We start from the raw sequence: 56,898 nt of genomic DNA, 5'->3' as shown, positions 1-56,898 counted from the left end.
GCTGCGTTTGCTTTTGGAGCGGAAAGAAATTGAAGTGTCCGACAGCGATCCTGAATTGATTATTTCAATCGGGGGAGACGGGACACTTCTTTCTGCGTTCCATCGTTTTAGCCACATGTTGAATGATGTGAAATTCTTGGGTGTTCATACGGGACATCTGGGGTTTTATACAGATTGGCGCGACTATGAGCTGGAAGAGCTTGTTGAAAGTCTGCTGAGAGAACAGGAAAAAAGTGTTAGCTATCCGTTGTTGGATGTGCGGATTACCTTTTGTGATGATAAACCTGACAAGCATTTTTTGGCATTGAATGAATCAACAATCAAGCGTTCCAATCGGACGATGGTTGCCGATGTTTATATCAAAGATGAATTATTTGAACGGTTTAGAGGGGATGGACTATCTGTTTCAACCCCGACAGGTTCGACAGCATACAATAAAAGCGTAGGCGGAGCAGTCATTCATCCGAGTATAAATGCTTTTCAGCTGGCAGAAATAGCTTCTCTGAATAATCGTGTTTTCCGTACTCTGGGCTCGCCTATGGTGATTGCAAACAGCGAATGGGTTTCTATTGATTTGCAGGAAAGCAGTGATTATCTGATTACAGTAGATCAGCTGAACATTTATCAGGAAAATGTGGACACCATCCATTACAGGATTGCGGATGAGCGGATACACTTTGCATCGTATAAGCATATGCATTTTTGGTATAGAGTGAAGGATGCATTTATTAGTGAGGATTAAGTAAGCAATGAAATTTCAATGGGTATATAATAAAGAATCTTCCCAGCAGATAAAGTCATATTTGAAAGAGCAGGGCGTTTCAAAGGGCTTGTTGGCAAAGATAAAGTTTCAAGGCGGTTCAATTAAAGTGAACGGCAAGGTGGAGAACGTCCTTTATCAGCTTTCTATGGGAGAACAGCTAACGATTGTTGTTCCAGATGAAGGCGAGCATGAGACGATGCTTCCGTCGGATGAGCCAATCGTTATTTTGTATGAGGATGAACATTTTTTAGTGGTTGATAAGCCGGCAGGAATTGCGACTATTCCAGCTCAGTATCATCCCAACGGTACAATGGCAAACCGGGTAAAGGGATATTATCAGCGGATGGGCTATAAGGATCAGGTAATCCATGTAGTTACAAGACTGGATCGGGATACTTCTGGAGTTATGCTGTTTGCCAAACATGGATTTGCTCATGCGATGCTGGACCAGCAGCTGCGGCAGAAAAAGGTAACGAAAATCTATCATGCACTGGTTTCAGGCGATATTGCTAAGCTGTCTGCCCATGGTCAGATTATTGCGCCAATCAGCCGGGAGCGGACCTCTTTGCTGAAACGCACAGTTTCTGAAGATGGGCGCTATGCAGAAACTGAATACTGGCTGACTGCAGTGTCTGATAAAAATCAGGGGATTGCCTTTGTGAGAATCCAGCTTCATACAGGTAGAACGCATCAGATACGGGTTCATTTTGAAAGTATCGGATGTTCGCTTCTAGGAGATGAGCTTTACAATGGCGCCTTGGATAAAGGAATAGAGCGGCAGGCGCTGCACTGCAGTCACTTGAGTTTTAAGCATCCATTTACCAATGAAGAGCTGTTTTTTGACTCCCCATTGGCAGAAGATATGCAGCGGCTGATTGATAGAAAATAAGAAAGAAGGAGGTTGGGAAAAGTGAATGAAGGACAGGAAATTGAAGAGCAGTTTGAAAGCTTGCTGGATTACTTGAGAAATGACCAGATGAATGAATTCCGGGAAGCCTTCTTAACGCTCCATATTTATGAACAGGGTCAATTTTACCAATCTCTGGAAGCGCAGCAGCGGGAGCAGATATATAACTATCTATCGCCTAAAGAGCTGGCGGATATGTTTGACGTTATTGAAGAAGATAATGAAGATATGAAAGACTACATCTCGGAAATGCGCCCAAGTTACGCAGCGGAAATGCTGTCTGAGATGTACACAGATAACGCAGTAGACTTGCTGAATATGCTGGATAAAAGTGAAATGGCGAAATACCTTAGCTTGATGAGTACAGAAGACGCTAGCGAGATTAAAGAGCTGCTGCACTATGAAGACGATACTGCCGGCTCCATCATGACGACAGAATACGTATCGATTGTTGCTAATCAAACGGTCCGCTCTGCGATGTATGTGTTGAAAAATCAGGCGGATGTAGCAGAAACTATTTACTACGTGTATGTTGTGGATCAGGAAAACCATCTGGTGGGGGTTATCTCTCTTCGTGATTTGATCGTGAATGATGATGATACACTGATCAGTGAAATTCTAAGCGAACGTGTTATTTCTGTTCACGTGGGAGATGACCAGGAGGATGTTGCTCAAACGATTCGGGATTACGACTTTCTGGCACTGCCGGTTATTGATTATGATGAGCATTTGCTGGGGATTGTTACCGTAGATGATATTATTGATGTTATTGATGATGAAGCAGCCAGTGATTACTCCGGACTGGCTGGGGTTGACGTGGAAGAGGTTAGTGAAAATCCCCTCAAAGCGGCTTCCAAAAGACTGCCATGGCTAATTACCCTGCTGTTTCTGGGAATGTCTACAGCGACTTTAATCAGCCATTACGAAGCTTTAGTTAGTGAAGCAAGTATCCTAGCTGTTTTTATCTCGCTCATTACTGGTACTGCTGGTAATGCGGGAACACAATCGCTGGCAGTAGCAGTACGCCGGCTAGCAGTAGCAGATGACAAGGACAGCAATTTTAACCGCTTGATCATCAGTGAAGTATTGACTGGTCTTGTTACTGGCGCAATTACTGGTCTGACAATAATGATTGTCGTGGGTATTTGGAAGCAGAATTTTCCCTTAGGGTTTGTCATTGGAATGGCGATGCTTTGTGCAATTACAGTCGCAAATCTGGCTGGAAGCTTAATTCCAATGCTGATGGATAAGCTGGGCTTTGATCCGGCAGTCGCCAGCGGACCGTTCATTACAACATTGAGTGATTTAACAAGCGTCTTGATTTATTTTAATATTGCCAGTATTTTTATGGCATACTTTATTTAAAAACTTCTATGTCCAATTGTGTTGGCAGGAGAAAAACTGAATGAAATCTTAGAACTTGAAACAAGAAGCAGGAAATGACTGGTTTTTTTTCAGGTTCTTTTTTGTATAAGAGGTATTTCGCTCCATAGCTGGATAACTAAGTGTTGTTTTACCCAAGTAATGGACGGAATGTGCTGTCGAGATTCACGAAGTTCAGCTGTCAATTTCACCTTTGCCTGCGGAGAGATTGGCAACGTTCTTTCTATTTATATTTAAGTACTTAAAATTTCGCTGGCAAAAATAGTATGTCACTATTTAAAAAACACAGAATCAGTCCGCTCTCGAACTGATCCTGTGTTTTTTAGTTAAGTGAAACGATTTTTGTGCCATGTGCTTCGCTAATAGCCAAAGCGCTGACTATTTCATCAACATTAGCGGCAGTAATTCCGCCGCCCGGCAAAATGATAATACGGCCGTCTGCATAATCAATGAGTTCTTTAAGATGAGCAAGATTTTTGGTGATTGGGGTACCCGCTGGACCGCCATGAGTTAAAATGCGCTGAACATTTCGCTCAGCCAGCCAATCAATTGCTTTGAACTGATTTTCTTTTGAAAGCTGGTCAAAAGCCATATGGAAAGTAATCTGCAGTCCTTCTGAAGTTTCTATCAGAAGATCAAGAGCTTCCTCATCCAGCCAGTTATCATCAGTAAGGCAACCAAAAACCACGCCATCAGTTCCGATTTTTTTTGCTTCAATTAAATCTGTATGCATAATTTTTAGTTCGATATCATTGTAGACAAAATCACCACCACGGGGACGAATCATGGTCATGATGGAAACAGGATGTTCTTCTGCAAAATGAACAGCTTCTTCAATAACTCCTGTGCTAGGTGTAGTTCCGCCTACCGCCAGATTATCACATAATTCAATTCGTCCAGCACCATTTCTCACAGCTGCGGGAATATCCGTAAAATTTTCTGCACAAAATTCTTTAATCACAGGTACCACTCCTTTAATTTCTTCATAGGCATTGTAACATATTTTCAAGTGTTGCCAAAGGAACTCTTCCATTGTAAGATAGAGCAGATGAAACTAGTTGAAGAGAAGGAGCCGGTTATGCTTAAGAAAAGAGATAAGGCTAGAGAATTTCTGGAGGCGAATAGTTCGCTGTTCCGCTGTCCGTTGTGCCATGAAGCAACGGATGTAAATGACTACACATTGACTTGTAGAAAAAATCATCAGTTTGAGCTTTCAAAAAAAGGGACACTGTACTTTTTAAAAACGCATACTCAAACCGAATATAATCAGAAAATGTTTAGTCACCGTCAGGCGATGATTAAAAGCGGTATGTATAAAAATATGCTGGCAGCAGTCTTGCCTCAAACAGCTGAAGGCAAAGTGATTTTGGACGTGGGCTGCGGCGAAGGTAGTTTTCTTTCTGAGTTAGCATTTCTGGGGATGGAAGGAACTAAAATTGGTTTTGATATTTCTAAAGAAGGGGTCTATTTAGCCAGTAATCAGCCAATAGATGCGTTTTGGTGTGCCGCAGATTTAACCAACCTGCCCTTTGCAGATCAGTCTGTAGACTGTATTTTGAATATTTTTTCTCCTTCTCACTACGGAGAGTTCCAACGGGTGCTGACACCAAAAGGACGTGTGATTAAGATAATTCCGGAAGAGGGATATTTAAAGGAATTGAGAGCCGGGTTTTTCCCGGAAGATTTGGAAAAACAACATTATTCCAATCTGAAGGTAGTTGAAAAGTTCTCGCAATCTATGAAGCTCATTGAGAATCAGCGGATTACTACCATTTTTGATGTCCCACAAGAACGTCGCTTAGACTTACTGGAAATGTCGCCATTGGAATGGCAGGCTACAACTGAAAGAAAAGCGCAGCTTCAAGAAAATCCTCTTGAAGAAATAACGGTTGACCTGCGCATGTTAATAGGAGAGATAAGATAACGCTTACAAAAAAGAATTTCACAAAAAACTATTGCAAAGCTCTGATATTGGTGTTATATTACATACAAGTTGTTTTTTCATTGGTTTTTATCAGGTTCCTGTTCTGATAAAAGTTAGTGAAAAGAATCTTCACTAACGTAGTGGCTCGCAGTGATTAACACCGAGACGGTACGTTTTTTTGTTGTTCTAAATAAGTTTTTTAGTGAAGGAAAGGAATAATAAAATGACAAATCATATTGTTTTATTTGAACCTCAGATTCCTGCAAATACAGGCAACATTGCCCGGACATGTGCGGCGGTTAATGCGCCCTTACATCTCATCGAGCCGTTAGGTTTTTCAACGGACGACAAGCAGCTTAAAAGAGCAGGGCTGGATTACTGGCATGATGTAGCAATTACCTACCATAAAAGTCTGGAAGATTTTCTTGCATTTTTAGGAGATCAGCCGCTGCATTTGATTACTAAGTTTGCTAATAAGATATACAGTGACGAGAATTTCTCAGACGGACAAGACCATTATTTTATGTTTGGTAAAGAAACAACCGGATTGCCAGAGACGTTTATGAGGGAGCATTCAGACAAATGTTTAAGAATTCCGATGAATGATGAACACGTCCGTTCTCTGAACCTTTCTAATACGGCTGCTTTAGTCGTTTATGAAGCTCTGCGTCAGCAGTCTTTTCCAAACTTGGAGCTGCAGCATCACTATGATAATGATAAGCTGGATTAAAGGTGTGTTATCAGGACAAACAAGTAAATAAAATTGAAGAGCTTGGAACAAAAGCAGGAAAAATGGCTGATTTTGTTTCAAGTTCTTTTTTCAGAAAAAAAGAGTGAAAGATCTGTGGCTTTAGAAAAGATTTCTTTCATCGGTCAGGCGTTCTCTTATAGTGCTTGAACGCTCAGAAAAGAGCTCCTAGCGTTTTTCTTTTAAATTTTTACTAGAATCTGTCTGAAAAATAGAATGACATCCGAATTTTTCAGGGATTTTTGTGGAAATCAAGCAAAACCACAAGCTAGCTCATTTCAGAGTAGTCACTTTTACTACTATTGATTGAAAAATGACGTTTACTTTCGTACGCATACCATTCTGTTAGCAAGTCTTTAGGCAAACAGAACTGGCAATGTGGTGCATAAGTGAGTATTTCTGCCGACGAGTTCCATAACAATCTCGAAAATATTCGTCGCTAGAGTTTTCAGACACATGCTAATACAAAATAGTATCATTTAAAATTAAAAGCTACCCTAAAGCATTCCATCGCTGGATTCCTTTAGGGTAGCTTTATTTTTCAGTAAAGCAGTTTGACAGCTGCTATTTTTGCAGCTGAGAGTACAGATTACTTAATTCTACGCTTTTTGTCAGCATATCTGTATAGATTTTTAATGCTGCAGAAGCAGTCATGTTGTCGCCCGCATCGCTTATTACACCGCTTAGCTCAGTATACTCAGCCATCAATCCCATATAGTCAGCGGCAAAAGTCAGGCTAGTAGAATCAGTATAAGTACTAGGATTGTCTACATATCCCTGAGCTTTTTCAATCATTTCATCATACTTTTCATCAACTTTTTTGATTGCTGCTTCTACATCTTCGATACTCTTCGTTGAACCAGAACTTTTCTGTTTGGTACTGGAAGGCGTTGTGCTGGAAGAACTGGATTCTTTTGTTTTTGAACTTGAGCTGCTAGAACTGCTGGAACTAGAAGAGCTGGATGAACTAGAAGAACTAGCTTTAGAATTGTTTTTTCCACCAGTTCCGTCAAAATCATGGTCGGAATAGCCAACAATAACTGTTGCTCCTTTGTCGGCGTAAAAACCATGACGATCACCAACTTCTTTTGTACCATAATACGTTACTGCAGGCTGATCGCTTGAAATATCATCACATTCATCCTTACGAAGATAACGCTTGTTTGTTGTTGCTTTGTGGTCAAAATTTGAAACAACAAATTTGACCTTTAATCCAGCAGCATCAAATTTTGCTTCTACCTCTTCTTTTGTATCAAAGTACGTATTAGGCACTTCGGCTTTACCTGCTAGAAGTTCATCTGCCCTTTTTTCTTTTTGCTTCTCAGATTTACTAGCTTCACAGCTGGAATAACTAACAAGAAGGATAATCACCAAAGCAATCCCCAAAACCACTTTCCCCAACCTACCTAATGATTTTTTCATTTTTTTCTCCTCATTTCTATGATATAATTTTTTCATCATATGGCTTCATGTAAATGAGGCAAGCCGGCTGATTAGTATCTCCCATACTAATCAGCTTTTTTGCATTACCAATACTGTAGCATAATTCTATAAGGAATAGAAGCAGAGATTCGTAGCTATAGGATAAGGAGAAAATTATCTATACAATAGATACAGGATTGCCTCAGAGAGAGAATCGTTATATTCGTAACCCCTTTTTTCCTGCTATATAATAAAGATAACAGGCTTGTTAAGGAGGAAATAACTTATGGAAAATCAATTTGATGTAATCATCATCGGCAGTGGTCCGGGAGGAATGGCAGCAGCCTACGATTTGGCAGCGGCAGGGAAAAAAATTGCTGTAGTAGAAGCTGACAAATGGGGAGGAACCTGTCCAAATAGAGGCTGTGATCCTAAAAAGATTCTGTATCATGGCGTTGCTGCCGGAGAAGCTGTTGCACAGCTAAAGGGTGCAGGCTATGCTGGAAAACCTGCTGTAAATTGGGAGGAGCTGATGGCCTTTAAAAAAGATTTTACAGATGCTGTGCCCAAGGAACAGAAAGGCGGTTTGGAAGGTGCTGGAATTACCGTTATTGAAGGAACTGCTGTATTTGAAAACGAGCATACAATTATAGTTTCTGAAAAAAGCTACACAGCGGATACATTTATTTTAGCGACTGGTCAGCATTCAGCTTTGCTTGATATTCCTGGAAAAGAGCATTTAGAAACCAGTACTGAATTTTTGGAACTGCCTTCACTTCCTGAAAAAATGGCATTTATTGGCGGCGGATATATTGCTTTTGAATTAGCAAATATTGCTCACAGCAGCGGCAGTGAAGTACATATCATTCACCATAATCAAAAGCCGCTGAAAGGATTTGAACAAGAACAAGTAAATGCATTGATTCAGCTCATGAAGTCCAAAGGAATTATTTTTCATTTTGATGAAGAGGTTGAAAAAATCGAAAAGACCGATGATCTTCTTGAAGCCACGCTTGCTTCTGGTGATGTGCTGGAGGTCAATCGTATTTTCTGCAGTACGGGGAGAATCGCAAATGTAGAAGGAATGAATCTCGAGGGAATAGGAATTAATTATTCTGCAAGAGGGATTGAGGTTGACAGCCGGCTGCGCACTAGTGTGAAGAACATTTATAGTCTGGGAGATTGTTTGGCAAAGAAAAAACCGAAGCTGACTCCAGTATCCAGTTTTGAGGGCGGCTATTTGGCTAAACTGCTGAGTGGAAAGATAGATGAAGAAATCAGCTATCCTGAGATTCCAACTATTTTATTTGCTTCACCGAAGCTGGCCCAGGTTGGAAAGACAGAGGTTACACCAGATGAAACTGAGCACTATGAGGTGCAGGACTTAGATGTTTCCCAATGGTTCACTTATAAATACAGAAAAGAGCCTTTGGCTATGGCAAAAGTTGTTGTAGATAAGCAAACAGGTTTATTAGCGGGAGCGTCCGTATTGAGTAATGAAGCAGATGAGCTAATTAATTTACTTACTTTAGTTATTAATCAAAAGCTGCCTAAAGAAAACATCAACCAGCTAATCATGCTTTATCCGACCGTTGCCAGCGATATCAGCTATTTGTATTGAAAATTAAAATCCATAAAAAAACGACGAGTTTCCAGTATCTTGGGAAATTCGTCGTTTTTCAAATCATCGTACGTATTGAGCTGGTATTATTCAATAGGCAGTCTTTTTTCAAGATAGTATTTTGTTGTCCCGTGAAAGGGAGAATCAGTTAGTTGACCAAAAACTGAATAGCCGTGCATTTCATAAAATGTTTTTGCCTGATAATCTTGTGTATGGATAGTAATAATCTCTGCGTTCTGGCTCTGAGCAAAAGCTTCGCCCTCTTTTAACAGCAGCGTACCCAAACCGCTCTTACGGTAATTTTTATCCACAGCGAGGAGGGAGATATGGGTAGTGTTCATCCAATTGCTGGCGGTAATGCCTCCAATATAGCGGTCATCATCAAATAGGCCCTTAGAAAAATTGCTTGATTTTTTTTGAGCTATACCAGTATTTTCCAGCTGATGTTCTTCCAGAAAGCGAATCAGCTTATCTTCATTTTCTTTGAGCTCAAGATTTTTAAAGTGAATCATGGTTTACCTCCTTTTATTAAGTATTATATAAAAGGAAGTAATAAATAGGAAGCCGCTTATTTGGAGGTATTTTAGCTAAAAGTTAGTGGAAAGGGAGAATAGCTAGGATAGAAGCACGAAGAAAAAAGAAAGTGAAAAAATATGAAAGACTTTCTTTTCCTGTTGGTAGTAATGAACTAGACTGAAACTATCAACCCAATGTAGAAGGGCGCTTTTCATGAAGGTCCTCTTTGTTTTTTTATCTCAAGTCACCGATTCTTGTCAAGCAAACAAGGTGGTTCATTCATTATCAGCTAGTGTGATGTTTGTTTTTTTCGACCACTGGGCAAATTGTAACGAATGGGAAGAAAGTCATTTTTTCGCTTTGCGTAATAAAACGATTTTGAAACACTTCATTGCTCTGGAAAATGATGCTCCTTCAAAAGACACCATTTGTCGAGTTATGGGAATGATTTATCTTTATCGAGTCCAGTGTTTTCTCCAATAGGAAGGAACCAGTAAAGAATTGAAGCAGCTGTAGAAGCAAATAGGGAATTACTTGCTGTTAGCATAAGAAATACAGCGAGTTTGACGCTATTTAGGAATGGAATCGGCACGATTTTAGCCGAGTCGCTTCCGGCTAGCTGTCTCAATTCATTAGTGTGGTCTCCGGATTTCTGTTTTGCCCTTGACTAAGTATCTATAATCAAGAGAGTTATTTTCATGCTTTTGTCGTGGTGAATGGTCGGGAAACATAGAAATTTTTCATTGAAAATGATAAACTGAAAAGGATTGAAAATCGATAATGTTCATTGATGGAGGTATTTAAGGTATGAAGCTGTACTTTACTAGACATGGAAAAACAGAATGGAATAAAGAATTACGCTTTCAAGGGATGACAGGCGATTCGCCCTTGCTTCCATCAAGTTATGATGAAATAAAAAAATTGGGAGAACAGATTAGAGAGGTGCCTTTTGAAAAGATTTATTCAAGCACTTCCCTGCGTGCTCGTACCACAGCTGAAGGAATCAATGCCGAGCTGATTAAGCCTGTAGAAATAGTGTATACAGACGATTTAAAGGAGCTGGGATTAGGGAAGCTTGAAGGGCAGTCAATTGCCGAAATGCGGAAAATTTATGGTGAACAGCTGGACAACATGAGATATCATCTTGATAAATATGAACCGGAAATCTTTGAAGGAGAGCGGATTGAAGCAGCGATAGAACGTATTTCCAAGGTAGTAAGAGAAGCAGTAAGTAATGGAGAAGGCCCCTATCTGTTTGTGGGGCATGGTGCATCAATGACCGCTAGTGTTCAGCATTTGTCCGGCAAAGAAAAGAAAGAGCTTCGGAGTATGGGCGGGCTGATGAACAACAGTTTGACTATTTTGAAAACTCAGGAACCTGAAAATGGATTTCCCTATGAACTGCTGCTTTGGAACGATGATTCTTTCCTTCAGTAGTAAGAAATCAACGGTAGAAAGGCGGTGAATAGAATGTTGATGCAGGAGGAAGAAGCGAAATTCATAGTCGGAAAAGTTGAGGCAATCTTTTTTCAAAATCCCAGCAATTTTTACAAGGTGATGCTGGTGACGGTAACCGATACGAATACAGATTATTTGGAAAAAGAAATTGTCGTAACCGGCAGCTTTGGAGACATTCAGGAGGAAGAGCCCTATCGTTTTTTTGGTGATTTTGTAGATCATCCCCGCTATGGCCGACAGTTTCAGTCGGAAAGCTACCGGCAGGAACGTCCAACCTCAACAAACGGAGTCATTGCTTATCTTTCAAGTGATAAGTTCCCAGGTATTGGGAAAAAGACTGCTGAGAAAATCGTTGAGCTATTGGGAGATGAGGCTATTGACCGAATCATTGAAAAACCAGAGCTTCTAAAACAGGTTCCGCAGCTAAATGAGAAGAAACGGGCTCAGATACTTGATACGATTCGTCAGAATCATGGTATGGAGCAAGTCATTATTGGCTTGAGCCGCTATGGGTTTGGGAGCCAGCTGTCTTTTACGATATATCAGACATATAAAGAAGAGACGTTAACTATTATTCAGGAAAACCCTTATCAACTAGTTGAAGATATCGAAGGAATCGGCTTCAAGCGGGCAGATACAATAGCTGAGCAGCTGGGGATACGGGCGGATTCTGACCAACGGATTCGAGCTGCTGTTACCCATGAAGTCTTTCAGCATTCTGTACGAACCGGCGACACCTATGTGGAGGCTGAGGAACTGCTGAAGAATACTATCCAAATACTGGAAGCCAGTCGGCCTGTTGAAATTTCGATGGATCAGGCAGCGACACAAATTATTCATCTTGTTGAAGAAGGAAAAATTCAGCAGGAAGGCACAAAGCTGTTTGAAAACAGTCTCTATTTTGCTGAATGGGGGATTGGCAGTTCGATTCAGCGGCTATTGGCAAGAAAAAAAGAAATCTCCTATGACCAAGAGGAAATTGAAAAGACCATCCGAATTGTTGAAAAACAGTTGGGGATTGTCTACGGAGAGTCGCAGCAGAGAGCAATTGAAGCTGCTATAAAATCGCCGCTGTTTATTTTGACTGGAGGACCAGGTACAGGGAAAACAACTGTTATTAATGGGATTGTTTCCTTGTTTGCTGAGTTGAATGGTTTATCTTTGGATATCAAAGATTATACTCAGAATATGTTTCCAATTCATCTGGCAGCACCAACAGGGCGGGCAGCAAAGCGAATGAATGAAACTACGGGACTGAACGCCAGTACCATCCACCGTCTGCTGGGCTTGACAGGAAGAGAAAAGAATCCTTCTACCAGTGCAAAAGAGCTGGAGGGCGGCTTACTGATTGTTGATGAGCTGTCAATGGTTGATACCTGGCTGGCTAATACCTTGTTTAAGGCAATCCCGACTAATATGCAGGTGATTTTGGTAGGGGATAAAGATCAGCTGCCTTCGGTTGGTCCCGGACAGGTACTTCATGATTTACTACAGATTGAAGAACTGCCTAGTGTAGAGCTAACGGAAATTTACCGTCAAGGGGATGGCTCAAGCATTGTGCCTCTAGCTCATGAAATTAGACAGGGACGCCTTCCAGCAGACTTTACTCAAAATCAAAAAGACCGTTCTTTCTTTCCCAGTGATGCCTACCATATTGAAACCTACGTACGGCAAATCGTAACCAAGGCTAAGCTCAAAGGCTTTACGGCTCAGGATATTCAGCTGCTGGCTCCTATGTATCGGGGACCGGCGGGAATTGATGCTTTGAATAAGATGATGCAGGAAATCTTTAATCCCAATGATGGTACAAAGAAGGAAGTAGCCTGGAATGATACGGTTTATCGAATTGGGGATAAGGTGCTTCAGCTGGTGAATACGCCTGAGTTAAATGTCTATAACGGTGATATGGGTGAGGTTGTAGGCATCATTACAGCGAAAGAGTCCGAGGATAAAGTAGACGAGCTGGTTCTGCAGTTTGATGCAACGGAGGTCAGCTATAAGCGGAATGAGTGGAATAAGATTACCTTGTCCTACTGCTGTTCTATTCATAAAGCACAGGGTAGTGAGTTTAAAATGGTTATTTTGCCGATTGTCAAGCAGTACTATCGTATGCTTCAGAGAAATTTGCTCTATACAGCAGTAACAAGAAGTAAGGATTTGCTGATTTTATTAGGAGAAACCAGTGCATTTCAGGAATGTGTCAGCCGGGAATCTGCAAGTCGAAAAACATTATTGAGCAACCGGATTAGTGAAGCTGGTAATATGACAATTTCAACCAGAACTCAGCTTGAAGCATATGAAGAGGGGCGGCTGAAAGACTCGCCTTTTGCTGGAACAGAGCTTCCGGAACTAGTTAATGAAGAGAAAGAAAAAGCACCTGCTGCTCCTGTTATTGAAGAAGCACCATCAGCTTATCAGTCGTCTGCTGTCATAGATAGACAAAAGAATCCGCAAAATACAGCAGCTGAAATGTCATTATTTGAAGTGGATTCAGAAATGGTGGAGCAGCAGATAGAAACAGAAATGGACTGGCTGTTGACACCGCAGAAGGTCACTGAGCAGACTATTGATCCAATGATTGGAATGGACGACCTTAAACCAGAAGATTTTATGTGAAAATTTGACTAACGTGTTGAGCTTTGAGAAAAGAAAGCACATTTGAAAAAGCTTCTTCTTTTTTTGAGTGTGTTAGCTTATCTTCGGGAGGACGGCGTTTACGATTATCTATGCAAACCGCTTTTTTGAGGTCAGCAATACGAATAGCTATTTTATAATAAGAAGATCAGGCGATTAAAAGACAAGAGTGGGAGTTTAAATCCCGCTCTTTTTTTATAAATAAACGGTGAAAGTTGAGACATAGCTACACCTACTTTTGTTATACTTAAAATAGTAAAAAGAAGCTTGTTTTTTTCTGTTGCATTAAGTGAAGATAAATATAAGTAGAGAGGGATGAATATATTGGTAAGTGAATGTCTAATTTGTGAGAAGCATAAGGTAGCTGCTGCTCCTGTTTATCAAAATGATATGCTTTATGTAAGCCATCGTCAGGCGTGGAGAGAAGGAGACGCTGTATATTTAGGCTATTATTTTATAGAACCAAAACGGCATTTTCGCGGGATGTATGATGCAACAGATGAGGAAATGGCGGCACTAGGTATTATGATGAAAAGGCTGGCTCAGGCATTGATTAGCTTGCCTGAAATAGAGCATGTCTATTCGTTTATCATGGGAGAAGGAGTCAATCATTTCCATATCCATCTAGTGGCTCGATACGCAGGAGCACCTAAGGAGTACTTGGGAGCAAAAGTTGATGAGTGGCCAAATGCACCTAAAGGAGATAAAACAGCGATTGCTGTATTTGATGAAAAGGTACGAAGCAATTTGCAGAGATACATTGAAAATGATTTTGCATAAAGAAAGCCGCTAAAAAGAGGAATGAATATGAACCTTGTTATGATGAGTTAATAGAATAAAAAAGCAATGGAAAAGCTGTAAGTATTGTAGCTGCTGTTTGTTCCAAACGCCTATTAGCTGAAATGAAAAGATGAAGTCCTTTGATAAGAAGATGAAGGGCCGTAACGGCTCGATAGAGCTCTGCTTAAAAAACACAAAAAAGGAGCGGGAAGATCCGCTCCAATAAGCTTTATTATAGAAAATGCCTTAGTTGTAATAATTAATCATTTGTAAACCAAAACAACCGTTGATCAAGAGTATAGGTAATATCAAGATTCCGTTGGCCTAATATTTCACCATCTGCATGGACGTATTCGGGAATAGTCGAAACAATTCTAAATTTACTTGATTGATAATGATGAAAATACTTGGATTCCATATGCTTTTTGCGTGTAAGTAAGAAAATCAGCCAAAAGATTTTGAAAATATTAACACGTTCTACTAAAACTAAATCAAGAACTGGTTTTCTAGGGTCAGCTTGCGGAGCGATAGCAACACCGCCGCCAAAATAGGGATGATTCGTGATGGTGCATAAAAATGCCTTGCTAAATTCCACACCTTTGCCATTAATGTCAACTAGAATTGGAAATCCTTTTTGAGTGAATAATACTCTTAAAATAGCAAACAGATAGGATAAAGAACCCATATTGAATTTGTTCAGTGCCTGTTTTGCTTTAGACGTGTTCGCTGCCTGAACAATCGCTGCATCCAGTCCGATGCCAATATTGTTGACTGCGATTCCTTTTTCTTCCTGAACATCATCTTTATAGGCGATTACTTGAATTTTCTGAGGCTCATCCGCCCGCAGAATTTGGGACAGGGCCTTTTCAATTTGACGATCAATTCCTGTACCTCTGGCAAAATCATTTCCAGAACCGCAGGGCAGATAAGCCAGCGGGATTTCCGAGTTGATGTGTGAAAGGGCATTTGCTGCACTATGCAGCGTCCCATCACCACCCATAAGTACGACCAGGGGAAAGAGATCTCCAGCAAAATCGTCGGTCCATGGAATGAGTGTTTCCTCAGCCAGCTGTTGAACAAGTTCCTTCTCGTGTCCGGCGTATTCAGTATAAAATATTGTATGCTGTACATTTAAGAGCTGTAGTTGTTTTTTTAGTTTGGCAGCTGCTTTTTTTCCATTTCCGCTGCCGGCGTGCTCATTAATAATGAGGTATAAGTGCTTATCCATAACAGCCTCCTTCTACAAATCTTTATTATAGCAGACCGGTGGGAGATTGAAAGCAGAAGTTGCTCAGGATATACTTGATTCAGAATAGATAAGAGAGGAAAGTGACTATGATAAGCTTAGAGAAATTTACAGCCTCGGACTTTTCAAAGTACTATCAGCTGGTTTCTGATATTCGGGTAATGGCTCAGATTACTGAGCGTGCAATACCAGAGACTGAAGCAAAAGAAAGATTTGAAAAGCTGTTGAGAAGAAACCAGCAAGTGGATAAATTTGGCTCCTTCAAGATTTATAGTGAACAGACAAATACGTATATTGGCTTAGCTCATATTACACCGGATGAACAGCAGGCAGGCAAAGCTGAAATCGGCTATATGCTGCTTCCAGACTATTGGCGGCAGGGGTATGGGCGTGCAGCAGCGGAAAAATTAGTCGAAATGGCTGTTGCTGCTCAATTAAAAGAAATAACTGCAATCATTGACCCGGAAAATACTGCTTCTAAAAAAATATTGATCCAAAATGGTTTCCACTCAACTTTTAAAGGGGTAATGGATGGATTAGCTACAGAAATACTAACAAAACAACTAATTAGTTAGGAGAAAAGAGAATGGAAATACAGATTCAGTATTATCAAGAAACAAATTGGCCGGACCTGCTTCAGTTGATGATTAATGAAGGACCGGAATGGAACGACTACACAAGTGAAACAAGGCAAGCGGCATACCAAACCGCTGTGAAGGAATCAAAAACATATTTAGCAACAGTTGATGGTAAGACTGTGGGCTTTTGCCGTTGCCGGATAGATGGAATTTTTGGTGTATATATTTGTGATTTATTAGTAGATAAGCAATTCAGAGGGCAAGGAATTGCACAGCGGCTGATGGAGCAGCCTTGTCTGGAATATCCGGAGCAAACAGTGTATGTTATGTCGGATGTGGATGATTTTTACGAAGGAAAAGGCTATCGTAGAGAGGGTTCGATTTTTGAAGTGAGTATTGCTAAACGGTAATAGTTGAGAGAACGGAGCACTTTCAAACCCTAGATTAGATCCCTAATAGTAGTGCTGGATCTGAACTGAACATTTAATTGGTGAGAGACTGCGGCATTTGATTTTAAATTTGTGCAGTCTTATTTGTGTTGCTATTTTATATCATTTGTATTATTATATATAATACAAATGATATAAAAGAAGGTGTAAAAATTGAATGAACTTATAGAGTATCTACCGTATTTAATTCCCTATTTAGCAGTGTCGCTAACCTTGTCGCTTGTTGCACTGGTTCACATTTTAAAACATAAGCGTGTTCGATTTGTGAGCGTCTGGATCTGGTGTCTGATTGTGTTATTCTTTCAGGTCATTGGACCAATCATCTATTTTCTGTTTGGAAGGGAAGAGGAACTATGAATGTATTGGAAGTAAAAGGAATTCAAAAGTCATTTGGGCAAACAAAAGTACTTGAAGACGTTAGCATCACTGTACCGGAGCATGCCATTTATGGCTTCGTTGGAGAAAATGGCGCTGGGAAGACCACTACGATGAATATCATTCTAGGCTTACTTCCTGCGACAAAAGGAGAAATACTTGTTTATGGAAATAAAGTTTCTTACAACGACTCTGCTACAAATAAGGCGATTGGCTACCTGCCTGATGTTCCGGCATTTTATTCTTATTATTCAGCAAAGGAATATTTATTTTTAGTTGGAGAATTGACAGGTATCAGCAAGACTGAATTATCTAATCGAGTAGAGGAGCTGCTCCAGCTAGTGAATTTGCATAGCGGCAATCGCCGAATTGGCCATTTTTCCCGTGGTATGAAGCAGCGATTAGGCTTGGCTCAGGCTTTGCTGAACCGTCCCAGGTTAATTATTTGTGATGAACCGACTTCAGCGTTGGACCCGTTAGGAAGAAAAGAAGTATTGGAGCTGATGTTGTCGCTGAAAAAAGAAACGACTATTTTGTTTTCCAGCCATATTCTGGAAGATGTTGAAAAAATTAGTGACTATGTAGCGATTCTTCACAAGGGAAAAATCCGCTGTTCTGGAAGCATGGATGAAATAAAAAAATCCTACCACACAAAACAGCTGACTATTGCGTTTGCCAAAGAAAACGAAGCGCTGAATTTTATGCATAAATTTTCTAACGACTTCGAAATTAGGCAGCAAGATAACGAACTTACGATTGAGATAAAGGATATTCAGCTGGATGGGCAACAATTTCTTCAGTATCTAACAGCACAGTTGATTCTTCCTAAAACGTTTCAGCAAGTAACACCGTCTTTAGAATCAATATTTATGGAGGTGACAAAAGAATGACTTACTTAATTTTAATTAAAAAAGAAGCTGTGGAGGCCTTTCGAACGTATCGATTTTTTATTATCAGCATTTTATTTCTCTTATTCGGATTGGCGGCGCCAGCTACAGCTAAATTACTACCGGAAATTATTAAAAATCTAGGGACTGGAGAAAGCTTGATGATTCAGGTTCCTACGCCAACTGTTTATGACAGCTGGCTCCAATTTTTCAGTAACCACAGTCAGATGACGTTAATTATTTTTATGATTACCTTTGGCCAATCTTTAGGAAAAGAATTAAGTGATGGTACTATGGTTTTACTGGTAACCAAAGGAATCAATCGAAATACGGCAATGCTGGCGAAGTTTAGCTATCAAGCTGGTTTATGGTTGGCAGGGCTGGCTGGCTCAGCTTTAATTACCTATCTATATAATTTTGTACTGTTCTCAGGAGAAAATCAGCCTGTTGGAACTATACTTTGGTACGTATTTTCACTTTGGTTATTCGGTGTGTTTTTTATTGGTGTCAGCCAGCTGGGTCAGGTTTTGCTTCCAAAGGCATCAGGCGGACTGCTGTTAAGCTTTTTAGCGATAGCAGGTCTTTTGATTTTGAATATTTTCTCAGCAGTTGAGAAGGTGAGTCCGCTCAACTTAATAGGAGTGACTTCCGAAGGTTTGAAAAATGGTATAGATATAAGAAGCAGTCTGCTTCCTTTGCTAATCACACTCGGATTAGTTATTCTTGCGGTGTGCTGTGCCGGCCTGCGCTTTAAAAAAGTGCCTGTGTATTAACAGGTATCTGCAACAGTCTATTAGCAGTTGGTTTTGTGCGGGATATAATGTTTAATCAGTTGTTCAATCAAATAAAATCTTAGTTATTTTTAAACTAAAAGAGTTATCGGAAAGCGACCGATAACTCTTTTGTTTTATTGTAATGGCGGGATGCTTGAATATCGAGCTTGCATATTCTGTGGTTTGCCAGTAAGATTAGCTTGTCATTTATAGGTTAATTTTTTAAAGTTGGATGAAGGAGGAATAATCAGATGTCGCTTGGAGAAAAATTAAAGGAGCAGCGGGAAAACCTTGGCTACACACAACAGGAGGTTGCCGATCAGATCCATGTGTCTCGGCAGACAATTTCAAATTGGGAGGTTGGTAGAAATTTTCCTGATATTCCCACGATTATTTTGCTGAGTGATTATTATGGTATTTCTCTGGATTTATTACTTAAAGGAGATGACCATTTAATGAAAAGAATGAATGAGGATGCAAAAAAACTGGAACAGCTGAAAAAAAGAAAAGTGTTAGACGGTTTCTTGATTAGTGTTGTGCTGCTGCTGTTCCTATTAGGTATCTGGGATAAAATTAATTTTACACCGAATTGGCTGCCGGTTGTTCTAGTTGCTGTGATGTATATTTTAACAGTTGCCCGTTATTTTATTGTGACACCTAAAGATAGCTTAAATAGCGGCTGGCACTCACCAGTTGTTATACCTAAAAGCCTTGGTGTTGGCTGGGCGCTTAATCCTAGAAATCCCATAGGTATGCTGCTATATGTTCTTATTTTTATTGGTTTTATGTGGCTGCTGATTACCGGCTGGAGAGACCGAAGTTTATTTCAATAGGCATAGAAAAACGTTGTTGTGGAAATATTGTGTCTTAAAAAAATTAGACAGATGATATAAAAATGGGAGATACCATTTTTATATCATCTGTTTTTTTTAAGAGTCAGCTTCTGTTTCCAAGGTTCTTGTTTTGTTCTAATCTTTAAAGCATGGAGAATGTCAGCACACCGTTTATTTAGTTTTGTGAGTGGGACATAAGTAAATGCCTGAACTCTTCTTTCTCTAAAATCCAAATAAACGGCGTTCCAGTCTTTGTATGCTTCGAGGATCGCAACATAGTGAGAACCGTAGACGCAAAAGTAGCTCACTACACTTTGTTCCGATAGCATCAACTTCTAAGTGCTAAAAGCACTAAGAGTTGAAGTTCTCGGAAATAAGCCGAACTATCTCAAAAATATGAAAAGCTCCAGGTAGGTATCAATCAACATCTACTCGGTTCCCTCGTAGTGTTTCTTGACAATTTCCGGATAATTCGTCTTATTGCTGTGAAACACAGCGAGGGATGAGCTGATGTTGAACAGTACCTACTTGGTTCTCGGAGCTAAACACTTTTGTCTCGACCTCAATCCAGGCGTGATAATATTCAACATAGCTGGCCGTTTTTGGATCAGCTGCACTCATAAGGTAATAGCCTGCCGTATTCCCAGGTTGATAGCCTTGGCTTATTATATCATTTCTAATGGTCTCGATATTCATTTGCTCTTCTTGTCCTATTTCCAGAAGAAACTCATAATAGTCTACATTTTCAGAGCTTTTTTGCCAGATGTGCGGGATTTCAGCAGCTGGTTCTGTTACTGCATAGCCAAGACTGAGCTGTTTACCGCTTTCATCCAAAAGAAAACCTAAGCGTGCTGGGTTTTTCAGGATAGATTGATGAACCTGATTATCTGTCAAGTCAACCTTATTAATTTGGCTGATAGTCGGGTTAGACAATCTAAGACTACCTGCATCTAGTTCTATGAGATGTGTAATTTGTCTTTTTTTCCTCTGAAGCTGCTCTTGTCTTAATTGCAGCTGAACCATCTGTTTCTTCATTTCATCCTCTGTTTTATCTAATATAGCCAATTTTTCAATAACCGTTTTACTTTCCAAATCCTTGATTTGTTTAACTGGTGTTCCCAGCTTTCTATAGAAATCAATATCGCTAATTAAGATAACATCTTCCAGAGAAAAGAGACGATAATCATTTTCAGGGTGACGGGTGGAATGGATTAATCCCTGATCATCCCAATATCGAATCATAGAGGCAGGCAGTTTCAACATGTCGGCAACTTGACTAACTGTATAAAAATTTCGTTCTTCCATAAAAAAACTCCCTTCAATGGTTGACCTTCAAGGGACTTGAAGGTTTATACTCTCCTTATTCACATGTAAAAGCTGAGGAAAGGGGATTTGAAATGAAAAACATTCAAGAATACATTCAAAAACGACTGAAGCAATCCACAGGAAAGGAGCAGCAGTCTGATTTACTCTTAGGCAGTCATCCTGCCAGTATTCTTCATTTTATCACATGGAAAGAGCTTTTGCTTGACCCTCTAAAACAGCTTAAAGGGGTAAAGGAAATGATTCGCAATCAATCAGTAAAGCTGGTCATTGACGGCAATTTAAGCGATACATTTATTCGTTTATTTATGGAGGCTGCCGTCAAATCCAAACGATTGTTTTCAATTGTTGTTCCTGATGGTTATAAAGGAATGAGGAAGGAACTGGACAACGGTGATAAGCTGGCGGTTTTAATTATAAAACATAAAATTTAACTAAGATGGAAAGAAAAGGAACAGGTGAGGCGAATGCTTCGTAATGATTATGCACAAGAAGTTGATGGAAAGCTGTTGACCGCTTTGAAGCTGTTGACAAAGAGAAAAAATTTTTGGCATATTTCCCAGACTGAGCTGCTAATAAGATCCGGTATTAGCCGTGAACTATTTCAGAAGCTATATGGAAATAAGTATCAATTTTTAGAACAGTTAAATCAGCGGTTTATCCATACGATGATGGTAGAATTTCCAATTGTCGTTGATAAAGAAAGCTCTGATTTGTTTCAAAAAAAATTATCTTTATTTATTAATGCCCCAGAAAAAGTAAAACAATTGAAACAGCTGTTGATTTTTAATGAGGGAGAAAAGCTGCCTAGTTTTCAAGGATTGGACAAGCAACTGATTAAGGGCTTTAACCTGCGTTTAGAACAACGACCAAAAGCGGATAAACATGAAGGACAGGCTGTGCAGGAAACGATGGGAGAATTGATTGCCAACACGCTTATTTATGCTGTGAAAACTGATAATTTACCTATTTTTTTTATTGATTGCTATGTTGGATACATTTTCCAAAGTTTATCAATAGGTGATGAAGTAAACGCTTCTGAAAAATAATTTAAAAAAAAAGATAGAAAAAAGATTTGACAGACTAAAAAAAATTCGATAGAATGCTAATCAACACTTAAATAAAAAAATTCATTGAAGAGAAGAGTATGTTTGGATTATCTTTTTAGAGAGTCTCCGTCTGGTGAAAGGAGATAAGGTAGAAAAGCAGAAGATGGTCTCTGAGAATAAGCTGTTGATAGGTAAGCAGCTGCGGGCGGCACCCGTTATCAATGCAGCAAGTTAAACAATGACTTGAATGGAGAGAGGCAGATAGAATCTGTTTCAAAAAATAAGGTGGTACCGCGATTATTCGCCCTTTTACTGAACAACCAGTAGAAGGGCTTTTTTTATTTTTTTAAGTCCGGCCATAACAGCAATAATAAAAACAAAACAAACGCATCGAGATGGAAAGTACATATGGATGTCATCCAACAGAGAGCCCGAAGAGCTGAGAACGGGTGTTGACAGAATTATGGAAAATGGCCATTGAGCAGCGCCCCGAGTGAGCAATCATAAGACGGCGACGGTTGCACCCGTTAACGTGCCAGGGTATAAGCGAGCAGTTGTCGCCGTACCTGAAGAGGATACTTATGTGAATAAGTATCGAAATGAGGTGGTAACACGCAGAAGGCGTCCTCAAGTGTATGAAAATCATACATTTGAGGATGCCTTTTTTTATTTTTTCTAATAGGATGTATCTATTTTTGAAAAGAGCATAGTATAGCAGATTTTCCGGCGTTCATTGCTATAGCGATTGAATTGCCTGTCTAAATAAACTGAGGGGTGAAAAACATGATTGAATTAAAAAATATTGATGTTGTCTTTCAAGAAAAAAAGAAAACAATTGAAGCAGTGAAAAACGTTTCGCTGCAGATTAATAAAGGAGATGTGTTTGGCATCGTTGGATACTCCGGAGCTGGAAAGAGTACGTTGGTTAGAGTGATTAATCTACTGCAGCGTCCAACTGCTGGAGCAATAACAATCAATCAGGAGAATATACTTACACTTTCTCCGAAAAAGCTTAGAGAACAGCGCAAAAAAATAGGAATGATTTTTCAGCATTTCAACTTGATGAATGAGCGTTCAGTCTTCGATAATGTGGACTTTTCATTAAAATATTCCGGCTTGAAAAAGAGTGAACGCAAAGCAAAGATTGAAAAGCTGCTGCAGCTGGTTGGGCTGGAGGAAAAACAGGAAGCCTATCCCAGCCAGCTGTCTGGCGGGCAAAAGCAGCGGGTCGCAATTGCCCGAGCACTTGCAAATGATCCGGAAATCCTCTTGTGTGATGAAGCAACCAGTGCTTTGGATCCTAAGACAACTGGTCAAATACTAAAGCTATTGAAAAAGCTGAATCAGGAGTTAGGATTGACGATTGTTTTGATTACCCATGAGATGCAGGTGGTAAAGGAAATCTGCAATCGGGTCGCGGTCATGGAAAACGGCAGAGTAATTGAAGAAGACGACATTGTGAGAGTATTTAGCAATCCCAAAGAAGCGTTGACAAAAGATTTTATTCGGACCGCAGCTCATATTGATCAAGCCTTACAAACAATTATTGAACATCCAACGCTGACAAACCTAAAAGAAAATGAAGAACTAGTTGAGCTGTCTTATGTAGGAGAACAAACTAGTGAGCCATTGATTGCGCAGCTGTTCAGTAAATATCATGTCATTACTAATATTTTATACGGTGATGTTGAAATTGTGCAGCAGGTACCGATTGGTCGTCTGATTGTGGTACTGTCCGGAGAAGAGAAGCAGCGGGAAAAAGCCAGAGAATATCTGGAAAAGCAGCAGGTGAAAATTACTACGCTGCAGGCTAAAGTACAGCTGCAGGAAAAAAGAGCCTTTCAGGTAATCTAAGGAGGAGCAAGAATGGGAAGCTTATTACAAAACTATTTTCCAAATGTCATTCAGCTAAAACAGGAATTTATCAGCAGTACTTGGGAGACTCTCTACATGGTTTTCTGGACAGCTTTTGGGGCTGGAATTTTCGGTATACTTTTAGGAGTGGTCCTGGTAACGACTGCACCAGGAGGAATCTTTGCCAATACAGCGATTTATAGTATTTTGGATAAAATCATCAACCTTTGCCGTTCAATTCCGTTTATTATCATGCTGGCGTTGATTCAGCCGATTACTCGCTTTCTAACCGGAACAACCATTGGTACAACGGCGGCATTGGTGCCGTTGATTGTAGGAGTCACCCCCTTTTTTGCCAGACAAATAGAAAACGCACTGCTGGAAGTAGATCAGGGAATCATTGAAGCTGCTGAGGCAATGGGAACCAGTCCCATCGGGATCGTTTTCCGTGTCTATCTGATTGAAGGCCTGCCAAGTATTATTCGGGTATCTGCGGTAACAGTGATCAATCTAATTGGCTTAACAGCTATGGCTGGAGCAATTGGTGCCGGCGGCTTAGGCAACTTGGCAATTACTAGAGGATACAATCGTTTTCAGACCGATGTCACAATAGCCGCAACAGTTATTATTCTATTATTCGTTTTTCTAAGTCAGTTTATCAGCAACGTGTTAATCAAAAAAACATCACATTGAGGAATGGGGAATTTAAATGAAAAAAACAGTAAAAATTTTGGCCGCTTTGGCTTTTGTAGGCTTGGTATTAGCAGGATGTACTTCCGGGAATGCGAAGAGCACTAAAACCGAGGTCGTGAAATTGGGTGTCGTTGGAGCCAATAACGAGGTTTGGGAATCAGTCAAAGAAGAGCTGAAGAAAGAAGATATTGATTTAGAAATTATCGAGTTTTCCGATTATACCCAACCTAATGCCGCATTAGCAGAAAAGGAAATCGATTTGAATTCGTTTCAGCATCAGATTTTCTTAGACAATTACAATGAGGAGCATCATACAGAACTGGTTTCTATTGGAAATACGGTCAGTGCACCTTTAGGTATTTATTCAGACAAACTAAAAAATATTGAAGATATTGAAGACGGCGGTGAAATAGCCATTCCTAATGATACGACAAATGGCGGTAGAGCCTTGCTGCTGTTGCAGAGCGCAGGATTAATTAAAGTAGATCCGGATAAACAGCAGACGCCAACAGTTAATGATATTACCGAAAACAAACATAATCTGAAAATTACAGAGCTGGATGCTGCTCAAACCGCTCGGGCTTTACAAGATGTTGACGCTTCTGTTATTAACAGCGGCATGGCAGTTGACGCTGGCTTCATTCCAACAGAAGATGCGATTTATCTGGAGCCGGTTGATGACACCTCTAAGCCATATGTCAACATCATTGTGGCGAGAAAAGAAGATGAGGATAATAAGCTGTATCAAAAAATAGTGGATGCCTACCAGCAGGATGCAACAAAAAAAGTGATTGAAGATACATCAAAGGGCTCAAGCGTGCCAGCATGGGAAACTTTCGGACGTAAATAAAAAAGGAGATGGACTAAATGAGTATTGTAAAAGAAAAGACAATTAGAGAAGAGATTCTAGACATAGAAGAGGAGATTATTACTCTGAGAAGACATTTTCACCAATATCCGGAAGCTAGTCTAAAAGAATACAAAACAATTGAAAAGATTAAAGCAGAATTAACTAAGCTAGCTATTCCGTATGTAGCGGTGGGCGAGACCGGCGTTCTGGCAACCATTGAAGGGAAAAAGGCTGGAAAAACCATTTTATTGCGGGCGGATATTGATGCATTGGAACTGGCAGACAAAACCGGGAAAGACTATCAATCGAAAAATCCGGGATTAAATCATGCCTGCGGTCATGATGGTCATGCGGCAGCTCTGCTGGGAGCCGCAAAGATTTTAAAGAATCATGAAGAGGATTTTTCGGGAACGATTCAGCTGGCTTTTCAGCCTGCTGAAGAAATTGGAGCCGGTGCTTGTCAGTTTGTAGACGGCGGCTTTGTCGAGCAAGCAGATCGAGTATTCGGCATCCATCTTGATTCCAACGTAGCTGTGGGCAAGCTAGTGGCAACGCCGGGACCAACCAACGCATCCTGTGATATCTTCAAAATAGAAGTGACAGGATTTAGTAGTCACGTAGCTCAACCAGAGGTAGGAAGAGATGCAGCTCTGACCGCAGCGAGCATTGTGGTAGAGCTGCAGAAAATTGTCGCAAGGGAAGTCTCGCCATTAGATCCAGTAGTTGTTGGGATTGGCGTTATCAAGGCGGGGACACGCTACAACATCGTTGCCAATCATGCTGAGATTGAAGGAACAGTTCGGGCATTCACTCATGAGACACGGGCATTTGTTTTGGCAAGGGTCGAAGAGATTGCCAGACAAGTGGCTCAGGCCCATCGAACAGAAGTTTCGGACTTTTCTATTTATGATGCAGCTGCTCCATTGATCAACGAGGCAGAATCCACCCAACTGGCTCAGAAAGTCGCTGCAGACATTGTCGGTTCTGAAAATGTGATTACCAATCATCAAAAAAGCTTGGGAGCAGATGATTTTGCAGACTTTTTAAGTAAAGCACCCGGAGTTTATGGTCGTGTAGGAACCAGAAATCCGGAGAATCCCGCTACTCATTATGGGCATCACCATGAAAAATTTGATATCGATGAAAGAGGACTGCTCTTGGCTGCTGAGTATCATGTACAGTACGCTTTGAACTATTTAGCTGAATGAGTAGCAAAAAAATAGTTTGATAAAAAAGGTTTATAAAAGAGTGCTTATTCGAATTTAGAGTCTGGAACAAAACGAATCTTTCGTTTTATTCCAGACTTTTTTTATTGATAACTAAGTTTAAAAAAATCATAGTTGTAAATTCAGTAATATCACTATCTAACAGTTATTTATAAAAAAACAGCAATTAATTAAGAACTGCCTGAAAATTCTAGTAGTGAAACTTTTCAGACAGGTCTTAATTGCTGACATGAATATTGTTTATTCTTTTACGACAAGAACGGTACATGGCGCATTTTGCACAACATAAGTCGTTGTTGAACCAACGGTTTTTTCGCTGAGGCGACCTTTCCCAGTTGCACCAATTACAAGTAAATCAATATTTTCTTCAGTTGGTATGAGTGTAGCAACCCACTCTTTCGGATTGCCGATTTCAATAATCGAAGTAACAGTTGATAAATCATGTTGAGCAGCATAAGTAAGGTGCTGCTCCATTTCATTTTCAGCTAATTCTTTTTCTTCCTCCATAACTTTAGAAAAAGCAAAGGAGCTATGACTGATTGCCTGTTCATCGATAATTCTCAAAATATACAGTGCCGCTTGATTTTGAGCAGCGATATCAACAGCGTGTTCTAAAGCGAGTTCAGCATTTTTGGATCCATCCACAGCAACTAAAATTCGTTCATAGTTTTTCAGCATGATAAGCATCTCCTTCTTCATAGACTAAGGCATTGAAAATAACGACAAAATCTTAAACTTATCCAGCATAGGAGCTCTCTGGTTCACCTTAAGTATAGCATGAACAAAAAGCAAAAAGAAATGGAAGACCGTGGTTATATTGGAAGTCATAATCACATGTATGAGCAAGTAGCCTTTTCTAAATAAAAGCTGAAACGCTATTTTTTAGTTGATAAAAAAAGCAAGATGTATTAGAATGATTAAAAAGTTAGGTGTGCCTAAAAATAAAAAGAGGTGAAGCTAAATGGACAAGAATTTAGTCATTGAGAATTTAACAATTACTTATAAAAATAGAACTGCTTTAGAAGCGATTGATGTCGTAGTAAAGGAAGAGCAGTTAACTGGAATTCTAGGACCAAATGGTGCCGGAAAATCAACTTTTTTAAAAGGGGTTCTCCAGTTGATTCCAGCCTTAAGCGGAAAAAGTACCTATCTAGGGCAGCCGATTAAGAAACGTCTGAAGCGTTTTGCTTATGTGGAGCAGCGGCAAAATATCGAATTAGCTTTTCCAATTAATGTAATTGATGTCGTTTTATTAGGAACCTATCCTAAACTAGGAATGATTAAACGTCCCGGAAAAAAAGAAAAGCAGCTAGCTTGGAAATGTCTGGAAAAAGTCGGAATGACAGATTTTGCACAAAATCAAATTAGCGAGCTGTCAGGCGGCCAGCTGCAGCGGGTATTTATCGCTCGAGCATTGGCACAGGAAGCAGAGTGGATTTTTCTAGATGAACCCTTTGCAGGGATTGATGCAGCAAGCGAGAAAATAATGATTCAGCTGTTAAAGCAATTAAGGGATGAAGGGATTTCGATGATGATTGTCCATCATGATTTGCATAAGGTTCAGGACTATTTTGATCAGGTGATTTTACTTAACAGAGAGCTGATAGCCGCCGGACCTGTAGCAGAAGTTTTCAATTTAGATAATATGAAGCAGGCATATGGAGAAGAAATCGCTGAAATGCTGAAGTTGGGAGGAAAATAAATGCTATCAAATTTTATTGACGGACTGGTAAACTATCAATTTTTGAAAAATGCTTTATTTACATCTGTTGCAGTGGGAATTATTGCCGGTGTCATCGGCTCCTTCATTATTTTACGGGGGATGTCTCTGATGGGAGATGCAATTTCTCATGCAGTATTGCCGGGTGTAGCGGTTTCGTACCTGTTCGGCTCTAGTTATATTATTGGCGCAACTGTTTTCGGATTGCTCTCTGCTTCGCTGATTGGCTTTGTGACCAAACACAGCCGATTAAAAACAGACACCGCAATAGGGATTGTTTTTAGTTCCTTCTTTGCCCTAGGTATCATTTTGATTTCCTTTGCGAAAAGTGCAACAGATCTTTATCATATCTTGTTTGGGAATGTGTTAGCCGTTCGGGATTCTGATATGTATTTGACCGCTGGGGTAGGAGTGGTTGTCTTGCTGGCTGTGCTGCTTTTTTATAAGGAACTGAAAATCACTTCATTTGATCCGACGATGGCGCAGGCCTATGGTCTGAATGTGGGCTTGATTAACTACCTGCTAATGTTTTTATTGACTTTAGTTGCCGTGACTTCGCTGCAGACGGTAGGAACAATTTTAGTGATTGCGATGCTGATTACACCAGCGGCTGCTGCTTATCAGCTGACAAATAGTTTGTCAAAAATGATTGGGCTATCCATCCTAATCGGTGTAATAAGTTCGATTGTAGGGCTGTTTTTCAGCTATAGCTATAATTTACCTTCAGGAGCGACGATTGTTTTAACAGCAGCAGCAATTTTTATTTTGACCTTTTTATTCACACCGAGTAAAGGACTGCTGTCTGAATGGAGAAGGGGGCAACGATAAATGAGAAAAATAATGAAATGGCTGACTTTGACAGGTGTACTCTTTATCATAGGTGCCTGCGGAAGTAAAACAGCTAATGAAAATAAGAGTGAAGAAACAAAGCAATCAGCGAAGCTTGAGGTAGTTGCGACTAATTCTATTTTGGCTGATATGGCTGAGCAAGTCGGAGGCAGTCATATTGAGCTGCACAGCATCGTCCCCGTGGGAACCGATCCCCACGAATACGAGCCCTTGCCGGAGGATATTCAAAAGGCCAGTACTGCAGATGTTGTCTTATACAATGGCTTAAATCTTGAAACTGGAAATGGCTGGTTTGAAAAGCTGATGGAGACCGCAGGGAAAAAAGAAAATCAAGATTACTTTGCTGTCAGCAGACAAGTAGAACCGCTGTATCTTAGCGGCGGAGCAGACAGTGGTCAGGAAGATCCCCATGCCTGGCTGGATATCACAAACGGTATTGCTTATGTTGAAGCCATCACGCAGATTTTTGTTGAAAAAGATCCAACGAACGCCGCTGAATATCAGGCAAATGCAGAAAAATACCTCAATCAGTTGAAAGAATTAGATCAGAAAGGGAAAAAAGAATTTGCCGATATTCCGGAAGAAAAGAAGCTGCTCGTAACGAGTGAAGGAGCGTTTAAGTATTTTTCCAAAGCATATGGGTTAAAAGCAGCCTATATCTGGGAAATTAATACGGAAAGTCAAGGAACGCCAGATCAGATGAAGACAATCATTGATACAGTTAAAGCTTCTAAAGTCCCCGTGTTATTTGTAGAAACCTCTGTCGATTCAAGAAGTATGGAGCGTCTTGCCAAAGAAACCGAATTGCCTATCTTCAGCAAAATATTTACTGATTCGTTAGCTGAAAAAGGAGAAAATGGGGATACGTACTATGACATGATGAAGTGGAATCTTGAGAAAATCCATGAGGGTTTGTCTAAGAATTAAAGAAAGTAAGACTCTTTGTAGTAGTACAAGGGATTTTGATTTTTTCAGTCATGCATAAAAAAGTTTGCGGCAGAAATGCATACTATTTATAAAAATAAGAAGAAGCATGAGGTAGAGGAGAAGGGTGCGCATCCTAACAAGCAGACATTTTTCTATTTCAGCGTTCTATCTAAAGGGTGTGTACCAGATCTCCCGGGCTCATTTTACTTGAAAAACAGGATTTGACAAACCCCTCTATCGCGTCTACAATAAGCACTGTTGCCAATTATTATTTAGCAGAAGATATAAAGGGTCTAATGCAGATAAAGCTTGGCTGCCTGGGTTCATCAACCATCCCCAGTAAAAAAACTCGGAGAAAGAAGGAGATAGAATGCAATCATCTGTATCAACCGGCAATAAAGTAAAAGTACTAACTCTTAATGCAATGATCGTAGCAGCGTATATCGTTTTATCGATGCTATCCTTTGGTTTTGCATCAGGAGCGATTCAATTCAGAATTTCAGAAAGCCTGAATCATCTAGTTGTGTTTAATAAAAAGCTGATGTGGGGCGTCTTAGGCGGCGTAATTATCTTTAATTTCGTCTACGGCGGTTTTGGAATTGTAGATGTGATTTACGGAGGGGGACAAACCTTCCTGTCACTTGGACTAACAGCTATTCTTTCCTATTTTATTAAGGATAAGAAGACCCTGCTTGTGCTAAATACTATATTCTTTACCATATCTATGGCATTGATTGCCTTAATGCTGATGAATATGGGGGCTGCTGACAAAGGCTTTTGGGAAACCTATTTATTCCTAGCCTTAAGCGAACTGATAATAATGGCAGTTTCAGCACCGATTATGTACTATGTAGACAAAAAGGTCCATTTTGAAGCGAGAACCTAGACAATAAATCAGGAAATGATTTCAACCAGTTATATACAGTCATTGAGACTAGTATATAGCTGGTTTTTTAGTTGTTCAGAATGAGGATTTATAGAGGGACAGTCTGCTGAAAAAATTTGTCTAAAGAGATGTGTGTTTATTCAAAAAATAAATCATGAAGAATGCGCCTTATGCTATACTATTATTACAACGAGTTAGTTGTTGCTGGCGATTACGGAATTAAAAAGGAGTGGAAACAATGAGTAATTTAAATGTTAATCCCTTGGAGGCACAGAATCAGGCAACCAAGCTGTCACAGGCGGCTGATCAGCTGGACATTACGGTACCGATTACGTTTTCCAGTGAGACAACAATCAGCGGTAATGCTGAGGCAAAGAAATCCGTAGAAACACTAAAACGATATACGGAAACTGTACAGGCAGCCGTTCTTCGAGATGTAAGCAGTGTCCAAAGCATAGTAAGCACCTTTGTCAGAAAAGATCAGAAAATGGGACAGAATATACAGAAGTCAATGATTGATTTGCCTGGACCAGACAAGAATTTCGGAGGCAGCTGATGATGACGGAAAAAATAGCGAAAGCACAAAAAAAAGTCCGTCTGCAGCTGGAAGAAAATGAAGACAGGCAACGCCAGTTATCCAAACAGATGGAACGAATTGAGGCTCTTTGTAAGGCAGAGCTGCGTCAGGATCAGCGGTTGACGGAAATGTTTCCAACTAGTGAGACAGGCAGCCATATACAGGATTTGAGTTATGAAAATCAACAATTAGGAAGAGAACTGTTGGGCGATTTGGAAGAGGCACGAGAACAGCTGGTCAAAGAACAGCTGGATTTAGAAAGTGAAGAATCAGAGTTGTATTATCAGGCTCGGTTGGAAGCTGAAAAGGAGGAAAAACATGGTTAAGATGGAGATTGGTCAGGAGCAAACACAAACAAGCGGGATTGTCAGCTATGCTTCAAAGGTACAAAGTGCAACTAGTGGTTTGGCTTCTGCTGGAGCAGGAATGGGGATTGCTGTTGGTCTAAGCGGGGCAGCCTTTGATTCAATAAAAAGCTATATGGGCGAGGTTTATCCTGCTTTAGCCAAAGGCTTGGAGCTGTTGGGGGAAGCTGTGGAAACGGCTAACAAAGAATATACAGAAGGCTATCTAGCGGAAGTAAGTAGTGATTCCTTGGATTCAGAAGAGCTTGATCAGGAAATTACAGAGGCGAAAAGCCGTCTGGATGCCTGGAAGGGTGAGAAGAACAAACTGCAGGCAATGAAAAAGGAAGATAAAAAGTTTGATAGTCTAGGCATCGGTATGGCCATCATCAACCGGATGATTGGAAATAATCAAGACAAAGTGAACGAGTTAGAGAAAAAACGGGAGAAGCTGCTGAATTTTGAAGCAAAATCAACCGCTTATTTCTCAGGCGTCAACGCAGAAATCAGCATAATGACCACTGCCTTAACGTCTATCGGTATGAACGATGATGGTACGCTAGGTGCTGGTGCGTGGAATGGTCAGGGCTTTGATTTGGAAAAAAACTATTGGATTAACGTCATTAATAGAAAATGGGATACGAAGTTTAAGAAAGAAGAAGTTTTTGGAGATACGTTAGGAAAATTTGGTGCAGATCAGGGGAGTTTGGCGAACCGATTAAAGAAATTATTAGAGGATGAAGTTGGGGGAGCAACACCTAAAATCCGACAGAAGGCTAAAGAAGATATAGAAGAACTGTTAGTAATGGCAGAGCGAGTAACTGGTGTGAAAAGAAATAAGGAAGAACTATTCAATTATTTCTCTAAGTTAAAAAGTGAAGGATGTGGCTATGCGGCTGCTACAAATATTATCTTGTTAAAATATAAAGGTCGTGAAGCAGCATTCAAAAATGATTATGGGATTTCATACTATACCTCTGATGGAATGACTAATTTCGAAGAATTACTTCTTTCCTTTTACTACCAAGAAAATGATTGGAGGGATCTGCCCTTTACAACAAAGCAGTTGCCTCTCATCCATCCAGGTGTAATGTCAGGTGATTTGAACTCAAATATCCAACATTTTACTGAGAAACATGGGGAAATAGTTGTTGGAAAAAATCTTTTGTTTTGCGGTGAAGAGGAGATAAAAAATCAATTAGAGGCCGGAAAGCTGATAACAATGACCTGCTATTTTACAAAAATGGATTTGCTTTCTCCAGAAGACGCCTATGACTATGAAGATGAGAGTGCTAAGATGCATACTGTAATGATTACTGGTTATGATCAAGATAAAAAGCAGTTTATAGTTAGCTCTTGGGGGAGAAAATATTATTTAAATACAATTCCTCCAATGGCCGATATTGCAGCTTATTAGGGAGAGAAAGTTATGACAATAATTCTATTAGTAATTCTATTTCTTGTGATAATACTTTTCTTCAGCTTCAAAAATAAAAAAGCGGGATTAATTATTGCCGGAGCTTTGATAGCTTTAGTGATAGGGGGCAGTCAGTATATTTTCTATGTTGAGCCACTGATGGAAAAGAAACAGGCGGTAGAGAACTATTTTAAGTATTTTGAAGAGACGTTTGGTTTCCGTGACAGTGTGGATAATTATGGATGGGAAGATGACTACACAAGGCAACCGGAGTTAACCTTTACTTTTGAAGCGTATGGAAGTAAACGTACACTAAGAAATAGTACAATTGGTACAGTTAGAAAAATTCAAGATGAGTCTGGAATCAGGGTTTTAAGAAATCATATTTATTATCATTATGCAGATTATATAATCGAGCATTTTGCTTATGATGAGAATGTCGGAAATGATTTTTTTAGCGTTAAAGAGTATCTTTCAAGGAAAGGTTATGAATGTGGCTTGGATACATCGCTTTATTTTCCTGAAGAGAATGAGGGTTATGAACTATATGTAGATAAATCGATTCAGCCGAATATCCGAATCAACCGTAGTAATAGAAACGTCTCCTTAGAGGAAGAGATGAACTTCTATAAGGGAAAGTCAATGGAAGATTTTGATTATCAGAAATATATGGAGTATTTTGATTATGGAGTTGTGCTCACTGGATATTATGAACCTAAAGAAGGCAAAGAACCAGAGCCTCTTAATAAAAAAGAACTAGATAAGGTAGTAGAGGAAGCCATGCAGAATGAGCGGATAGAAATTGTTCTGAAAGAATTTGATGAGCAGGAATAACTCCATTTTTTTAATAAGTTGAGATGAAGAAAATAATAGTTTGATTTGTTTTTATCCAACAAATTTGGCAACAAGAAAGAGGTCAAATGGTTATAAGTCTATATTTAGCTATATTGATCGTAATAAATAGATAACGATTTTTTCTTGAGTCTTATGAAGAATAAGTAGCTGAAAAAACTTTGATAATTAAGGAGACAATAAATGATTTTTTTTAATCGAACTTAATCAGTTGAAGAAGGATTCAAAAAAAAGTCTTTTAGCTCTTGGTTTATCAGTTATAGCTATTTCAGCGGTGCTCATTTTCTCAGTAACTTATTATATGAAAATAAGTAATGAGAATAGAATAGATAGCTATTTTCATTACTTTGAAGAAAAATTTGATTTTTCTGACAAGAAAGAAAACTACACTTATGGGGAAAGTAATGGGAGAACCCCAACATTAATATTTAAGTTTTCAGCATATAATAAAGAATGGAGTTTAATTAATCAGTCATTAAATGGTACTACAAAAGAAAATGTAGGTATTGAACGTTTGAGAACCCATATTTTTTCACACTATTCCGCATATATAATAAATGAATTTTCTTTTGAGAATAGTCTGGAAAACAATCTTTTTAACGTTAAAAAATTTTTAGCTGATAAAGGTTATGAATTGAAATGGGATCAAGAGGTTTATGACACAGTAGATAGTAATGAGTTGTATATCGATTCTTCTATAAGCCCAAACTTACGGGTGAATCGCAGCAATAAAACAATTTCTTTAGAAGAAGAAATGGCCTTCTATAAAGGAAAATCGATGGAAAGTTTTGACTATCAGGAATATATGGAGTACTTCGATTATGGAGTGGTACTAACTGGAACGTATGCACCAAAGGAAGGGGAGGAACCAGAGCCTATTAATCAAAGAGAACTGGATAAGGTAGTCGAGGAAGCCATGCAGAATGAGCGGATAACGGTTTTGCTTACACCTAAGGAACCAGAGTAGTAACTGAAAGAGGTATTTATGGAAGTAATCATTATTGTAGTATTATTGCTGTTGTTTATATTTTTACTTAAACAAAAGAAATGGAAAATATTGCTAACTATTGGTGTATTCTTGACTTTTCTTGTGGGTAGTTACTATTATTTTATGCATGTAGAACCATTGAATGCAAAAAAGGAAATGGTACGGAACTATTTTAATTATTTTGAAGAGAATTTTGATTTTCATGATAGTCTAGATAACTATAGTTGGGAAGATGATTATACTAAGAAACCAGAGTTGAGGTTTACTTTTGAAGCATATGGGAGTACACATAGCTTAACAGCTGATTCGATTAGTGAACAAGTCTATCCAAAAAAGCAGGGAATAAAACACTTAAGAAATCTTGTTTATCCACATTATACAGCGTATGTAATGAAACATTTTATTTATGATACAACTGCTGGAAATGATTTTTCAAAGGTTAAAGAGTACTTTTTAGAAAAAGGTTATGAGTGTGGGTTTGATGGAGGAATTTATCAGCCTTACGAAAGTGAGGGCTATGAATTATATATAGATAAATCTATTCAACCTAATGTAAGAATTAACCGAAGGAATAAAGCAGTTTCTTTGGAAGAAGAAATGAGCTTTTATAAAGATAAGTCGATGAATGATTTTGATTATCAGGAATATATGGAATATTTTGATTACGGAGTAGTCCTTATAGGTTATTATTCATCATTAGAAGAAAAAACAGAGCCTCTTAATAAAAAAGAACTAGATAAGGTAGTAGAGGAAGCCATGCAGAATGAGCGGATAGAAATTGTTCTGAAAGAATTTGGTGAGCAGGAATAACTCTATTTCTTATCATGAGATGAAGAAAACAATAAATTGATCTAGTTTTATCCAACAAATTTGGAAACAAGAAAGAGGTCAAATGGTTATAAGTCTATATTTAGCTATATTGATTCTACTAATCTTTTTTGTCTTTCGGAAGTATAAGAAAAAGGGATTAATCATCGTAGGTGTTTTGCTAGCTCTGATTGTTGGGGGAAGTCAGTATATTTTTTATATCCAGCCATTGATGGAAAAGAAGCAGGAGGTTAAGGATTATTTTTTGTATTTTGAGGAAGTATTTGATTTTCATGATAGTTTAGCTAACTACGGTTGGGAAAAAGATTATTCGAATACTCCTGTACTTTACTTCACATTTAATGAGTATGGACAAGAGCAACGGCTGAATAATTATTCAGTTTTGAGAAATACTAAAAAAGATAAAGGCGTTAGGATACTGCGTAACCATATACTTGCCCATTATTTAGCTTATATAGATAATAAGTATGTATATGAAACGGAGTTAAACAATGATTTTTCTCAGGTAGAAGACTATCTTGAAGAGCTAGGCTATATTTGTTACTGGGACTATGGTAAGTATTTTGAGACTGAAGAAGGGTTTAAATTATACTCTGATAGATCTGTTCGCCCAAATTTACGAGTCAATCGTAGTCATAAAACTATTTCTCTAGAAGAAGAAATGGCCTTCTACAAGGGAAAATCAATGGAAAGCTTCGACTATCAGGAATATATGGAGTACTTCGATTATGGAGTGGTACTAACTGGAACGTATGCACCAAAGGAAGGCGAGGAACCAGAGCCTATTAATCAAAGAGAACTAGATAAGGTAGTCGAGGAAGCCATGCAGAATGGACGGATAACAGTTTTGCTTACGCCTAATCAGGAAGTAAAATGATTGTTCACAAAAAAACTTGAGAAAATTTTCTCAAGTTTTTTTACGTATATTACTTTACAGTACTAGTTCAGTATTAGATATTTCTGGAATTTGTGGTAATTCCCTGCTTAATAAAAAGACTATTTAAATACTTGGACACTTCTTTTTCATAGGCCATATAATTTTCCGGATAAATTCCGTCGCCATGTGCTCGTAAGAGTTGCTTTTCGTCTTCAATGATTTCTAAAGTAAAGCCGTGAGAGCCATCCATTTGCTTTGATTCTTCAAAGTTATTCCAAGACCAAATTTTATATTTATCAAAAATAGCTTCCAGTTTTTCATAGTCTTTTGAGGAAATCGTTATTGTCTCCTCTTGTGAAACCCCACCATTAAACAAGGTCATTGCTAATAGCCATTGTTCTTCAGATTCAGTGAGAATGAAACAAGTAGAAATACTGCTGCTGCCGAAGCGGATAGTAATCTGTTTATCGATATTTGGATAGGTGATTTCAGGGATTGATTTTGGGCTGTTTTTTGGTGAACTTTTGAGATTCATAACAAAGAGAAGTGCGCCTAAAGCAACTACAACCATTACAACAATTTTTATTTTTCCTTTTATTTTCATATATCTTCTCCTTTTTATTTCTCCTTTCATTATACTGGATAATAGTCGATGTGATAATGTGATAACCTAAAAATGCCTAGTTAAAGCTCTTATTTGGAGAAAGAATGTTTTCAATTCTTTACAAAGAGCATGGGAAGGGTTAAAATTAATGCTTGTGGATTATCGTTTCTAGGGGCTGTAAAAAAAGCTATTATTTTATGACTACAGCTGATAAGTGAATGAATAATATCTAGTGGAAGAGAGACTTTTTCCGACTGGCAGTTTATGATAAGCTAATGGGTAAGAAGAAGTAGAGGGGATTAGCAAATGTACGAATTTAAAATAGGTATTAATCCAACTGAACATGACCGATTTGTTCAGGGGCATCCATTGTGTAACCTGCTGCAGTCCGCTTCATGGGCTAAGGTTAAGGACAATTGGGGTTCCGAAATTGTAGGGGCTTATAAAGATGGCGAGCTTGTGGCCTCTAGTCTGGTATTGGTGCGACCATTGCCGGCTGGATTTTCAATGCTGTATACGCCGCGAGGTCCAATCATGGATTACTCAAATAAAGAACTGGTTCAGTTCTTCATGGATAATTTAAAAAAGCTTGGCAAGCAAAAGCGGGCTTTATTTGCGAAAATGGATCCGACGATTATCTATAAAGATATTCAAATGGATCGGGAAGAAATTCCTAATCCGTTAGCCCAAGAGGTCATAACAAATTTAGAACAAGCGGGAGCAAAATATCAGGGGCTGACAATGGAGATGAGTGCAACGATTCAGCCGCGTTTTCAGGCGAATATTTATAAAGCTGATTTCAGTGAAGAACAGCTATCTAAAAGCACTCGGAAAATGATGAAGCAGGCACAGAAAAAAGGTGTAACAGTTCGTATGGGACATGTAGAATTGGTCGAGGACTTTGCTAAAATGATTCAGCTAACGACTGAACGTCAGCAGATATCCTTGCGTGACAGCGACTACTTCAAGAAACTGCTGAATATTTATCCTGAGCAATCCTTTATTATGCTGGCTGAGGTGGACTTGAGGGCTCGCTATGACGAAACGAAGGCTCGTCACGATAAGAATCAGCAAGATTTAGCAAATCTGAAGGAAAATCAGGTTAAAAAACGTCATAATCTGGAAGAGCTGGAATTTTCATTAACGAGGGAATTAGCTGAGCTGGAGGAGAATATTGCTGCTTCAGGTGAAAAAGCAGTAGTTGCCGGTGCACTGGCGATTACCTTTGGAACAACTAGTGAAATTCTTTATGCTGGAATGGATGACCGTTATAAGCGCTATATGCCGGCGTATCTGACTTGGTATGAAGCGATTAACGAGTGCTTTGAACGAGGCTGTGAGTCTTGTAATATGGGCGGCTTGGAAGGTAGTTTAAACGATGGACTGATTAAGTTTAAGTCCAATTTTAATCCTACAATCAATGAGTTTATCGGTGAGTTTGATTTGCCGGTGAATAAGCTGTTGTTTAAAGCCAGCGAGTACGCATATAAGCTGAAAAAAGGGAAAAAATAAAAAGATATGCAGATGGGACCTAGGCTCATCTGCATATCTTTTTTATAGTTTTTGGGTGGCGTTGCTTTTAGTTAGGCGCAATAGGACAGCGGCTACTGCCGCAGTAGCTAAGGCAGCCACAACAGCTTCTACAGCTCCGCTGGTAAAAACGATTCCGGCGATTACTGAGAAAACGGCGTTGATGCTGATATCCATTGCTTGAGCGTAAGCGTCTTTAAATAATAGGAAAATTCCGCCCATAACTAAAATAGTATTAACCGCTGATCCGCAGAAACCGGCTACAAACAGTCCAACTGGTTGAACAGCAGTCTTACTTTTGAAGAGCTTGTATACATAATAAGGAACAATCCCAATCAAAATTCTTGGAAGCACCGCAATCAGTATAGCTTTCCAGCTTCCCTGATCCGTTCCGATTACTGGAATGAACGGAGAGAAAACAAAGGACAGGGGTGTGATGACTATCGTACTACGTATCATACTGATAACACCGAACACGCCGCCTAAAAATCCGCCAATTTTTGGTCCTAAAACGATTGAAGCAATGATGACAGGAATATGCATAGTTGTTGCATTAATTGGACCGATTGGAATGAATCCCAAAAAAGGGACTGCTGCTAGTAAAATTAAGATAGCCAGAAACATGGCAGTCAAAGTAAAATTTTTCGTATTCTTCATAGATGAACTCCTTTATTTGGGACTGGATAATACTCGGTTCACTTCGGCAACAATGGTATCTACATCTGCTAGTGCACCTTTGCCGAAATCTCCACAGGCAAGTAAAGCTTCCCGAGGTTCAATTTCTTCGTAGCCTGCTTCTATTAAGAGCTTCAGATTTCGCTGCATGATTGGGTTTTGATACATATACGTGTTCATTGCTGGGGCTATCAGCTTAGGCACCTCTGTTTTTAAAGCAAGTGCTACTGTAGAAAGCATGTCATCAGCAATTCCGTTTGCCAGTTTTCCAATGATATTTGCGGAAGCCGGAGCTACCAGAAAAAGGTCTGCTTTTTTTGCCAGTTCAATGTGATTAATCTGCTCAGGATAAATTTCCTCCATTACATCTGTATGAACTGGATTTTTTGAAAGAGCCTGTAGAGTTAGCGGTGTAATGAACTTAGTACTGTTGTTTGTCATAATTACTTCTACTTCATAGCCCATTTTGGTAATCCGGCTGGTAATATCCGCTGACTTATAAGCGGATATACTACCGGAAACACCTAATAAAATAGTTTTCATTCATTCATCCGCTCCATTTCCTCAACATTTTTTACAATCAATTGAGCAATCTCTTTTTTTGTATCCGCAGCTTCTATCTGTCGGTCAGCATGGAGCAGCAGGCCATGATGCTGCTGTCCATGAATTTTTTCTAAATCATTGGCTAAAACAAAGTCACAGTGGTTTTGTTCTAAGGTATCCATCCCTACTTGAATCAGCTGATCTTCTGAAACACCAACTAATAATTTAAAGCCGATTAGTATGGTCTGCGGCTGTTTCTCTCGAATCATAGCAATTATTTTAGGGTTTTTCTTTAGAAAAAGCAAGAGCCGTTCTGTCTTTGAAGAAATTTTCTTGGCTTCAGTTTTTTGATTGCCAATGGCATCTAAGGCTTTACGAATGGTTTCTGCAATACTCTCTCTTGTGTAGGTTTGCATAGCCAGCAGCTGTTCAGTCACTTTGTCGATCAGCTCTTCTTCAGGCAGACTGGTCTCGCTTGAAAAATCACTGACAGCCATACTATGAATCACTGCTGAAAATGTCTGTTCCTCCAAAAGCTGTGCCATTGTCCGCTGGAGCTGAGCAGTGGTTTCAATTTCAAAGACTGTCAGCTTGCTATTGGCAACAGGCCGCAGAGCAGTGGCGGTTGTCAGGTAGGTCACCTGATGTCCGCGGGACAGAAAGGCTTCGCCAATTTCCAGTCCTAGCTTTCCGGTGGAATGATTCGTAATTGATCGGACATTGTCGATTCTTTCTGAAGTTCCCCCTGCGGTAATCAAAATATTCATTTATCTATGCTCCTCAGGAAAATTTGATAATTGTTCTGCCGATATGGGCACCCTGCTGTAGTGCAGCAAAGGTTTGTGGTGCTTCTTGCAGCGTAATCTCATTGACCAGTGCAGTGTCTGCGATTGCCCATTCCGCTGCCATTCGTTTCCAGATAGCTTTTCTTTTTGTCATTTCTACATTAACAGAGTCAATTCCTAAAAGGTTAACACCTCTCAAAATAAATGGAAGAACCGTTGTGTTTAAACCGATGCCGCCCGCATTGCCGCAAATTGCCGCACTTCCGCCATAACTGATTAAAGGTAGTGCGGCTGCTAAAACTTCACCGCCTACAGTGTCTAAAACAAAATCAAAATCTTGTTTTCCTAAGGGTCTGATTTTTTCCGGCATAAAGTCTTCTAAAAGCAAAACTTCAGAAGCTCCTAGTTGTTTTAGAGCTGCTTCAGATTCTTTTTTTCTAGTCAAAGCTGTAATATTTGTATATCCTGCTTTTTTAAGCATGCCAATGCTCAGACTAGCAACACCGCCGGAAGCGCCGGTAACTAAGATGCTGGCATTTTTATTTTCTGACAAGCCATGCTGCTCAAGTCCATCAATACATAAGGCTGCAGTAAACCCAGCAGTTCCTAAAACCATTGCAGCTTTTTCAGTTAGTTCAGCGGGTAAAGGGACCACCCATTCAGAAGGCACACGAACATACTCGGAAAAACCGCCCGTATGGCTAACACCAAGACCATAGCCGGTAACAAGTACACTGTCTCCTGGTTTGAAGCTGTCATTGCTGGAAGAAACAACGGTACCACTCACATCAATTCCGGGAATCATTGGGTAGCTGCGGATGACGCCGCCTTTTTTTTGAACGGCAAGAGAGTCTTTGTAATTGATAGAAGAGTAGCTGGTTTTGATTAACACGTCGCCTTCGGATAACTGATCCGTTGTGATTTCCTGAATACTATGTGTAACGTTTTCATCAGTTTCTTGAAGTAATAGTGCTGAAAATTTTTCCATAATAATCCCTCCATAAATTTCCTGTTTTTATTACTACTATCATATCATATTATTCTTTTTTTGATGGCGGATTTCTGCTTATTCTTCTCATTAAAATTTTATCTGTTAAAATCCCGAAAAAATCTAAAAAATAGTTGCTATTTCTTGAAAAATTCGTATACTGAAAAAAGATGAAATTAAACTCTTGGTTTAGTATAAGTAAACTTAGGTGCTATGTTTTTATATATTTTGGGTGAGGTGATAAGATGGACATCGGTGAGAAGCTGAAAAACCTGCGGATTCAAAAAAATCTAACACAGGAAGAGCTTGGTGAACGAACGGATTTAACAAAGGGCTATATTTCTCAGCTGGAAAGAGACCTCAGTTCTCCGTCTATGGAGACTTTTTTCAATATTCTTGAGGTTTTAGGCGTGACGCCGGAGGAATTTTTCAGTGAAGAGGCTGCTGAGCAGAAAATTGTTTATGATGAACAAGATGCGACCTATTATGCGGATGAGGAAAACGGCTATACATTGAAATGGCTGATTCCCGAGTCAAATGAAAATGATATGGAGCCAGTTCTGTTAACCTTCGATAAGGATGGAGAATATAAGACCTTTGAGCCATCTTTATCAGAAACCTTTATCTATGTACTGGAAGGCACAGTCTCCTTGATGCTTGGAGAAAGCACCTATACAGCAAAAAAGGGCGAGGCCATTTACTATGAGGCCGCCGAGCCGCACCAATTAAAGAATAAATCTAAAGGCAGAAGCAGAGTGCTGGTAGTAGTAACGGACTCTTATCTATAATTCGGAGGGATGAACGAGTGGGGAAAACAATTATTTCTTTTGAAAATGTTGTCAAACGGTTTGACGATGACGAAACAGTATTGAAGAAAGTCAGTTTTGAAATCGAGGAAGGGAAATTCTATACCTTGCTGGGTCCTTCCGGCTGCGGTAAAACAACCATTTTACGTATTTTAGCAGGTTTTACAGATGTGAGTGAAGGGGATGTCTATTTTGAAGGAACGCGAATCAATGACGTGCCAGCGAATAAGCGGCCGGTAAATACGGTTTTCCAAGACTATGCGCTGTTTCCTCATATGAATGTGTTTGACAATGTGGCTTTCGGATTAAAGATTAAGATGATGCCAAAGCAGGAGATTGAAAAGAAGGTAAAAGGTGCCCTGAAAATGGTTCAGCTGCCCGGCTATGAAAATAGAGAAATCAGCGAGATGTCCGGCGGTCAACGTCAGCGGGTAGCAATCGCCCGAGCGATTGTTAATGAGCCAAAGGTTTTACTTTTGGACGAGCCATTATCAGCATTGGACTTGAAACTACGGACAGATATGCAGTATGAGCTACGGGATCTGCAGCAGCGCTTAGGCATTACGTTTATTTTCGTAACCCATGATCAGGAAGAAGCCTTGGCAATGAGCGATGAAATTTTCGTGATGAACAAAGGAAAAATTGTTCAAAGCGGCAGTCCTGTTGATATTTACGACGAACCGATTAATCATTTCGTAGCTGATTTTGTTGGAGAAAGCAATATCGTTGATGGAACGATGCTTGAAGATAATCTGGTAGAATTTGTCGGTGAGCGTTTTGAATGCGTGGATGGCGGAATGCGTCCAAATGAACCGGTGGAGGTTGTTCTTCGTCCAGAAGATTTAACCATTACGACGCCAGAAAAAGGTAAGCTGACAGCAACAGTAGACACACAGCTGTTTCGCGGCGTTCATTATGAAATCATCTGTGTTGACGAGCAAAAAAATGAATGGATGGTCCATTCAACTAGAAAAGCAGTGGAGGGTTCTCAAGTAGGATTATTTTTTGAGCCGGAGGATATCCACGTGATGCGCTTTAATGAGTCGGAAGAAGACTTTGATGCCCGTCTGGAAAGCTACGAGGAATAGGAGGCAAAAGAATGAAAGCAGTACGTCGAATTTATTCGATTCCTTATACATTGTGGTTGCTTCTTTTTGTAATCGCACCTGTATTGATGATTATTTATCAGTCGTTCTTTGATATGAACGGTCAGTTTAGTCTGGAAAATTATCAGACCTATTTCACCTCGGGAACGTATCTGGCAATGACCTTTAACTCAGTTTGGTATGCTTTTTTGATTACACTGGTTACCTTGTTGATAAGCTATCCTACTGCCTTTTTTTTAACAAAGCTTAAGCATAAGCAGCTGTGGCTGATGTTGGTTATTTTACCCACTTGGGTAAATCTACTGCTGAAAGCTTATGCATTTATTGGAATTTTTAGTGTCCATGGAACAGTCAATCATTTTCTGAATTTTATGGGTATCGGCTCCCAGCAGATTTTGTTTACCGATTTTAGCTTTCTGTTTGTAGCTGCCTATATTGAGCTGCCCTTTATGATTATGCCGATTTTTAATGCTTTGGAGGAAATGAATCCTTCCTTGATTAGCGCCAGCCGTGATTTGGGTGCTAATAGTGCAGAGACTTTTCGCCGGGTAATTTTTCCCTTGTCTTTAAACGGAGTGAAAAGCGGTGTCCAGGCCGTCTTTATTCCGTCCCTGTCCTTGTTCATGCTGACGCGTCTGATTGGGGGAAATCGGGTAATCACCTTAGGGACAGCGATAGAGCAGCATTTTTTAGTTACTCAGAATTGGGGCATGGGCTCAACGATTGGTGTTGTGCTGATTGTGGCTATGGTTGCTGTGATGTTTCTAACAGGTGAAAAGAGAAAAGGAGGTCGGGCGAAATGATTAGAAAGAAATTTAAATGGTCAAACCTTTATCTGCTGCTGGTTTTTCTGCTTCTATATGCACCGATTTTTTATTTGATTTTTTATTCTTTTAACAGCGGCGGCACGATGAATGAGTTTACTGGCTTCACTTTGGATAACTATTTTGCGGTTTTTGAGGATACCCGGTTATTGATTATTGTACTAAATACATTTTTACTGGCTTTTCTATCTGCATTAATCGCAACAATTATTGGAACGTTCGGAGCAATGGCTATCTATTATACGAAAAGCCGCCGAAGCCGGACAGCCCTGTTGAGCTTTAATAATATTCTACTCGTGTCGCCGGATGTTATTATTGGCGCCAGCTTTCTGATTTTTTTCACGGCAGTTGGTTTTATTAGTTTGGGCTTTACCAGTGTTTTGCTGTCTCATATTGCTTTTAGTATTCCGATTGTGGTGTTGATGGTGCTGCCGAAGCTGCAGGAAATGAACGATTCGATGGTTGATGCAGCAAGAGATTTGGGTGCGAATAATCTACAGGTTATTAAGAATATTGTACTGCCGTATTTGTCGCCGGGAATTATTGCAGGGTATTTTATGGCGTTTACGTATTCACTTGATGATTTTGCGGTTACCTTCTTTGTTACAGGCAATGGCTTTTCTACACTTTCTGTAGAAATCTATTCTCGTGCCAGACAAGGAATCAGCTTGGAAATCAACGCGCTGAGTGCATTAGTCTTTCTATTTTCCATGATTTTAGTTATTGGCTATTACTTCATCAGTCAGGACAATACGTCTAAGCGGCTGAAGAAGCTCCGTCGTGAACAAAGAGAGGTGGCGAAGCTGTCATGAAAAAGTTAAACTCTTTATTTGCGGGAATTATCGTCATTATTATCATTTTGTTTCTAGGAGCCGGACAGCTTGAACGTGCCAGCGGTATGGCTGGTGCGGATGTTTTGACAATCTATAACTGGGGAGATTATATCGATCCGGCATTGATTAAGGCCTTTGAAAAGGAAACCGGTTATAAGGTGAACTATGAGACCTTTGATTCAAATGAAGCGATGTTTACCAAAATCCAGCAGGGTGGAACTGCGTATGATATCACAATCCCATCAGAGTATATGATTCAGAAAATGATAAAGGAAAACATGCTGCTGCCGATTGATCATTCAAAGCTGAAGGGTTTGAATAATATCGATGAGCGATTTTTAAATTTGGATTTTGATCCAGCAAATCAATATTCTATTCCCTATTTCTGGGGAACCTTGGGAATTATCTATAATGATAAGTTTATTGATGAGGAAAGCATGCAGGAATGGGATGACTTGTGGCGTCCGGAGCTAAAGGACAACTTGATGCTGATTGATGGTGCTCGGGAGGTAATCGGTTTGTCGCTGAACAGCTTGGGCTATTCTCTGAATAGCAAAGAGGATCAGGAGCTAAAGGCTGCATCTGCTAAGCTAAACACATTAACTAGCAACGTTAAGGCAATTGTAGCTGATGAAATCAAAATGTATATGATTAATGAAGAAAGTGCAGCCGCTGTATCCTTTTCAGGAGAAGCCGCAGAAATGCTGGACGGCAATGAGCATCTTCACTATGTGATTCCTTCTAAAGGCTCTAATCTATGGTTCGATAATATTGTTATTCCGAAAACTGCAAAAAATGTCGAAGGAGCATATGCCTTCATCAATTATATGCTGCGTCCGGAAAATGCGGCGCAGAATGCAGAGTATATCGGCTATTCGACACCAAATAAGGAAGCAAAAAAACTGTTGCCAAAGGAAATTTCTGAGGACGAACAATTCTATCCAAATGATGAAACAATCGCCCATCTAGAGGTATACGAGGATTTAGGCTCAGAGTATCTGGGGATTTATAATGATCTGTTCTTAGAGTTTAAGATGTATCGTAAATAAGGTGAAAACTCAGTTAAAGTAGCTTTGAGAAAACAACAAAAAACGGAAATAAATCTATAGTTTAGCTAGGAGTGTTTCTGAGTAAAAGCGGCAGTTTTGTCGCTTTTTTTTGTTTTTTGATACCAATATACAGTTACTATGGAAATAAGTATAAGAAGAGTGTTGACGATGATTGTTCCAGTCCAATTCATTGTTGTGGTTCCAAATACTGGGGATGAGGCATTAAACAACGTATGAAACAACACACTCATAAAGATGTAGCCTTTCCCTGAAATAGTGTAAAGCGCACCATGTACAAAACGAAATGAAAATAACTGGATAGTAAACATCCAAAAATTGATATGACCATCACCATGATTTGTACCTGGTATAAAAAATAATGGAATGTGCCAAAGAAACCATATAAAACCAACTTGTAGGGAAGAACGAAGAAATCCATATTTTTTGTATAAGAACGGCTGTAATACATACATCCACCCAGCTTCTTCCAAACCGCCAATAATTAATGCTCCTGGCAAAGATAATAAGATAGTATAAAAAGGCATGCTTAATATGAAATTACCGCTAATAAGGACGTGAAGACCAAAGTAGAGAATCAAGATGAAAAAAACATATAGATAAAGAAGTGGATTATTTTTTAGATAAAAGACAGTCTTTATCCAGTCCTGTGGACGAAGTATCACATTATTCTTTCTTAAAATAATGTAACAGGCAATTGCTGGAGATAGAATGTAGATAGAAAAAGGGATGTTCATAAAAAATTGTTGTATATTATCCACCCAGTTATGGACAGAATAACCAAAATTACCTCCAAAAATCAGCATAGCCGCTATCAAATAAGCAATAAAAAAAGTCAATAAGGTGAATTGTATTACGATTTTACTTGTTATATTCATTTTATTTCCTCACAATTATTTACAATAGTTTTTGTATTTAGATTTCTTTGATTGTTGAAGAATACATGTTAAGCATAACAGACAGAAATAGTTGAAACAATATTTTTCAGATAAGCGGTAGGATAAGTATCCTAGTAGCTGATGCTGGTTTCAGTAGATAGTAAACGTAGTTTTTGTTAGATTAGAATATGAAATGTCACTGACTGATTTGACTAAGTATGTTTTGATAGAAAAAGTAAAAATGAAAGATAGTCAAAAAAGCATCAATTTACTATCTTTTATTTGAATGAATAGATTAAAATGAAGTGGAGCTAATTTTATCAACTGTTTGAATGGCTAATGATTAATGTCTGCAGACTGGTTATTCCAGATTTGGTGCAGTGAATAAACAGTTATTTCGAGGAACATATATAGCAGATTTTTTCTTTTGTATATAGAATTAGCAGCAAAAAAAGCTTGACCTGGGACGCGTCCCAGAGATTATACTTTACATAAATCATATTAGGTACTGGTTATGGAATCAGTATGTTTTTGCAATCAGTCTTACGCGGCTGTTTAACGAATGGAGGTGAAGCAGTTGATTAATATTAGAGATATTGCTGAAATGACTGGTGTCTCAAAATCCACAGTATCGAGGGTAATCAATAATCAAAAATATGTATCCGATGAAATCAGAAAAAAAGTCCAGCAGGCAATTGATGAGACCGGATATGTGGCAAACGGCAACGCAGTGAAGCTGAGTAACGGTAAAAACTATACTTTAGGTGTCACAGTTCCCTACAATAGTGCCTGTTATGATACGTTGGTCAATAGTATTTTGTTTCATGCGAAAGAAAAAGGGTATCAGGTATTACTTTTGCCGACGTATTATGATCAGCATGCAGAAAACGAGTATTATTCTTTACTGGAACGGCGGATGATTGACGGGCTTGTTCTGACATCCAGAGCCAGTCGTTTAGCTGACTGGGAAAAGCTCAGCAGCCGGGGACGCATCGTATCAACAGAAAAAATTGATAGTAAAGAGATAGCGATGATTTATCCAGACAGAAAAAAAGTCTATCATACATTATTTAATGATTTATCAAAGCAGGGATATTCCAAAATTATTTTTACAGCTAAAAGAGGACCTTCTCAAAGTGTGAGCGCAAAGGATAAATTAGATTGCTATCAAGAATACTTTGGCGATGCGTTCGAAGGAGCAAACTTTTTTACAGGAATTGAAGGATATCAAAGCGGGGTTGAATGGGCAAAGGAAACGTTTAAAAAAGTAGCAGTTCCTGAAATCATCTATGCTAATGCAGATGATACCGCAGCAGGAATTATTGTGGGACTAAAGGAAGCTGGATTTATTCATAAAAAAGATTACCAGATTATAGGAGAAGGAAACTTGCCCTATAGTCAGGCCTTAGGCTTTTCCACGATTGATTTTCGGCCAACAGAAATTGGTTCAGAGGTTATAGAATACATTACATCTGACCAAGAATTGGTGCAAAGGGCTAAAGAACCCCAGCTTATTAAGCGATAAACGATTAATCAATAGCTGAGAAAATAAAGAAGTAACAAGAAAGGGAAGAATAACGATGCATATCGAACATGTGGCGATTTGGACGAAGGATTTAGAAAAGATGAAGGAATTTTATGAAAAATATTTTAACGTAAGCAGTACGGAGCTCTATCATAATAAAAAGACCGGTTTTAAATCGTATTTTCTAAGCTTTGATTCCGGCAGTAGATTAGAACTGACAACCAAGCAGCATCTTTCAAATAGAGTTGCTGAGAGCTTAGGCTATACACATATGGCTATTTCAGTTGGCAGCAAAGAGGACGTTGACCGCTATACTGAAAAATTTGTGGCAGATGGGTTTCCATTGTTGAATGGTCCTAGAACTACAGGGGATGGTTATTATGAAGCCGTAATTCAGGATCCGGAAGGCAATCTGATTGAGCTGACGACAGATTAGTAACATTGGGTAACGGGTCTAAAAATAGTTATGGTTGTAAACATAGGGGGCTCACGAACAAGCCCTCTTTGGAAATAAGCTGAGTTGAGTCTGGGAGATAGATAAATTCCCAGACTTTTAGTATGTCAAAATCTGAATAAGCAATGGGATAATCACACATATTAGCACTTAACCGCAGGAGTATTTCTTCAACAATCAGCCGAAATTCAGAAAAAACTTTGTAAAGCACCAGGTGGGAATTAGTCAACTCTAATCTGTTTGATATTTTTTGATAGATGATAGATAAAAAGTGCTGCTGGTAGGACGAATGACGAAGCAGAGTCTGACAGACAGAGATAAGGAGGGAAATAGCGCTTGCTATTTGCTGGGCTTATTGTATAAGATAAATAAAGCGAAGATTAGTAGAAGAAAAATGGATGATTTCAAAAAGGAGGGTATCTGATGAAGAAAAAAGAGTTTGTTGCTGAGGACTTGTTGAGTAAGATTTATCAAAAAAAATATCTGCCGAAAACAGCAATTCCTTCTGAACGAAAATTAATGGCGGAATATCAGGTCTCACGAAATACAGTTAGAAAAGCGATTGAGAAGCTTAAGGATGCGGGGCTTCTAGTATCAATCCCTGGCAAAGGAACAATCGTGAATAAAACAGCTGCCAATCCTAGTTTGATCTACAGCTCAATTACTGAAAAGAAGTCCAGTCAAATTGTTTCCAAGGTTCTTTCGCTAACAAAACGTCCAATGACGGAAGAAGAAAAACGAATCTTTGACAGCAGCCATAGAGGGGCGGTTTGGGAGTTAAAAAGAGTGCGAATTGTTGACCAAAAGGTGATGGAACTTCAAGAATCAATTTTTCCCAAAAAAATCTTTCCCTACTTTGATCAAGAAATGGGGCAAGGCTCGCTGCAAAAGCTGATTTTAGACACTGGACTGTCTATTTCACATAGTCTGGCAAGCTTTGAGGCAGTGAACCTTTCAGAACAGGAAGCCCGCTTATTCCATGAGCGCAAAAATCACGCCGGAATGAGCATTACGAGCCGAACCATTTCCAGAGACGGTTTAGTTGTAGAATATACGAAGCGTCTGGTGATTGATTACATAGGAACTTTCAGGCTGCCTTTCAGCAAAGACAGTTTTAACTACCGCCATCAAGAAGATGGATTGAATGATTTTTTATAAATGACCAAAAACTGGTACTTATTTTTACGGAAAAAACTGTAGAAAAAGGTACCAGTTTCTTGTTGTTTTTGTGGATAAATATTGATATATAAGCGTTTGAAAGCCTTTTTATGACTTTTCACAATTCACTAAAAAGATGCTATATTTCTGCTATCAAACGAGGGAGGCTGGAATTTATGAAAAAGCTGTTTCCAGACAATTTTCTTTTTGGCGGAGCAATAGCAGCCAATCAGGCAGAAGGTGGATATTTAGAAGCAGGAAAGGGCTTAGGTATCTGCGATGTATTGCCGGCTGGCAAAGAACGGCTGCTGCATATAGCAAAAGAGCTTGATCCGGCTTTATATTATCCATCTCATCAAGGGATTGATTTTTACCATCACTTTAAGGAAGATGTTGCTTTACTAAAGGAAATGGGGCTGCGCTGTTTTCGTTTTTCGATTAACTGGCCGAGAATCTTTCCAAAGGGAGATGAACAGCAACCAAATCAAGAAGGTTTAGCCTTTTATGAAGAACTGATTGACTTATTATTGGAGGCTGAGATTGAACCGATTGTGACAATTTCTCACTATGAAACGCCATTATATCTGGTTGAAAAATACGGCGGCTGGAATCATCGGGAGATGATTGATCATTTTATGCGGTATTGTACAGTTCTTTTTGAAAGATTTGGTGAAAAAGTGACTTACTGGATGTCCTTCAATGAGATTAATAACATCATTAAAATTCCGTGGTTTGCTGGGGCAATGGACCTTTCGGGAGTGGAAAACCCTGCACAGCAGCAGTATCAGGCTGCTCATCACATGTTTGTCGCTCATGCACTAGCTGTAAAAACATTAAAAGAATACAATACCCAAGCTTTGATGGGTTGTATGTTGTCATTAAGCGGGGTTTACCCAGAGACACCAAAGCCTGAGGATATTTTCGGCAGTTATCAATTTCGCCGCAATTCTCTTTTCTTTTCCGATGTGATGATTCGAGGCACATATCCAAGCTATTCAAAACGGCTTTTTGAAGAGTTAAAGGTCACATTAGACATTGGTGAAGAGGATTTGGCGCTCATCAAGAAACATACCAGTGATTATTTGGCTTTTAGCTATTATCTTACAACGGTCTATTCAGATGAATTGGTGATGATGACAGGAACAGGAGGACCTCAGGGCAAGAAAAATCCATACTTGGAAAGCTCACAGTGGGGCTGGCAGATTGACCCGCTGGGCTTGCGTTATGTGTGTAATGAGCTATATGACCGTTATCAGATACCACTGATGGTTGCCGAAAATGGATTAGGTGCGAGGGATAGTAAAAGTGAGGATGGGCGTTTTAATGATGTTGAGCGGCAAAACTATTTGAAGGAACATCTGCTGGCTTTGTCAGAAGCAGTGCAGGACGGCTGTGAAATAATTGCCTATACCTGGTGGGGCATCTTGGATATTGTCAGTGCAGGAACAGGAGAAATGGAGAAGCGGTATGGCATGATTTATGTAGACTGCGACAATCAGGGAAGGGGAACCTTGAAAAGGGAGCGGAAGGAAAGCTTTTATTATTATCAAAAAATTATTGCAGACAACGGAGAAAAGCTAAAGGAACTATAAGGGGGAAAGAGTTATGTCAAAATTAGACAGCTTTGCAATGAAGGTCGGTAAATTTGCCGAGGTTGTGAATCAAAACAAATATCTATATAGTATCAAAACAGCATTTACTATTTACATGCCATTTATTATTGTGGGTTCTTTTGCCACATTGTTTAATACGATTCTCTGCTCAGAACAGGTGGGCTTAGCACAAGTTGAACAGCTTAGCTTTCTTAGCTCGTTAAGCCCGGCGTTCACAGCAATTAACTATGCAACGATGTCTACGATGAGTCTGGCGCTGGCATTCTTAATTGGTAAACTGATTGGACAGAGAAACGAGATGGACGGAAATTATACAGCATTAGTTGCGCTGATTTCTTTCATCACGATTGTTCCTCAGTCGATTGTAACGGTGGTTGAGGGGCTGGAGGATATTGTGACGAGCGGTATTGCAACCTCTAGTATTAATGCCCAAGGTCTGTTTGTGGCAATGCTGATTTCGATTTTATCTGTTGAACTATTTTCAAAGCTGATGCAGATTGACCGTTTAAAAATCCGCATGCCGGAGGCGGTACCATCGGGAATTGCCCGGTCATTTAATTCACTGATTCCAATTTTATTGGTATTACTGATTTTTTCAGTAATCAGCACAATCATTTATAATATTTCTGGCGATTATTTGAGTGATATTATCTACAATACACTACAGGCTCCTCTTCAAGGCGTTATGCAGGGCGGTCCAGTCGGAATCATCCTGCTAGCTTTTGCATCGGCGATTTTCTGGATATTCGGTCTTCATGGAAATATGGTTATTATGCCGATACTTAGTCCTTTGGCGTTAGCAGGTTTAGCAGACAATATTGCTCAGACACAAGCAGGAGATGTAGCTACTAATCCGTTGACAATGACCTTTTTTAGAGTCTATGTTGTAATGGGCGGAGCAGGGATAACGATTGCGTTAGTCCTTGCCCAGCTGATTTTTTCAAAGCGGGAAGATCAAAAAATGATTTCTAAGCTTGCGCTTATCCCGGGAATTTTCGGTATCAACGAGCCATTAGTGTACGGGCTGCCAATTGTCATGAATCCGATTTATGCAATTCCATTTATTCTGTCTCAGCTAATGGCGACAGCGGTTGCGTACTTTGCTACAGTGACCCATATTATTCCGGCTGCAACAGTAGAGGTTCCTTTCGGTCTGCCTTTGTTCGTCAATGCCTTTGTTGGCTATCAAACTATTTCAGCTATCCTGGTTCAACTGGTTATTTTAGTTCTAGCCTTTCTTATTTACACACCATTTGTGCTGGCTTCAAATAGATTAGCTCCAGCATATGTAGATTCTGCCGATGATTCGGTGAAAGAACGCTGAGGCTGCTGAGTGAAGCTTTGTCGGCGGGAAGAGTATTGCCGGAATTTAGTCAAAACACACTCGCTGACAAAAGCAGACTGATATAAAAGCATCAATTGCTCCAAGCAGGTTTGATAAAGAATGGACTCTATCCAAAACTGGATAGGGTCTTTTTTCGGTAACGGTTAATAAATGTATGAACCGATTGCTTTTATGTTAAAAAAGTGTTCGGTATAAAGCAAAATTTTGGTATACTTTTCTTATAAACAGTTTTTTGACATTTGGAAGTGAAAAAGGAGGAGTTTAAATGGGTGTTTCTAACAATACGTCTGTCGCCGGTCAACTGGCAACAGGTATTATGCAGGGGGTTCAGGAGCTGGGGACTTCACGAGCTGTGACAAGAGATACGCAAAGTACGGTTTCCGGTAATCAAGCTGCCCAGGGTGCGATTGATGAGATTGAGAGTATGATGGCAGCTATCCGTAGTGCAGTACTGACTGACGCAAATAACATCAAGAATACAGCAGCAGAGTTTGCGGCGAAGGATGTTAAGCTTGGCCAAACAAGAATTATTGCCCCATAAGGAGAAATTGAATGGCTGAGAAGGAACAGTGGGAAGAACTAGCAAGAGCTGAACGACAGCTCGTTTATGAAAAGGAAGAGCTGGAGGACAAGAAACGGTCAATTGACCGTTTAGATGAAGCCTATCAAGAGCATTTTTTTCAAACAGCAGCTCTTTTTCAAAGTGCGTATGACTTGATTGCTGGAGAAAAAGAGGACCAGTATTTAGTTGAAGAATGCGCAGAGCAAATTCAACGAAAGCAACGGAATCTATCAGAAATGATGGAGGAAGAGCAGGAGAATATAGCAAAAGAACACTATTCGTTAAATGAAAAAGAAGACGAATTATTTTATCAGAAAAAAAGGTGGATGACGGAAAAAGAGGAGGAGAGCCGTTGAGTATCGATATGTATCTAGGGGCCTCGCAGACACAGGCAGACAGTACTAAAACAATGTGCCATGAAGCCCAGCAGGGATTAGAAACTCTCCAGTCAGGAATCAAAGACTTTGTTGGGGATCAGGTGCTAAGTGGAAAAACCTATCGTACAGCAAAGAGCTATTTTGAAGCGGTCTATGTGCCGCTGATTCAGGGAGCAATCCTTGTTTCAGAGGCGACTGCTGAAGCAGTGAGTAAAATACCTGAACAGTACCGTGCTGATGTAGCGAATGTTGACTTGAAATCTTCCGAGCTAGAAGAAGAAATTGAGAAATGGGAACAGCAAATTCAGGCAATGGAACATCAAATTGTTGAAGTTAAGCGGGTGCTGCCGGTATCTAGTGAACGCGTCCAGCATATCAATGAGATAAATAATGTCATTACCAGCTATCAGGAAATAAAGCGTATGCTGGAAAAGAAACTACAAAAGCTGTTGACCTTCCATGCGTTTTCTTCTATGCTATTTACAGAAGTGAATGCTCTAAAGGCAGCGGTGAATACTGGTTTGGCGCAAATCAAAAGCGGCAGTGCCTACAATGCAGAATACGGTGTCTTTGATATGTCCCGTATGAATATGGACTGGGCGACAACGATTGCAGAAAAGGCAGCCGACTGGCGCAAGCGCAAACTAAAAGAAGAAGGCATGGACCTTGATGAGAAGCTGAAAACCAGAAGATACGTTCAGGTTGATTTATATGGAATGAAAAGCTGGATGTGGCTGGAAAATCCGCCGTATATTTCTGCGGATGATTATAAGGTAAACGAAGCCTATAGGGAATGGGCGGAAAAAGAATTTGATTTGTATGGCCGTGAAATTAAGCGGGGCAACGATATAGATGAAATGAGCCGCTTAGCCATAGAGCTGCGTGAAGGGGTGGATTACGACACCGGACGTCCTCTAACTGATGTAGAAAAAGCCCAGCGCTGGTCCATCGTATTGAGTAGTATTGCTCAAGTGAGTATCGCAGCGTATTATGCAGGGCATCCATTGACTGTGGATGAAGTGGTGTTGAAGGATAAGAAAGTCAGTGGATTTGGGAAGAAATTGGATGTTAATATTAAAAAATTTGAAATTAAGAATAAACATTTGAATAGTTCAACTGCCAAGCGAGCTAGAAAGTTTAATGTTTCTTCAGCAGAAGAAGCTAATAAAATAGTTCAAAACGCATTAAAAAATGGTAAACTTGTAGAAACTATACCAAATGGAGTAGGGAGTCAAGGACAAAATTCCTTTTCTAGTATTATTGATACAGGGAAAGTTATTGGAACCAAAGGAGAAACACATATAAAAATAGTTTATGATGAACTAAAAAATGTATGGACTACCTATCCTGTTCCAAAACCCTAAATAGGAGGTAAGCAAAGTGATTGATAAGCAAATAACCAATATTTTGCAATCATATGAAAAACAACAAATATTTAAAATAGAGGATTTCTTACTTTCAGAAATTGATAAAGATAATTTACAAGAAACAATAGATTTTGTAATTTCTGATGATATTAGTCAGAAAACTAATTTTAGTGATGAATTATATGAAGGGAACCAGTACGAAGGTATATTTTTAGAAGGTAATCAATATTTATTATCTAGCTCAGAAGGAAAAGTAACGATAATCGACATGTTAAGTGAGGCTCATGGTGTTAGTATAAAAGATACTCGAGTTCAATTTGAAGAAGAAAATTTTGTTAAGCTAATCACGAACAAAAAAGAAACACTTTATTGGATTAAAAATTATAAAATTGATAAATAAATATAATAAAAAGGAACTTAACTATCTGATTTGGCGTCAGATAGTTAAGCCTTGTTAGAGAGTATAGGCTCACTAATCAAGTTTCCAATAGCTAACAAAAGCTAGCTGTATTTATCGTACAAAAGTATAGTGTTTTTCTATTAATGGAATTAGTATTTAGCAAATTTCTAGTGTTATTGAGGAGGTATTAGCGAATCAAAAGCTAATACCTTTTGCTATGTAAAAGCAAAGTATTTATATTGCTCCTAATAAACTCAGTGCTGGTCACTAGAATCAGAAGCGATTGACCTTTCATGCTATTTACAGAAGTGAATGCTCTAAAGGAAGCGATGAATACTGGTTTGGCTCAGATTAAAAGCGGCAGTGCCTACAATGCAGAATACGGTGTCTTTGATATGTCCCGTATGAATATGGATTGAGCGACAACGATCGCAGAAAAGGCAGCTGACTGGCGCAAGCGCAAACTAAAAGAAGAAGGTATGGACCTTGACGAGAAGCTGAAAACCAGAAGATATGTTCAGGTTGATTTATATGGAATGAAAAGCTGGATGTGGCTGGAAAGGGAGTGGGACAATAGTCAGAAGAAAATCTGATTATTTTCTCACTTTTTTAATTTTAGGGTACACAAAAAGCACGCAACCGTGTAAGATTAAAGTGACTAAACCAAATCAAAAGGAGCGTGCTTTTATGTTTAAAGATTATACCATTAATCAAACGATTTTACCATTAGAGTTGGAACAGTTTATTCCTGAAACGGATGTCGCTTTTGCGGTTAATGCCTTAGTCGAAGCCATGCCGCAAACACTCTTTAATAAATTAGAAGAACAATTAGGCCGACCGGCCTACCACCCGAAGATGCTATTAAAAATTATTCTGTATGCGTATACTCAGCGTGTCTTTT

61 protein-coding genes, 1 pseudogene and 2 other annotated features (1 of these 64 only partly in view) are annotated in these 56,898 nt (G+C 39.4%); of the genes and pseudogenes, 50 read left to right on the top strand and 12 right to left on the bottom strand.

Annotated features, from left to right (window positions below; genetic code table 11):
* The 3 genes in view from ACPWSO_RS14910 to mgtE are tightly spaced (at most 21 nt apart) and all read left to right on the top strand, a layout consistent with a single transcriptional unit that may run on beyond the window.
* Positions 1-742, top strand: the 3' portion of a protein-coding gene (locus ACPWSO_RS14910) for an NAD kinase (protein ID WP_426084376.1). The gene continues 56 nt to the left of window position 1, outside the view; only the last 742 of its 798 coding nucleotides appear in the window; its start codon lies off the left edge, out of view; its stop codon occupies positions 740-742.
* A gap of 7 nt (positions 743-749) precedes the next feature.
* Entirely contained in the window at positions 750-1,652 is a 903-nt protein-coding gene (locus tag ACPWSO_RS14905; protein WP_426084375.1) for an RluA family pseudouridine synthase, read from the top strand.
* Positions 1,653-1,673: 21 nt separating this feature from the next.
* Positions 1,674-3,035 carry a magnesium transporter gene (gene mgtE, locus ACPWSO_RS14900; protein ID WP_426084374.1) on the top strand — a complete coding sequence of 454 codons (1,362 nt, stop codon included), beginning with the start codon at positions 1,674-1,676 and terminating at the stop codon, positions 3,033-3,035.
* Positions 3,036-3,375: 340 nt separating this feature from the next.
* On the opposite strand, the gene ACPWSO_RS14895 is transcribed toward mgtE, so the two are convergent.
* Complete coding sequence (locus ACPWSO_RS14895) at positions 3,376-4,014, bottom strand: copper homeostasis protein CutC (protein WP_426084373.1); 639 nt, start codon at positions 4,012-4,014, stop codon at positions 3,376-3,378.
* 117 nt (positions 4,015-4,131) lie between these two features.
* On the opposite strand from ACPWSO_RS14895, the gene ACPWSO_RS14890 reads away from it, so the two are divergent.
* Both ACPWSO_RS14890 and trmL read left to right on the top strand, forming a co-directional pair.
* Complete coding sequence (locus tag ACPWSO_RS14890) at positions 4,132-4,977, top strand: methyltransferase domain-containing protein (protein ID WP_426084372.1); 846 nt, start codon at positions 4,132-4,134, stop codon at positions 4,975-4,977.
* Between the two features lie 223 nt (positions 4,978-5,200).
* On the top strand, positions 5,201-5,707 hold the full coding sequence (trmL, locus tag ACPWSO_RS14885) for a tRNA (uridine(34)/cytosine(34)/5-carboxymethylaminomethyluridine(34)-2'-O)-methyltransferase TrmL (RefSeq protein ID WP_426084371.1): 507 nt from the start codon (positions 5,201-5,203) through the stop codon (positions 5,705-5,707).
* Positions 5,708-6,289: 582 nt separating this feature from the next.
* Here the strand turns inward: trmL and ACPWSO_RS14880 are convergent.
* The gene (locus tag ACPWSO_RS14880; protein ID WP_426084370.1) at positions 6,290-7,147 is read right to left on the bottom strand and encodes a hypothetical protein; all 858 of its coding nucleotides are present in this window, start codon (positions 7,145-7,147) and stop codon (positions 6,290-6,292) included.
* A gap of 286 nt (positions 7,148-7,433) precedes the next feature.
* Between ACPWSO_RS14880 and ACPWSO_RS14875 the strand changes: the two genes are divergently transcribed.
* Positions 7,434-8,768, top strand: a complete 1,335-nt coding sequence (locus tag ACPWSO_RS14875) for a dihydrolipoyl dehydrogenase family protein (RefSeq protein WP_426084369.1) — start codon at positions 7,434-7,436, stop codon at positions 8,766-8,768.
* Between the two features lie 86 nt (positions 8,769-8,854).
* On the opposite strand, the gene ACPWSO_RS14870 is transcribed toward ACPWSO_RS14875, so the two are convergent.
* Positions 8,855-9,280: a GNAT family N-acetyltransferase gene (locus ACPWSO_RS14870; protein ID WP_426084368.1), complete on the bottom strand. Its 426-nt coding sequence runs from the start codon at positions 9,278-9,280 to the stop codon at positions 8,855-8,857.
* A 217-nt stretch (positions 9,281-9,497) separates the two neighbouring features.
* Between ACPWSO_RS14870 and ACPWSO_RS14865 the strand changes: the two genes are divergently transcribed.
* From ACPWSO_RS14865 to ACPWSO_RS14850, 4 genes are all read left to right on the top strand, one after another.
* Positions 9,498-9,767, top strand: a complete 270-nt coding sequence (locus ACPWSO_RS14865; protein ID WP_426084367.1) for a transposase family protein — start codon at positions 9,498-9,500, stop codon at positions 9,765-9,767.
* A gap of 324 nt (positions 9,768-10,091) precedes the next feature.
* Positions 10,092-10,721 carry a histidine phosphatase family protein gene (locus ACPWSO_RS14860; RefSeq protein ID WP_426084366.1) on the top strand — a complete coding sequence of 210 codons (630 nt, stop codon included), beginning with the start codon at positions 10,092-10,094 and terminating at the stop codon, positions 10,719-10,721.
* 33 nt (positions 10,722-10,754) lie between these two features.
* Positions 10,755-13,358, top strand: a complete 2,604-nt coding sequence (gene recD2 / locus ACPWSO_RS14855; protein ID WP_426084392.1) for an SF1B family DNA helicase RecD2 — start codon at positions 10,755-10,757, stop codon at positions 13,356-13,358.
* Between the two features lie 333 nt (positions 13,359-13,691).
* Positions 13,692-14,156 (top strand): HIT family protein, encoded by a 465-nt coding sequence (locus ACPWSO_RS14850; RefSeq protein ID WP_426084365.1) that lies wholly within the window; start codon positions 13,692-13,694, stop codon positions 14,154-14,156.
* Positions 14,157-14,415: 259 nt separating this feature from the next.
* Here ACPWSO_RS14850 and ACPWSO_RS14845 read toward each other — a convergent pair whose 3' ends face one another.
* Positions 14,416-15,384 carry a diacylglycerol/lipid kinase family protein gene (locus ACPWSO_RS14845; RefSeq protein ID WP_426084364.1) on the bottom strand — a complete coding sequence of 323 codons (969 nt, stop codon included), beginning with the start codon at positions 15,382-15,384 and terminating at the stop codon, positions 14,416-14,418.
* A 107-nt stretch (positions 15,385-15,491) separates the two neighbouring features.
* On the opposite strand from ACPWSO_RS14845, the gene ACPWSO_RS14840 reads away from it, so the two are divergent.
* The 6 genes from ACPWSO_RS14840 to ACPWSO_RS14815 all read left to right on the top strand — a co-directional run bounded on the left by ACPWSO_RS14840 (position 15,492) and on the right by ACPWSO_RS14815 (position 19,297).
* The gene (locus ACPWSO_RS14840; protein WP_426084363.1) at positions 15,492-15,977 is read left to right on the top strand and encodes a GNAT family N-acetyltransferase; all 486 of its coding nucleotides are present in this window, start codon (positions 15,492-15,494) and stop codon (positions 15,975-15,977) included.
* A gap of 11 nt (positions 15,978-15,988) precedes the next feature.
* Positions 15,989-16,390, top strand: a complete 402-nt coding sequence (locus ACPWSO_RS14835; protein WP_426084362.1) for a GNAT family N-acetyltransferase — start codon at positions 15,989-15,991, stop codon at positions 16,388-16,390.
* 192 nt (positions 16,391-16,582) lie between these two features.
* Positions 16,583-16,786, top strand: a complete 204-nt coding sequence (locus ACPWSO_RS14830; RefSeq protein ID WP_426084361.1) for a PLDc N-terminal domain-containing protein — start codon at positions 16,583-16,585, stop codon at positions 16,784-16,786.
* Positions 16,783-17,694, top strand: a complete 912-nt coding sequence (locus ACPWSO_RS14825) for an ATP-binding cassette domain-containing protein (RefSeq protein WP_426084360.1) — start codon at positions 16,783-16,785, stop codon at positions 17,692-17,694. The genes ACPWSO_RS14830 and ACPWSO_RS14825 overlap by 4 nt, the downstream gene beginning before the upstream one ends.
* Entirely contained in the window at positions 17,691-18,464 is a 774-nt protein-coding gene (locus tag ACPWSO_RS14820) for an ABC transporter permease (protein WP_426084359.1), read from the top strand. The genes ACPWSO_RS14825 and ACPWSO_RS14820 overlap by 4 nt, the downstream gene beginning before the upstream one ends.
* Before the next feature lie 251 nt (positions 18,465-18,715).
* A complete protein-coding gene (locus tag ACPWSO_RS14815) occupies positions 18,716-19,297 on the top strand; it encodes a helix-turn-helix domain-containing protein (RefSeq protein ID WP_426084358.1) in 582 nt (193 codons plus the stop codon).
* A gap of 477 nt (positions 19,298-19,774) precedes the next feature.
* On the opposite strand, the gene ACPWSO_RS14810 is transcribed toward ACPWSO_RS14815, so the two are convergent.
* On the bottom strand, positions 19,775-20,602 hold the full coding sequence (locus ACPWSO_RS14810; protein ID WP_426084357.1) for a MerR family transcriptional regulator: 828 nt from the start codon (positions 20,600-20,602) through the stop codon (positions 19,775-19,777).
* Positions 20,603-20,694: 92 nt separating this feature from the next.
* Between ACPWSO_RS14810 and ACPWSO_RS14805 the strand changes: the two genes are divergently transcribed.
* The 6 genes from ACPWSO_RS14805 to ACPWSO_RS14780 all read left to right on the top strand — a co-directional run bounded on the left by ACPWSO_RS14805 (position 20,695) and on the right by ACPWSO_RS14780 (position 26,274).
* Positions 20,695-21,054: a hypothetical protein gene (locus ACPWSO_RS14805; protein WP_426084356.1), complete on the top strand. Its 360-nt coding sequence runs from the start codon at positions 20,695-20,697 to the stop codon at positions 21,052-21,054.
* Positions 21,055-21,087: 33 nt separating this feature from the next.
* A complete protein-coding gene (locus ACPWSO_RS14800; RefSeq protein WP_426084355.1) occupies positions 21,088-21,669 on the top strand; it encodes a hypothetical protein in 582 nt (193 codons plus the stop codon).
* Between the two features lie 75 nt (positions 21,670-21,744).
* Positions 21,745-21,981, top strand: a binding site (T-box leader).
* A 69-nt stretch (positions 21,982-22,050) separates the two neighbouring features.
* Positions 22,051-22,301, top strand: a binding site (T-box leader).
* 151 nt (positions 22,302-22,452) lie between these two features.
* Positions 22,453-23,523, top strand: coding sequence for a methionine ABC transporter ATP-binding protein (locus tag ACPWSO_RS14795; RefSeq protein ID WP_426084354.1), 1,071 nt, complete (start codon positions 22,453-22,455; stop codon positions 23,521-23,523).
* Between the two features lie 12 nt (positions 23,524-23,535).
* Complete coding sequence (locus ACPWSO_RS14790) at positions 23,536-24,216, top strand: methionine ABC transporter permease (protein ID WP_426084353.1); 681 nt, start codon at positions 23,536-23,538, stop codon at positions 24,214-24,216.
* A gap of 16 nt (positions 24,217-24,232) precedes the next feature.
* Positions 24,233-25,066 carry a MetQ/NlpA family ABC transporter substrate-binding protein gene (locus ACPWSO_RS14785; protein ID WP_426084352.1) on the top strand — a complete coding sequence of 278 codons (834 nt, stop codon included), beginning with the start codon at positions 24,233-24,235 and terminating at the stop codon, positions 25,064-25,066.
* A gap of 17 nt (positions 25,067-25,083) precedes the next feature.
* Positions 25,084-26,274: an amidohydrolase gene (locus ACPWSO_RS14780; protein WP_426084351.1), complete on the top strand. Its 1,191-nt coding sequence runs from the start codon at positions 25,084-25,086 to the stop codon at positions 26,272-26,274.
* Positions 26,275-26,532: 258 nt separating this feature from the next.
* Here ACPWSO_RS14780 and ACPWSO_RS14775 read toward each other — a convergent pair whose 3' ends face one another.
* On the bottom strand, positions 26,533-26,970 hold the full coding sequence (locus ACPWSO_RS14775; protein ID WP_426084350.1) for a universal stress protein: 438 nt from the start codon (positions 26,968-26,970) through the stop codon (positions 26,533-26,535).
* Between the two features lie 283 nt (positions 26,971-27,253).
* On the opposite strand from ACPWSO_RS14775, the gene ACPWSO_RS14770 reads away from it, so the two are divergent.
* From ACPWSO_RS14770 to ACPWSO_RS14720, 11 genes are all read left to right on the top strand, one after another.
* Positions 27,254-27,994 (top strand): metal ABC transporter ATP-binding protein, encoded by a 741-nt coding sequence (locus ACPWSO_RS14770; RefSeq protein ID WP_426084349.1) that lies wholly within the window; start codon positions 27,254-27,256, stop codon positions 27,992-27,994.
* A complete protein-coding gene (locus ACPWSO_RS14765; RefSeq protein WP_426084348.1) occupies positions 27,995-28,840 on the top strand; it encodes a metal ABC transporter permease in 846 nt (281 codons plus the stop codon).
* On the top strand, positions 28,841-29,788 hold the full coding sequence (locus ACPWSO_RS14760; protein ID WP_426084347.1) for a metal ABC transporter substrate-binding protein: 948 nt from the start codon (positions 28,841-28,843) through the stop codon (positions 29,786-29,788).
* 370 nt (positions 29,789-30,158) lie between these two features.
* Positions 30,159-30,674: a QueT transporter family protein gene (locus tag ACPWSO_RS14755; RefSeq protein WP_426084346.1), complete on the top strand. Its 516-nt coding sequence runs from the start codon at positions 30,159-30,161 to the stop codon at positions 30,672-30,674.
* A 238-nt stretch (positions 30,675-30,912) separates the two neighbouring features.
* Positions 30,913-31,230, top strand: coding sequence for a TIGR04197 family type VII secretion effector (locus ACPWSO_RS14750; protein WP_426084345.1), 318 nt, complete (start codon positions 30,913-30,915; stop codon positions 31,228-31,230).
* A 2-nt stretch (positions 31,231-31,232) separates the two neighbouring features.
* Positions 31,233-31,577, top strand: coding sequence for a DUF3958 family protein (locus ACPWSO_RS14745; protein ID WP_426084344.1), 345 nt, complete (start codon positions 31,233-31,235; stop codon positions 31,575-31,577).
* Positions 31,570-33,012 carry a hypothetical protein gene (locus tag ACPWSO_RS14740; RefSeq protein ID WP_426084343.1) on the top strand — a complete coding sequence of 481 codons (1,443 nt, stop codon included), beginning with the start codon at positions 31,570-31,572 and terminating at the stop codon, positions 33,010-33,012. The genes ACPWSO_RS14745 and ACPWSO_RS14740 overlap by 8 nt, the downstream gene beginning before the upstream one ends.
* A 12-nt stretch (positions 33,013-33,024) precedes the next feature.
* Positions 33,025-33,846 (top strand): hypothetical protein, encoded by an 822-nt coding sequence (locus ACPWSO_RS14735; RefSeq protein WP_426084342.1) that lies wholly within the window; start codon positions 33,025-33,027, stop codon positions 33,844-33,846.
* A gap of 319 nt (positions 33,847-34,165) precedes the next feature.
* Positions 34,166-34,831: a hypothetical protein gene (locus ACPWSO_RS14730; RefSeq protein WP_426084341.1), complete on the top strand. Its 666-nt coding sequence runs from the start codon at positions 34,166-34,168 to the stop codon at positions 34,829-34,831.
* Between the two features lie 18 nt (positions 34,832-34,849).
* Complete coding sequence (locus ACPWSO_RS14725; RefSeq protein ID WP_426084340.1) at positions 34,850-35,662, top strand: hypothetical protein; 813 nt, start codon at positions 34,850-34,852, stop codon at positions 35,660-35,662.
* 82 nt (positions 35,663-35,744) lie between these two features.
* The gene (locus ACPWSO_RS14720) at positions 35,745-36,557 is read left to right on the top strand and encodes a hypothetical protein (protein WP_426084339.1); all 813 of its coding nucleotides are present in this window, start codon (positions 35,745-35,747) and stop codon (positions 36,555-36,557) included.
* Between the two features lie 73 nt (positions 36,558-36,630).
* On the opposite strand, the gene ACPWSO_RS14715 is transcribed toward ACPWSO_RS14720, so the two are convergent.
* Positions 36,631-37,161: a hypothetical protein gene (locus tag ACPWSO_RS14715; protein WP_426084338.1), complete on the bottom strand. Its 531-nt coding sequence runs from the start codon at positions 37,159-37,161 to the stop codon at positions 36,631-36,633.
* Positions 37,162-37,467: 306 nt separating this feature from the next.
* On the opposite strand from ACPWSO_RS14715, the gene ACPWSO_RS14710 reads away from it, so the two are divergent.
* The gene (locus tag ACPWSO_RS14710) at positions 37,468-38,673 is read left to right on the top strand and encodes an aminoacyltransferase (protein ID WP_426084337.1); all 1,206 of its coding nucleotides are present in this window, start codon (positions 37,468-37,470) and stop codon (positions 38,671-38,673) included.
* A gap of 42 nt (positions 38,674-38,715) precedes the next feature.
* On the opposite strand, the gene ACPWSO_RS14705 is transcribed toward ACPWSO_RS14710, so the two are convergent.
* The 4 genes from ACPWSO_RS14705 to ACPWSO_RS14690 are packed head-to-tail and all read right to left on the bottom strand — an operon-like array spanning position 38,716 to position 41,682.
* The gene (locus ACPWSO_RS14705; RefSeq protein ID WP_426084336.1) at positions 38,716-39,348 is read right to left on the bottom strand and encodes an ECF transporter S component; all 633 of its coding nucleotides are present in this window, start codon (positions 39,346-39,348) and stop codon (positions 38,716-38,718) included.
* A 12-nt stretch (positions 39,349-39,360) separates the two neighbouring features.
* The gene (gene coaC, locus ACPWSO_RS14700; protein ID WP_426084335.1) at positions 39,361-39,909 is read right to left on the bottom strand and encodes a phosphopantothenoylcysteine decarboxylase; all 549 of its coding nucleotides are present in this window, start codon (positions 39,907-39,909) and stop codon (positions 39,361-39,363) included.
* Complete coding sequence (coaB, locus tag ACPWSO_RS14695) at positions 39,906-40,676, bottom strand: phosphopantothenate--cysteine ligase (RefSeq protein ID WP_426084334.1); 771 nt, start codon at positions 40,674-40,676, stop codon at positions 39,906-39,908. The genes coaC and coaB overlap by 4 nt, the downstream gene beginning before the upstream one ends.
* 13 nt (positions 40,677-40,689) lie before the next feature.
* On the bottom strand, positions 40,690-41,682 hold the full coding sequence (locus ACPWSO_RS14690; protein ID WP_426084333.1) for a YhdH/YhfP family quinone oxidoreductase: 993 nt from the start codon (positions 41,680-41,682) through the stop codon (positions 40,690-40,692).
* Between the two features lie 245 nt (positions 41,683-41,927).
* On the opposite strand from ACPWSO_RS14690, the gene ACPWSO_RS14685 reads away from it, so the two are divergent.
* The 5 genes from ACPWSO_RS14685 to ACPWSO_RS14665 are packed head-to-tail and all read left to right on the top strand — an operon-like array spanning position 41,928 to position 46,300.
* Entirely contained in the window at positions 41,928-42,470 is a 543-nt protein-coding gene (locus tag ACPWSO_RS14685) for a helix-turn-helix domain-containing protein (protein ID WP_426084332.1), read from the top strand.
* Between the two features lie 17 nt (positions 42,471-42,487).
* Positions 42,488-43,576: an ABC transporter ATP-binding protein gene (locus ACPWSO_RS14680; protein WP_426084331.1), complete on the top strand. Its 1,089-nt coding sequence runs from the start codon at positions 42,488-42,490 to the stop codon at positions 43,574-43,576.
* A gap of 11 nt (positions 43,577-43,587) precedes the next feature.
* On the top strand, positions 43,588-44,397 hold the full coding sequence (locus ACPWSO_RS14675; protein ID WP_426084330.1) for an ABC transporter permease: 810 nt from the start codon (positions 43,588-43,590) through the stop codon (positions 44,395-44,397).
* On the top strand, positions 44,394-45,230 hold the full coding sequence (locus ACPWSO_RS14670) for an ABC transporter permease (protein ID WP_426084329.1): 837 nt from the start codon (positions 44,394-44,396) through the stop codon (positions 45,228-45,230). Before ACPWSO_RS14675 ends, ACPWSO_RS14670 begins: the two co-directional genes overlap by 4 nt.
* Entirely contained in the window at positions 45,227-46,300 is a 1,074-nt protein-coding gene (locus ACPWSO_RS14665; protein ID WP_426084328.1) for an ABC transporter substrate-binding protein, read from the top strand. Before ACPWSO_RS14670 ends, ACPWSO_RS14665 begins: the two co-directional genes overlap by 4 nt.
* A 65-nt stretch (positions 46,301-46,365) precedes the next feature.
* Here ACPWSO_RS14665 and ACPWSO_RS14660 read toward each other — a convergent pair whose 3' ends face one another.
* Positions 46,366-47,196 carry a CPBP family intramembrane glutamic endopeptidase gene (locus ACPWSO_RS14660; protein WP_426084327.1) on the bottom strand — a complete coding sequence of 277 codons (831 nt, stop codon included), beginning with the start codon at positions 47,194-47,196 and terminating at the stop codon, positions 46,366-46,368.
* Positions 47,197-47,773: 577 nt separating this feature from the next.
* On the opposite strand from ACPWSO_RS14660, the gene ACPWSO_RS14655 reads away from it, so the two are divergent.
* From ACPWSO_RS14655 to ACPWSO_RS14605, 11 genes and pseudogenes are all read left to right on the top strand, one after another.
* On the top strand, positions 47,774-48,721 hold the full coding sequence (locus ACPWSO_RS14655) for a LacI family DNA-binding transcriptional regulator (RefSeq protein ID WP_426084326.1): 948 nt from the start codon (positions 47,774-47,776) through the stop codon (positions 48,719-48,721).
* A gap of 55 nt (positions 48,722-48,776) precedes the next feature.
* On the top strand, positions 48,777-49,157 hold the full coding sequence (locus ACPWSO_RS14650) for a VOC family protein (RefSeq protein WP_426084325.1): 381 nt from the start codon (positions 48,777-48,779) through the stop codon (positions 49,155-49,157).
* 441 nt (positions 49,158-49,598) lie between these two features.
* The gene (locus tag ACPWSO_RS14645) at positions 49,599-50,333 is read left to right on the top strand and encodes a GntR family transcriptional regulator (RefSeq protein WP_426084324.1); all 735 of its coding nucleotides are present in this window, start codon (positions 49,599-49,601) and stop codon (positions 50,331-50,333) included.
* A 176-nt stretch (positions 50,334-50,509) separates the two neighbouring features.
* Positions 50,510-51,925 carry a glycoside hydrolase family 1 protein gene (locus tag ACPWSO_RS14640; RefSeq protein WP_426084323.1) on the top strand — a complete coding sequence of 472 codons (1,416 nt, stop codon included), beginning with the start codon at positions 50,510-50,512 and terminating at the stop codon, positions 51,923-51,925.
* 13 nt (positions 51,926-51,938) lie between these two features.
* Positions 51,939-53,270, top strand: a complete 1,332-nt coding sequence (locus ACPWSO_RS14635) for a PTS sugar transporter subunit IIC (protein WP_426084322.1) — start codon at positions 51,939-51,941, stop codon at positions 53,268-53,270.
* Positions 53,271-53,556: 286 nt separating this feature from the next.
* Complete coding sequence (locus ACPWSO_RS14630; protein WP_426084321.1) at positions 53,557-53,832, top strand: TIGR04197 family type VII secretion effector; 276 nt, start codon at positions 53,557-53,559, stop codon at positions 53,830-53,832.
* A gap of 11 nt (positions 53,833-53,843) precedes the next feature.
* Positions 53,844-54,209: a DUF3958 family protein gene (locus ACPWSO_RS14625; protein WP_426084320.1), complete on the top strand. Its 366-nt coding sequence runs from the start codon at positions 53,844-53,846 to the stop codon at positions 54,207-54,209.
* Positions 54,206-55,594 (top strand): T7SS effector LXG polymorphic toxin, encoded by a 1,389-nt coding sequence (locus ACPWSO_RS14620; protein WP_426084319.1) that lies wholly within the window; start codon positions 54,206-54,208, stop codon positions 55,592-55,594. Before ACPWSO_RS14625 ends, ACPWSO_RS14620 begins: the two co-directional genes overlap by 4 nt.
* Before the next feature lie 16 nt (positions 55,595-55,610).
* Positions 55,611-55,997, top strand: coding sequence for a hypothetical protein (locus ACPWSO_RS14615; protein ID WP_426084318.1), 387 nt, complete (start codon positions 55,611-55,613; stop codon positions 55,995-55,997).
* Positions 55,998-56,290: 293 nt separating this feature from the next.
* Positions 56,291-56,416: a hypothetical protein gene (locus ACPWSO_RS14610; protein ID WP_426084317.1), complete on the top strand. Its 126-nt coding sequence runs from the start codon at positions 56,291-56,293 to the stop codon at positions 56,414-56,416.
* Between the two features lie 268 nt (positions 56,417-56,684).
* Positions 56,685-56,898 (top strand): annotated as a pseudogene (locus ACPWSO_RS14605) (IS5/IS1182 family transposase); the annotation flags it as partial.

Source organism: Enterococcus sp. LJL51 (assembly GCF_049894025.1).
Taxonomy (GTDB): domain Bacteria; phylum Bacillota; class Bacilli; order Lactobacillales; family Enterococcaceae; genus Enterococcus_L.
This window is presented reverse-complemented; position numbering and strand designations above follow the sequence as displayed.

Coding starts and splice junctions, on each gene's coding strand:
- ACPWSO_RS14905 (WP_426084375.1), top strand. CDS start 750: ATGAAATTTCAATGGGTATATAATAAAGAATCTTCCCAGCAGATAAAG.
- ACPWSO_RS14890 (WP_426084372.1), top strand. CDS start 4,132: ATGCTTAAGAAAAGAGATAAGGCTAGAGAATTTCTGGAGGCGAATAGT.
- trmL (WP_426084371.1), top strand. CDS start 5,201: ATGACAAATCATATTGTTTTATTTGAACCTCAGATTCCTGCAAATACA.
- ACPWSO_RS14880 (WP_426084370.1), bottom strand. CDS start 7,147: ATGAAAAAATCATTAGGTAGGTTGGGGAAAGTGGTTTTGGGGATTGCT.
- ACPWSO_RS14875 (WP_426084369.1), top strand. CDS start 7,434: ATGGAAAATCAATTTGATGTAATCATCATCGGCAGTGGTCCGGGAGGA.
- ACPWSO_RS14870 (WP_426084368.1), bottom strand. CDS start 9,280: ATGATTCACTTTAAAAATCTTGAGCTCAAAGAAAATGAAGATAAGCTG.
- ACPWSO_RS14865 (WP_426084367.1), top strand. CDS start 9,498: ATGAAGGTCCTCTTTGTTTTTTTATCTCAAGTCACCGATTCTTGTCAA.
- ACPWSO_RS14860 (WP_426084366.1), top strand. CDS start 10,092: ATGAAGCTGTACTTTACTAGACATGGAAAAACAGAATGGAATAAAGAA.
- recD2 (WP_426084392.1), top strand. CDS start 10,755: ATGTTGATGCAGGAGGAAGAAGCGAAATTCATAGTCGGAAAAGTTGAG.
- ACPWSO_RS14850 (WP_426084365.1), top strand. CDS start 13,692: ATGAATATATTGGTAAGTGAATGTCTAATTTGTGAGAAGCATAAGGTA.
- ACPWSO_RS14845 (WP_426084364.1), bottom strand. CDS start 15,384: ATGGATAAGCACTTATACCTCATTATTAATGAGCACGCCGGCAGCGGA.
- ACPWSO_RS14840 (WP_426084363.1), top strand. CDS start 15,492: ATGATAAGCTTAGAGAAATTTACAGCCTCGGACTTTTCAAAGTACTAT.
- ACPWSO_RS14835 (WP_426084362.1), top strand. CDS start 15,989: ATGGAAATACAGATTCAGTATTATCAAGAAACAAATTGGCCGGACCTG.
- ACPWSO_RS14825 (WP_426084360.1), top strand. CDS start 16,783: ATGAATGTATTGGAAGTAAAAGGAATTCAAAAGTCATTTGGGCAAACA.
- ACPWSO_RS14820 (WP_426084359.1), top strand. CDS start 17,691: ATGACTTACTTAATTTTAATTAAAAAAGAAGCTGTGGAGGCCTTTCGA.
- ACPWSO_RS14815 (WP_426084358.1), top strand. CDS start 18,716: ATGTCGCTTGGAGAAAAATTAAAGGAGCAGCGGGAAAACCTTGGCTAC.
- ACPWSO_RS14810 (WP_426084357.1), bottom strand. CDS start 20,602: ATGGAAGAACGAAATTTTTATACAGTTAGTCAAGTTGCCGACATGTTG.
- ACPWSO_RS14805 (WP_426084356.1), top strand. CDS start 20,695: ATGAAAAACATTCAAGAATACATTCAAAAACGACTGAAGCAATCCACA.
- ACPWSO_RS14800 (WP_426084355.1), top strand. CDS start 21,088: ATGCTTCGTAATGATTATGCACAAGAAGTTGATGGAAAGCTGTTGACC.
- ACPWSO_RS14795 (WP_426084354.1), top strand. CDS start 22,453: ATGATTGAATTAAAAAATATTGATGTTGTCTTTCAAGAAAAAAAGAAA.
- ACPWSO_RS14790 (WP_426084353.1), top strand. CDS start 23,536: ATGGGAAGCTTATTACAAAACTATTTTCCAAATGTCATTCAGCTAAAA.
- ACPWSO_RS14785 (WP_426084352.1), top strand. CDS start 24,233: ATGAAAAAAACAGTAAAAATTTTGGCCGCTTTGGCTTTTGTAGGCTTG.
- ACPWSO_RS14780 (WP_426084351.1), top strand. CDS start 25,084: ATGAGTATTGTAAAAGAAAAGACAATTAGAGAAGAGATTCTAGACATA.
- ACPWSO_RS14775 (WP_426084350.1), bottom strand. CDS start 26,970: ATGCTGAAAAACTATGAACGAATTTTAGTTGCTGTGGATGGATCCAAA.
- ACPWSO_RS14770 (WP_426084349.1), top strand. CDS start 27,254: ATGGACAAGAATTTAGTCATTGAGAATTTAACAATTACTTATAAAAAT.
- ACPWSO_RS14765 (WP_426084348.1), top strand. CDS start 27,995: ATGCTATCAAATTTTATTGACGGACTGGTAAACTATCAATTTTTGAAA.
- ACPWSO_RS14760 (WP_426084347.1), top strand. CDS start 28,841: ATGAGAAAAATAATGAAATGGCTGACTTTGACAGGTGTACTCTTTATC.
- ACPWSO_RS14755 (WP_426084346.1), top strand. CDS start 30,159: ATGCAATCATCTGTATCAACCGGCAATAAAGTAAAAGTACTAACTCTT.
- ACPWSO_RS14750 (WP_426084345.1), top strand. CDS start 30,913: ATGAGTAATTTAAATGTTAATCCCTTGGAGGCACAGAATCAGGCAACC.
- ACPWSO_RS14745 (WP_426084344.1), top strand. CDS start 31,233: ATGACGGAAAAAATAGCGAAAGCACAAAAAAAAGTCCGTCTGCAGCTG.
- ACPWSO_RS14740 (WP_426084343.1), top strand. CDS start 31,570: ATGGTTAAGATGGAGATTGGTCAGGAGCAAACACAAACAAGCGGGATT.
- ACPWSO_RS14735 (WP_426084342.1), top strand. CDS start 33,025: ATGACAATAATTCTATTAGTAATTCTATTTCTTGTGATAATACTTTTC.
- ACPWSO_RS14730 (WP_426084341.1), top strand. CDS start 34,166: ATGAAAATAAGTAATGAGAATAGAATAGATAGCTATTTTCATTACTTT.
- ACPWSO_RS14725 (WP_426084340.1), top strand. CDS start 34,850: ATGGAAGTAATCATTATTGTAGTATTATTGCTGTTGTTTATATTTTTA.
- ACPWSO_RS14720 (WP_426084339.1), top strand. CDS start 35,745: ATGGTTATAAGTCTATATTTAGCTATATTGATTCTACTAATCTTTTTT.
- ACPWSO_RS14715 (WP_426084338.1), bottom strand. CDS start 37,161: ATGAAAATAAAAGGAAAAATAAAAATTGTTGTAATGGTTGTAGTTGCT.
- ACPWSO_RS14710 (WP_426084337.1), top strand. CDS start 37,468: ATGTACGAATTTAAAATAGGTATTAATCCAACTGAACATGACCGATTT.
- ACPWSO_RS14705 (WP_426084336.1), bottom strand. CDS start 39,348: ATGAAGAATACGAAAAATTTTACTTTGACTGCCATGTTTCTGGCTATC.
- coaC (WP_426084335.1), bottom strand. CDS start 39,909: ATGAAAACTATTTTATTAGGTGTTTCCGGTAGTATATCCGCTTATAAG.
- coaB (WP_426084334.1), bottom strand. CDS start 40,676: ATGAATATTTTGATTACCGCAGGGGGAACTTCAGAAAGAATCGACAAT.
- ACPWSO_RS14690 (WP_426084333.1), bottom strand. CDS start 41,682: ATGGAAAAATTTTCAGCACTATTACTTCAAGAAACTGATGAAAACGTT.
- ACPWSO_RS14685 (WP_426084332.1), top strand. CDS start 41,928: ATGGACATCGGTGAGAAGCTGAAAAACCTGCGGATTCAAAAAAATCTA.
- ACPWSO_RS14675 (WP_426084330.1), top strand. CDS start 43,588: ATGAAAGCAGTACGTCGAATTTATTCGATTCCTTATACATTGTGGTTG.
- ACPWSO_RS14670 (WP_426084329.1), top strand. CDS start 44,394: ATGATTAGAAAGAAATTTAAATGGTCAAACCTTTATCTGCTGCTGGTT.
- ACPWSO_RS14665 (WP_426084328.1), top strand. CDS start 45,227: ATGAAAAAGTTAAACTCTTTATTTGCGGGAATTATCGTCATTATTATC.
- ACPWSO_RS14660 (WP_426084327.1), bottom strand. CDS start 47,196: ATGAATATAACAAGTAAAATCGTAATACAATTCACCTTATTGACTTTT.
- ACPWSO_RS14650 (WP_426084325.1), top strand. CDS start 48,777: ATGCATATCGAACATGTGGCGATTTGGACGAAGGATTTAGAAAAGATG.
- ACPWSO_RS14645 (WP_426084324.1), top strand. CDS start 49,599: ATGAAGAAAAAAGAGTTTGTTGCTGAGGACTTGTTGAGTAAGATTTAT.
- ACPWSO_RS14640 (WP_426084323.1), top strand. CDS start 50,510: ATGAAAAAGCTGTTTCCAGACAATTTTCTTTTTGGCGGAGCAATAGCA.
- ACPWSO_RS14635 (WP_426084322.1), top strand. CDS start 51,939: ATGTCAAAATTAGACAGCTTTGCAATGAAGGTCGGTAAATTTGCCGAG.
- ACPWSO_RS14630 (WP_426084321.1), top strand. CDS start 53,557: ATGGGTGTTTCTAACAATACGTCTGTCGCCGGTCAACTGGCAACAGGT.
- ACPWSO_RS14625 (WP_426084320.1), top strand. CDS start 53,844: ATGGCTGAGAAGGAACAGTGGGAAGAACTAGCAAGAGCTGAACGACAG.
- ACPWSO_RS14610 (WP_426084317.1), top strand. CDS start 56,291: ATGCTATTTACAGAAGTGAATGCTCTAAAGGAAGCGATGAATACTGGT.